We start from the raw sequence: 55,062 nt of genomic DNA on the forward strand, positions 1-55,062 counted from the left end.
CTGGTACGGTACTTCATTTAAAACACTCCATCTCTTCCTAAAGATTAAAGTGTTGCGCCGACCAGTTGAGGCCACCGCCCATAGTGGCAGATGCTGCAACCTGCGCGAAGAACCGCTGTTACGATGAGGCGACGTGCGGTGAATACCCGTTAGCAAGGTGTGCCTTGATGAAAGCGCAGTTGCCAGCAACCGCCATTTTTGACCCACAGTGACGAGCGGCGTCCGACTTGGATTTCATCGCCGTATCTTACCTCACTCGTGTAAGTCGCAAGGGCTACATCAGCAGCGACCAGCTCCACTGAGTAGTCTGGTAGAGGTAATAATGCTCTAATTTCAGCCTTTTGGTCGGGATCGAATAGCATTTCCGCCCGCTCATATCTGCGCCCTGACCTGCCAAACTCCACGAAGTCCGAAGAAAATGTTTGATCCATTAAAACCGGATCAAAGCGTGTTTCGGCCCGCCAAAGCGCTTCTTCCAACGTTATCAGAGCGGCTCTATCTTTTGATGTTAAAGTCACTAGTTCTCACCTCCTCGAATGTTGTAAACGCGAGGATTCCAGATGAATGCAGACATATCAAGCCAAAAGTTGAACGGCAGAAAAGTCCACATAGCAGACTTTTCTGCCGCGGTATTTTAGGGGCCTCAAGTTTCACTTGACTGGGAAAACACAGCTCTGTTCATGCAAAAAGGGCGCCTCGCATGAGACGCCCTTTTCGTAAATTTGACCAATCCAGCGATTAGCAGGAGTAGTACATTTTGTATTCCATTGGGTGTGGTGTGTGCTCGTATGCGTACACTTCTTCCCATTTCAGATCCATGTAGCCCTGAAGTTGGTCTTTTGTGAACACGTCGCCTTCGAGCAAGAAGTCCATGTCCGCTTCAAGAGCGTCCAGAGCTTCGCGCAAGGAGCCACATACTGTTGGGATTTCTGCGAGTTCTTCTGGTGGAAGGTCGTAGAGATCTTTGTCAGACGCGGGGCCCGGATCGATTTTGTTTTTGATGCCGTCAAGGCCAGCCATCAACAATGCCGCGAAGCACAGGTATGGGTTGGCTGCTGGATCAGGGAAGCGCGCTTCAACGCGTTTCGCTTTAGGGTTCTCAGCAAACGGGATCCGTACACAACCAGAGCGGTTAGACGCGGAATAAGCACGCAAAACGGGTGCTTCAAACCCTGGGATAAGGCGCTTGTAAGAGTTTGTGGATGGGTTTGTGATCGCGTTCAAAGCTTTCGCGTGCTTCAAAACACCGCCGATGAAGTACAAAGCTTCGTCGGACAGATCAGCGTATTTGTCGCCTGCAAACAATGGCTTGCCATCTTTCCAGATGGACATATTCACGTGCATACCCGTGCCGTTGTCGCCAGCGATTGGCTTAGGCATAAATGTCGCGGATTTGCCGTAAGCTTGCGCCACGTTGTGCACAACGTATTTGTACTTTTGGATCTCATCAGCTTGCTTTGTAAGCGTGCCGAAGATCAAGCCAAGTTCGTGCTGACAAGACGCAACCTCGTGGTGATGCTTGTCAACTTTCATGCCCATGTTGGCCATAGTTGTCAGCATTTCGCCGCGAATGTCTTGCGCGTCATCAATTGGGTTTACAGGAAAGTAACCGCCTTTGATGCCAGGACGGTGGCCTGTGTTGCCCATTTCGTACTCTGTGTCAGAGTTCCAAGCACCGTCAAGCGCGTCAACTTGGTAAGACACTTTGTTCATGGACACTTGGAAGCGCACGTCGTCGAACAAGAAAAACTCAGCTTCTGGACCAAAGTAAGCTGTGTCGCCGATACCTGATGAGATCAAGTAAGCTTCTGCTTTCTCAGCTACAGAACGTGGATCACGCTCGTATGGCTCGCGTGTGTCTGGCTCTACAACGGAACAGTGAATACACAATGTTTTTTCTGCGTAGAACGGATCGATGTAAATGGATTCCGTGTCAGGGATCAGTTTCATGTCGGATTCGTCAATAGATTTCCAACCTGCGATGGAAGAACCGTCAAACATGAAGCCTTCTTCAAGAAAATCAGCGTCTACTTCAGTGTAACGCAATGTCACGTGCTGCAACTTGCCGCGCGGATCGGTGAAACGAACGTCCACGTACTGAACTTCTTCGTCTTTCATGGTCTTGAGAACGTTTTCGATGCTCATGGTGACCTTATCCCCTTAAATTGTGTATTGAATGGAAAAACGACCCTCAAGGGTCGCTTTATGCTTACAGCGCGTCTTCGCCAAACTCGCCTGTACGGATCCGGATGGCCTGTTCAACAGGCGAAACGAAAATCTTACCGTCGCCAATTTTGTCTGTTTTTGCCGCAGCAACGATCGCTTCAATTGCGCCGTCAACTTGGTCATCAGACAAAACGACTTCAATTTTTACCTTCGGCAGGAAGTCCACAACATATTCCGCACCACGGTACAGTTCAGTATGGCCTTTTTGACGGCCAAAACCTTTGACTTCAACAACAGAAAGACCCTGCACGCCGATGTCCTGCAGTGCTTCTTTCACTTCGTCGAGCTTGAAAGGCTTGATGATCGCTTCGATCTTTTTCATGGACCTTGGACTCCCTTATATTCGTTCACATATGTCAGATCACTTCTCACATGGGGCCACAATCGGCTACACTGAGCCAGATCAAACCGCCTGCAGGATTCCCGCTTTGTTGCATAATATTTAGTCGATGTGGATTAAAAAGGGGCGGTTTAAGAACATTTTGAGCATTTTATGACCGAACCTTTTAAGTCTGCCCAAATGCGCGCCATTCTAGCGGCTGCTTTTGCTGCAGTGACACCGATAGACGTGGAGACTCAACAGATGACCGAACTTTTAACATCTGCGCAAATGTGCGCCATTTCCTTTGCGGCGTGCGCCGCAGATGAACGGATTATACCGCGGATTATACCGGAGACCGACAGATGACCGAACTCCTAACATCTGCGCAAATGCGCGCCATTGAGCAGGCCGCCATTGCCTCAGACGCTGTCACGGGTCTTGAACTGATGGAGCGCGCGGGCCAAGGCGTTGTTGACGCCGTGTTTGAAGAATGGCCCGCCTTGGCCAAGACGTCCCACCGCGCTGTGGTTCTGTGCGGTCCCGGAAATAACGGCGGCGACGGCTTCGTTGTGGCGCGGCTGTTGAAGCAACACGGCTGGGATGTAGATGTCTTTCTTTACGGCGATCCAGATAGGCTGCCCGTAGATGCACGCACCAACTATGACCGCTGGTGTGCGCTGGGGCCTGTACAAAATCTCACTTTGAAAACACTTCACGACTTACAAAATGAGCATTTTAGTGTGGTTTGTGATGCCCTTTTCGGAACAGGATTAACGCGGCCTGTTCAGGGCGATCTTGTACCTATTTTGAAAACAATACGCTTGGGGCTGTGGCCATATGAACGCGCGCGTCTGCCCCTTGAGCACTATGTGGCAATTGATGTTCCCACGTCGATTTGCGCAGATAGCGGCGAACTGATCGTAAAGGAAGGTGACACTCTTGCGCATTTTAGAGCGGACCTAACTGTTACCTTTCATGCTCCTAAATTGGGGCACTATTTATGTGACGGTCCTGATGTCGTCGGGAAATTGGCTGTTAAAGACATCGGCCTGACCTATTCATGTGACCATACTGTCCGTCTGACGGGTGCAGGCGACGATCTTGATAAAGAAGCGTCGCGCCACAAATTCTCCCACGGTCATGCCATTGTTCTTTCTGGCGCCGCTGGTCACACAGGCGCTGCGCGTCTGTCCGCGAGAGGCGCGTTGCGTGTTGGGGCAGGGATGGTCACTGTGGCGTCCCCGAAATCTGCCATGTTGGAAAACGCATTGCAGCTCACCGCCATTATGGTTTTGGAAGCTGACGGCCCGCAGGCGCTCAAGCGTGTTTTGGACGACGAACGCATCAATGCGCTCTGCCTTGGTCCTGCGCTGGGTGTTGATACGCGCGCCGCCAAACTGGTCGCTGTGGCGCTAGAGGCAAAGCGCAAAACAGTGTGTGATGCCGATGCGTTGACATTGCTATCCCAAGACGCGGGATTATTTGCCAAACTCCATGAGTCCTGCGTGCTCACACCGCATGCGGGCGAATTCAAACGCCTGTTTCCAGACATCGCCGAAAAGCTAGATGCCCCCGCCATCACAGGCCCTGCCTATTCCAAAGTCGACGCCACACGGGACGCAGCCAAACGCGCAGGCTGTGTCGTGCTGTTCAAAGGCGCTGACACTGTCATCGCCTCGCCCGACGGCAAGGCCTCCATTAATGCGTCCCTATACGAAAGGTCCGCGCCGTGGCTGGCAACGGCCGGATCGGGTGATGTTTTGGCTGGCTTTATCACGGGGCTTTTGGCGCGGGGGTATGCACCTCATGCGGCGGCAGAGGTCGGCGCCTATTTGCACACAGAGTGTGGCTTAAGCTTTGGTGCGGGATTGGTTGCCGAAGACCTGCCCGAAGAGCTGCCAAAGGTGTTCAAAATGCTTGGGATTTAGGCGGTGTTTGGGCGGAAGATAGGTGTCTAGAAATGTTGTAAAACATGTCAAACTTATAGGTAAAAACATGTAAAGCGGGCAAAGCTTAAACCTTTAAACAGTTTAAACCCCGTGCCACAAAGTCTTTAAAACAAGAGCGCGAGGGACTTCAGGCAGCAAAGGCCTTGCCGGTTTTGGAATCGAACTGGAACCCGTCCGCATAGGCGATTTCCGCGCGATCAAACGTCAGTTTGAACATTTGCGGGGCAGGGGTATCAAGCCCGCGCAATGTGCGCATCCCTGAGCGTGTCACGATGCGATCACCGGCTTGCAGATACTCGACAGGCAGGGAGCCATCCGCTGTCAGCACATGGGTGCCAAGCGCAATTCCGTCTTCATAGCTTGGAAGAATATCCTTGATATTCAACTGCTTACGCGACGTATTGTGAATTTTTGGATTCATATTACCATCGGACTTGCGATCGAAATCACGCCATTTGTCATCACTGCTCTCTTTTCTAAAACTGCCTCGGTCGTGGCGATATTTTCCGCCATCTTCTCGCAGCCTACGGTAAGATTTGAGAACCGCAAAGTGCTAAATTTTGGTAAATCTGGCATTTTGCGCCCCAAAGATGCATTTTGTCTCTGGTATAGCGCTTTTGCCTTTGCTATGAGGCACGCAATGCGGGTGTGGCGGAACTGGTAGACGCACCAGATTTAGGTTCTGGCGCCTATGGCGTGGGGGTTCGAGTCCCTTCACCCGCACCACTTTGATTTCATTGTATACTTAGACTGTGCATCGCGTGATCGCAGGTTGAGACCGGCCAGTTGCTTGGGGCTTATTTATTGCGACCATGCGTGATGCCAATGTCCGCGCACATCTTTTAAACGTGGTTTGAATCTGCGTTTCCCAATTGGACGCACGACGCACTTGGCGAAAATATTCTGACCTTTTCTAGAAAAGTTTTAAGTTAGCACTGTGGGCGAAATAGGCTTGCGTGGTTTCGATATTTGCAAAAAGCGCGAACATCAAAGCAGTGAAAACGCGTCGACCTTTGTCATTTCGTACGCAATGAGGCCAATCGTGAGACGCGAGCGCGTCCTTGCCAATGGCGACAAAATCGCAATCACCTTCGGATATCATCTTTTCGGCAATTTCCGGCGCCAAATGCGGGCGCATTGGCCTTGAAACCGGTTGTATGGATATAGTCGCGCCCCACCGCATGCCGTGCGCATTCGATGACTTCGCATGTCAGGCGAAGTTGATTTGTGACATCATTACCGTATGTATCCGTGCGTTGATTTGAATAATCTGTCAAAAATTGATCGAGAAGATATCCGTTGGCGCCCTTGTCACTTTGCCCAAATCCTTTCGTAATGAACGCTGAAAAACTTTCAGATCTTCTTATGGTCTTTCGCTTTGCCGATGATGGCGGCAGTTTTTTGCGAAAAATCTGAAAACTATGCAGAGCGTCGAAGGCTAAGCGACTTTTTTTCCGATGCAGCAATGAGCATCAGTACCCCAGTTGAGACCAAAGCAGCAATAAGCCCGATCGCAAGTGCCCGATATCCCGATACGGCTGAAAGGGCGGCGGTGAACCCAAGGCAAAACATGGCAAGGCTCGTTGCGCCGCGAAGGGCGGAATAGGCAAAATCGATCAGCGTTGCAGGGCCATATTGTTCGTGGGTTGTGAGGCAAATCAAAGCAAATCCAATGGGAAATGCAAGCAGTATACCTGATAGCTCTCCGCCAAGTTTTGGCGCGCAGACAGTGACAACCGCAACAAGGATACCACCAAAGCAGGCGCGCGCAATCAAAAGCACATAGCTTTCACTTCGGTCTGTGACCACATCGTTTTGGCGCAGACCTTTGCCGAGTTTTCGTGTTGCAAAAGTCGTCATTGTGAACAGCGCAAATGTTGCCGGTAAGCCAAGAGATAACATGTTGAGCGCATATATTGCCAACAGCCATATGCCAATGGAATAGCACAATGAGGCCATTGGTGCGCTGAACCGACAGGTCAACATATAGGAAAGTAAAAACGCTTGGGTGGCACACAGCGCCAGTAAGGCGTGTGAGCCAGCCGCATGCAGTGCAGGCGTGCTTTGCGTCTTAATCAAGAAATAGAACCCAGGCGCAAATCCCATCGGCAAACCTGCCATGAGCCCGCCGATCATAGGCCCCAATTTCCCGACAATCAGAGCCACCAAAAGCACAACCAGTGCTGTCATAAAGGCGCGTGCCCCAATTTCACTCCATGGCAGATCAGCTGTAAACACGATAAGCCCGCTGGCGATCATCGATATGTGCTCTCAATAGAATTGCGCAGTGAGGATAGGTTTAAGTCTGGGACAATGCCTCTGCCGATAATGACGAGAGTGTTTTCGACGTTGCTTTCACTCGAGAATTCATCGGGGATGCGCTCCGGCGATTGCATGACTTTGCGGACCGACTGCAACAGTAACCTGCCGCTGGGCGTCCGAACGACGCCTTTCACCCGCACAAGCTGGTTCCCGTGGACGTAAAGCATGGCAGACAGCCATACGGACAGTCCAACCCAAATATCGGCATTTGCGCCGAACTGATTTAGGTCGATGGACTGGGACAACAACGGGGGACTGCTGTCCAGTTCTGGTAACGGTGCGGGGCGGGCCGCAGGTAATTCTGGCAGCGATGCTTCGGTCCCGAAATGAGAAATATGAACCTCAGCGGCAGTACTTATCGTGCGCAATGTCGCGATAAGTTCGGCCAAATGCGCCACCGAACAGCTGTCGGTTTTGCTGATCAATATGCGGTCTGCTGCCTCAATCTGCGCTCTGGCTAAGGTTTCGGACTGCAACTGATCTTGCCCATGAATCGCGTCGACGACGACGACAATTTCCTTGAGCACGATATGCCTTGCTAGGACTGGATCGGCCTGTATCGCCGCAAGGATGGCGCTGGGATCCGCGACACCGCTCATTTCAAAGACCAGATGACGCACTTGAGGGCGCGCTTGCTTGCGGCTTCGTTGGTTGCAAATTCTGCGCAGCAACAAAAGCGCCTCGTCACGTCTGTCACAACACACACATCCGCCAGACAGAACATCGATATGGGCTGCCCCTTGAAGCAAAGTGTCATCCACGGCATGAGACGCGACTTCATTGACGATTACATGTGGTGCCTCATAGGTTCCGGCAAAAAGGTGATGGCGCAACCACGTGCTTTTGCCCGCGCCAAGGAACCCCCCAAGAATGGTCAGTTGCAATCGGTTGTCACCTGTCATCTTAAGCGCCTAAACTCGTATTAAGAGGATCAAATGGCGTGCCGGTCAGGGTCTCGATTTGCGCCCATACGTCTTCTAAGGTGTCACAAATAACTGTTTTCCCCGTGCCATTTGAAAGTTGCAAGCCTGGTTGCAAGCCCAGATCAGTGACCTTGACCCCAAGGGGCTGGACAAGTTTGGTCACCAGCGCTGCGCGGGAAAACCTGATACGCAAACGGTCGTGTGCGGTTTCTCCTCCGGCATCTGTCCAATGGCCCAAAGCGGGTGGAAATCCACAGGCGGAACACATATTTTCGATCCTTTCCAAATGACCCGCACCCGCATTATATATGCGGATGCGGCTAGAAACTTGCTTGCAGCTAGATTGTTTCGGGGCGCTGATCGCTTTCAAACGGGAAGCGTTTGCGGAAGTCATCGGCGATGTTTTCAAATGTAGTCCATTCGACGCCTTCTTTGGTGTTGATGTATTCAATCAACCTTTCCAGCATCAACAAGACCTGCGGACGACCAGCAACATCTGGGTGGATGGTGAAGCAAAACGTGCCGTAATCCATTTCGCGGTACACCCAGTCAAACTGGTCACGCCACATGATCTCGATGTCGCGTGGGCTAACAAAGCCGTGGCTGTTTGGGGCGGCCTTCATAAACATCATTGGCGGCAAATCGTCGACGTACCAATTGGCAGCAATATCAACCAAATCGATCTCGGTGCCGTGTTTCATGGGTTTCATCCAAGTGCTGGCATCCTTGGAATAATCGATTTTGGACCATTCGTCACCAACCCGCGCATAAAACGGAAGGAAGTCGCGATACATTTGACTGTGATCGTAGGTGAAACCGTATTTTTGCAACAGGGCGGCGGTGTTCGCGGACATTTCCCACCAAGGGGCAACGTAACCCTTTGGCCTTTTTCCTGTCAGCGCTTTGATGAGATCGACAGATTTTGCCAAAACATCTTCTTCTTGTTGCAGCGTCATCGCCACGGGATTTTCATGTGAATATCCGTGGGCGCCGATTTCATGCCCTGCTTTTTGGATCATTTCCATTTCTTTGGGAAAGGACTCAAGCGTGTGACCCGGAATGAAAAAGGTGCTGGGCAACTCGTATCGTTCAAACAAACGTAGAAGACGCGGCACACCGACCTCTGTCGCGAACACACCGCGTTGGATATCAGAGGGGCTGTCTTGACCACCGTATGATCCAAGCCAACCTGCGACGGAGTCGATATCGACACCAAATGAGCATTTAATGTTTTTCATAACTTTCCGATTTCCTTTTTTAAGTTTCGTGAGTGTTAGGCTGAGAGCAGCTCGTTCCAGCGCCGGACAAGGTAATTTTGCTCGTCCATCAGGGTGTTCCACATGATAATTCTGCTCATGCGATCTTTGTGTGATCCACCTTCTCTGACAGCGTTCTGGGGAATTATTTTATAGCCTTGCGGATCGCAAAGCTCTTCTGAGGCTGCTTTGCCTGCGTACCAATAATCCCATTCGGCCTGCGTTAGGTATTTGCGGGTTTGCGCAGGTGTTGAGGAGTAATACCCTTGTCTTGCTAGGATTGCGCCAGGGCGACCTGACAACCACCAATTCAAATACGCGTATGCTTGGTCTTCTTTTTCCGAATTCAGTTTCGACGACAGGCATAAGCCTGAGTGCCAGGCGCGATACCCTTCCTTTGGGGCCGCAATGCGTACAGGTTGGCCGTTTGCGCGCAGGTTCGTCGCAGCAGGGGACCAAATCCCGCCAATGCGGCCCTTGCGTTGTGACATGTAGGAAATAGACTCGGATACGTTTGCCCAAAACTTGCCGAAATGCCCTTCCTTTTTGAATTGAACGAGCTTGTCGAGCAATTCATCGATTTCGTTGATCTTGAGGTTCCCGATATCCTTAAAGTCGATCAGATTAGTCGCGCGTGCGGCCAAGATCATGTCCGCGATACCTATAGACGGGTCGGTATTCATCCCGACTTTTCCGTGCCAATCGTCACAGAGAAGCCAGCCCCAACTTTCGTCACCAAGCGTTTGTGATTTAGGGGTATGGCGAGGGTCATAAGAAAAGGAATCCGCGTTGTGTACGGTCGGGACCGCACTTAGGTGTCGTGACTGCTGGCTGCCCAACTTTCCGTCTTCTTGGATGAACTGTACATCAATTGGACGTCGCCCTGCACCAAGGTCTGCGCCGTCTGTGAAGCGACCTGTTTTGGTGAGAGGGCCCACGTCGTTCCAAAGCGCGAGACGCTGTGAATCCGTACTTTGGATCGCACCCGCGGTCCAAAGAAGTTCGATGCTGTGATACCACTGATCATAGATGTCATAGGTGTCTGGGCGCAAAATTCCATTTTGCATTACTTCGACGCCGCTTTGCACATTGAACTCGATCGCAAAGCCAAGATCATCGCGCGCAAGTTTTTGAACTTCATCCAAAAGGGTTACGCTTGTTCCCAGCACCCGTAGGGGAGCGTTTTTCATCAGCCTGTCCTTAATGAATGTTTATCAGGTACGGTGCGGTGATCGGTTTCGGCAAAATTGACAGAACACGTAGCTTTGCCATTGTATTTTGCTCCGCCGTTTCGAGGTGCACTTCCAACATTTTTTTCGCTACATCTATCTGATTTTTAATGGTAAAATCTAGAATTTGAAGATGGTCTTCCAAAGCAGGTTGATCCGGAGTTAACCCAAAATTGCGTCGAAAAATTCTATTCACGATGAAGGGGAACTGGCTTCTTCCAATCGCGTGTAAAAGCCTCTTGTTTTCACAGTTTTCCAACAATATGCGATGGAGGTCTTCTTCGATGTCTTCAATTTTCGATGGATCGTGTGCCTCAAGATCCTTGAGTAGATCTGCGACCCTTTCTCTCATCGATTGAATGGCAGTCCGATCAAAATTCGGAACAGACTGTTGAAAGGCGACGGGTTCCAAAAGTCTGCGAATTTCAAAGGCCTCGTGGATATCGTTTGCTGTCAACGGACCTGCTATCCAGTGCGATCCATTCGACTTTTCTAAAAAGCCATTGTCTAAGAGTTTGCCCAAGGCATCGCGTAAAGCCGTTCTTCCGACGGAAAAGTGTGTGCAAGCAGCCGTTTCGCTTATGCGGAACGTGCCAAACGGTAAGCAGTTTGTGACATCCAAAAGCATGTCATCATAGATGTTTTCCCATGTCGCAGTCCTTTCCATTTCTGGCGCCGAATTCTGACTAAAGGCCGATTTTAGGTCTACGGCATTCTTAACGGTAGTTTCTGGTCCTAAGCCAATGACAAAGCCTTGGCCTAAGGCGGGTCTTAGCTTTCCGTCCTGTTTCATTTGGTGAAGTGCACGTCGAACTGGAGCCCTGCTGACGCCAAAAACCGATGCGAGCGGGCCTTCTTTGATGACCGAACCTTTCGGCAACGTGCCGTCGGCTATCTTTTCAAGAATTCGAGCGCGGATCGACAAATAGAGTGGCTGTGGCTTTTGCGGATGGCCCGTTTTTTTGGGAACCACAGGGGACGCCTTCTGTGGAGCTTCCTCGATGGCTTGGTCATTCACGTGGTTCATTCGGGGATCCTGTTGTGATTGCTTATAATTTTTAAGGTTTTTTGCAGCCAATAAAAGTAAAAATATTTTATTTAAGGTGGTTTTATATCTATTTTTTCAATATAAAATGTATTTTGCATTAAAAATACTCTTTGTATCGCGTTTGCCAGTACGTGAGATTCGAATTGAGATCACTCGGCGCTTTGCTGAGAGCTTTAAGATGAAACCGTTCACTGGGAGACAAGAAATGACATCGCGGATGACGCACCGCTTTTGTTTGAAAAAACGATCGATTGGATGGGTCCAAAGGTGACAGGCTATCTATTTGGGCCGCACCCAGACTCCCTACAGCTTGGCACTCACATCGGTGCTGAGCGAAATGGTAGCGCGGACAACGCAAATTGATGCCTGTAGAAATTAGGACCGCAGCTCGTGATTTTGGCGGCGCATGTTTGGAGTTTCTCAATTGGCCTAAATGGTGCGCGTTGATGCCAAAACTCACTTACCCCTTGTTCCCGCAAGCCAATATCAATATTTGTGATCAACGGTTTCAGGTGCAATTTTTGCTATCCTTCAAGGTCTTCGCAGTCTCAAGTCTCTGTGTAGATCTTGCGATTTATCAACAGCGCGCTGAGCTCATTCGGCAAATCTATATCGCTGAAAGACATAGATGCACTTGGGGCCATTGCGTCATGACCTTTAAGCCGTTCAACGTTGCCGCTCATTTCGCAAAAGGAATGAGCGATTTTATGTCCGAGTTCTTTGCGGTTGTACGGTGACATATCAACGATCAGGTTTTGCAAAAAGGACTTTGGAGGACGTGCTTTCGGAACATGAAGCCTAAGATCAAACGGCGCGTCAACTGTGACTTTGTACTCATGCGAAAGTCTTGAAGCGTCGCAAGGTGCCGTTTGAAGTTGTGGCGCGTTCTAACCAATTGTCAGATGCTGCATTAACATCAACAGCTTTATCAATTGGCACGGGGGGTGCAGACAGAAAAAAGGCGCAGCGGTTATATGACCGACCTGCGCCCCTGTGTTCAAATGCGTCAAATTTGGTATTTTTCGCTTAACATACCCGTCGGCCCGCGCTCCACGTTTCATTTAAAACGGGCGTGCCGTCAAAGGTGGAAAACCGAATGAGGTCTGCACGCTGATCAACACAAAGCGATCCTCGGTCAGTTAGCCCCACAGCTTTGGCAGGATGCGCTGTTACGGTTCTGATCCCGCGGGCCAAGTCACCCCAAAGATCGCCAAGTTGAACCGCAGCCATCAGCAAGCCGGAGGGCACATAGTCAGACGACAGGATGTCCAAGCGGTCCAGCTGCGCCAGTTCAGAGGCTGCCACATTGCCCGAATGTGACCCGCCGCGAATGAGGTTAGGTGCCCCCATGATGGTTGCGATCCCTGCATCTCGACAGGCATTCGCAGCTTCCAGCGTGGTTGGGAATTCTGCCAATCGTACACCATAGGCAAGGCTCTGCGCCACCTGTTCCGCTGTCGTGTCATCATGACTTGCAAGTGTCGCCCCAAGGCGTTGGGCCGCATGAGCTGTGGCGCGTTCGTGCTGTGGGCCGAGTTTCGTTTGCAAGCCACATAAAAATGCGGCGTACGTGTCAAACTCGGCGTCATTGAGTCCCTGTTTGCCACAGATGTAATCTTTGAATTTTTGCACATCAACAAATTGGCGCTGGCCCGGCGTGTGATCCATCATCGAGACCAAGCCGATGCGATCTTCAGGCGTAAATTCATCCAGCTCCTCTTGCAGCGTTTCCGAACAGATCTCTGCGCGTAGGTGGATATGATGACTGATACGTAGGGTGCCTGCCGCGCGCATCTCTAAGATCTCGGTCGCCATAGATCGCGCGTATTTGATGTAACGGCCTTTTTGGGTCGAAATGATGGATCCGACGCGCAGCGCATCAAACACGGTGGTGATACCTGTGCCTGCAAGCTCTCGGTCATGGGCCAAAATTGCGGCGCGATGCGGCCAATCTACTTTGGGGCGGGGGGCAAGATGGCGTTCTAAGTTGTCGGTGTGCAATTCGACCATACCAGGGGCAAGATAATCGCCCTCAAGATCAATCGCGCCCGAGGGCACAGTTGATCCGGTGTCGATATCGGTGATGATCCCGTCTTTGATCCGCAAGGACCCTCGCACGACTTCATCGTTCAAAATAAGGTTGGCATTGGCGAAAATGGTATGGTTTGTCATAGTAATGTCACACGTTTTTGGCAGATGGTTAGCTCTGCGGAGGAAAGCAAATGTTTGAACGGTATGCAATTTTTTACACCCCGAACGATGAGTTCGCCGCCTTTGGTGCGGCTTGGTTGGGTTGGGACAGTGCGCAAGGGTGTCGCGTGTCCCATTGTGATGTGGCGAGCGTCGATGTTGCGCATATTACGGCAACGCCGCGTAAATACGGTCTGCACGCCACGCTGAAGGCCCCGTTTCGATTGGCGGATGGGGCAAGTTTGGATCAGCTGCACAGCGCTGCCGAAGCCTTTGCCAAAAGGCAGGCTGCCTTTGACATCGGCACGCTTGAGCTGCGCGATGATCGCGGCTTTGTCGCCCTGCGTCCCAGAGACGCCAGCACGCTTTTGCAAGATTTTGCCAGCGCCGTGGTCAAAGACTTCGACCATTTGCGCGCGCCCTTGACCGATGCTGACATTGCGCGGCGTCGCAAAGCTGCGTTGAATGCGCGCCAAGACCAGCAGATGCTGGACTGGGGATATCCCTTTATCTTTGAAGACTTTCATTTTCACCTGACCTTGAGCGGTGCTTTGTCCAAAGAGGTCGCAGCAACGGTCATGGCCAAGCTCGCACCGCAGGTGACGCCTGTCGTGCCTGATCCGTTCATAATCAATGCGATTACAGTGATGGGTCAGGATGCAGACGGCATGTTTCATCAAATCCACCGCTACGCTTTGACTGGATAAAGGCTGGCCATCACGGCCTGAACGGTGTCTGTCAGCGCACCGCTGTTGTCGATCTCATGGGCTTGAATGCCAGCGGGCAAAGTGGCGACGCGATCAAGGCGTAGGGCTATCTGTTCTGCCGTTTCGCGGCCCCTTTCGGCCAAGCGTTTGGCCAGAACCTCGCGTTTGGTTGTCAGATTGATCACATCAAACCGTTCAAAACGAGTGTTGGCTTGAACGAGAACTGAGCGTGACAGATTGGCCAACACATCATATCCGTCTTGCAACAGGGCATCGACGTCGACAGGAATGGCATAGTGCAATCCATGCGCAGGCCAGCTTAGGGCAAAGTCACCCTCGGCTTCGCGCGCCAGAAACTCAAGCTCGCTCACGCCGTCAAAGTCTTCTCCGCCCGCATCGCTGGGGCGGGTGATGACACGCCGCGCCAGTTTGAAACGCGGATCATGGGCAGCTAAAGCCGACATCACGCTGTCTTTGCCAACGCCGGATGGGCCGACGATGGCGATAAGGCGCCCGCTCATGCTGCTAATCCTGGAGTGAACTGGGTGACATCCAACTGGCGGTCACAGATCGCATCACGCGCTGCATGATCGTGGAAAATTCCGATGATTGCGGCACCACGCGCCTTGGCCTCGGAGACCATGTCCAACACCGTTGCGCGATTGGTGGGATCTAAGCTTGCGGTCGGCTCGTCCAGTAAAAGCGCAGGGTATTGATAGGCAAAACCGCGCGCGATGTTGACACGTTGCTGTTCGCCGCCCGAAAAGGTCGTCGGGCTAAGCGCCCATAGACGCTCAGGAATATTCAAGCGCTCCAACAGGCCTTGCGCGTGTTTGATCGCGACATCGCGGTCTGTGCCCGTGGACCACAGTGGCTCTGCCACAACATCCAGCGTCGACACCCTTGGCACCACCCGCAAAAATTGACTGACATAGCCCAGCGTGCGGCGGCGCAGTTGAATGATATCGCGTGGGGCGGCTTTCGCCACATCTACATCACCGATCATGATCCGGCCCGAAGCGGTCAGATAATTGCCGTAGATCATCCGCATCAAAGTGGATTTGCCTGCGCCCGATTGCCCGATCAAGGCCACGCATTCGCCCGCGGCCACGTGCAAAGAGGCCTCGTGCATCACCGGAATTTCAGCGGCACCTTGATTGTGCAGCACGAAGGATTTTGAAACATTTTCAACAGAAATCATAGCTTTAAACCTGCAAAACAGAGGAGACAAGAAGTTGCGTATAGGCGTGCTGCGGATCGTCCAGCACTTGATCGGTCAGGCCCGTTTCGATCACATGGCCGTCTTTCATCACCATCAGCCGGTCCGCCAAAAGGCGCACAACGGCCAAATCGTGTGTGACGATAATCGCGCTGAGGTTCATCTCGCGGACTAAGCCACGCAGCAAATCAAGCAGCCGCGCCTGTACCGAGACATCCAAGCCGCCAGTGGGTTCATCCATAAACACCAACCGCGGGCCTGTCACCAGATTGCGCGCGATTTGAAGGCGTTGCTGCATGCCGCCAGAGAAGGCCGTGGGGCGATCGTCGATGCGATCTTCGGTGATTTCCACGCGCCCGAGCCAGTCGATGGCCTCGGAGCGAATGTCGCCATAATGGCGGGCATCCACTGCCATCAAGCGCTCGCCCACATTGCCGCCAGCGCTGACATTCATGCGCAGCCCGTCGCGGGCATGTTGGTGTACAAAAGCCCAATCGGTGCGGCTGAGCATCCGACGTTCGGGTTCAGACATGGTGATCGTGTCGCGCAGGCCACCTGCGCGGGTGTCAAAGCGCACAGCGCCTTGGTCGGGCGTTAAATGCCCTGCGAGGCAGTTCAAGAGCGTGGATTTGCCCGAGCCGCTTTCGCCGACGATGCCCATGACTTCACCGGGGTAAAGGTCAAAGGACACATCGGTGCAGCCGATGCGCGCCCCATAGAATTTCGCGATGTTTTCGACCTGTAGGAGGGGGTTAACGTGGGTCATAACTGATCTCCAATCGGGTTCCGCCGGGTTCCCTTATAATGAAATGTTCTTTGGGCCCTTTGCCTGACAATTCGGGCGAAAACTCAACAGTCACGCCGGGCCAGTTCTCGACCCGAGCGTAGAGCTCAGCCAATTCAGCAGCATTCGCAACTTTGAGGGCCGCATGGTGCAGACCCAGATTATTGTGCCTGTCAAAATCTTGGGGTCTGTCGCCGGTGCGCTGCCAAAGTGTGATTTTCCCATAGCCATCCGTGATATAGGCCGCAGGATAATCGGGGTTTTCCCCAAACTTTTCCCATCCAAGCGCATCGGTAAAAAAGGCAAGGCTTGCGCTGAGGTCGCTGACTGTTAATCCAAGATGATCAATACCTTGGGTCATACCGGATCCCCCGTATAGGCGATGCCCTTCGCGCCGACGTGGCCGGCTTTGCGGCGGCAGGCGCAGTAGTCCGTGTCCGAACACATGAACATCCGCCCACCTTTGTCGTCGACAATCAGCTCGTCTAGATAGCTGTCCGTCGCCCCGCACAGATCACAGGCGTGATCGGCTTTGGTGGGCTGGAAAGGGTAGTCGTCAAAATCGAGGCTCACCACTTTTGTGTAAGGCGGAATGGCATAGATGCGCTGCTCGCGGCCTGCGCCAAACAGTTGAATGCCTGCCATTTCAAGCTTTGGATTGTCGAACTTCGGAATAGGGGAAGGATCCATCTCATAGCGATCTTCGACCTTCACCGGATAGGCATAGGCCGTGGCGATGTCGCCATGCTGGCTGATGTCTTCATAAAGTTTCACATGCATGAGGCCGTATTCCTCAAGGGCATGCATCTTGCGGGTCTCGACCTCGGAAGGTTCAAGAAAACGCAAAGGCTCAGGGATCGGCACTTGATAGACCAAGATCTGATCGTCGCGCAGATCATGCTCAGGAATACGGTGACGCGTTTGGATCACACTGGCCTGTGCTGTGGCCTCCGTGACAGCCACCCCAGCGGTTTTTTGAAAAAACCTGCGGATCGACACGGCATTGGTCGTGTCATCCGCGCCTTGGTCGATCACCTTGAAGGTGTCATCGGGCGTCAGCACGGCGGCTGACACTTGCACGCCGCCGGTGCCCCAGCCATAAGGCATCGGCATTTCGCGGCTGGCAAACGGCACCTGATAGCCGGGGATCGCCAAGCCTTTCAAAATCGCGCGGCGGATCATCCGCTTGGTTTGCTCGTCAAGGTAGGCGAAGTTATATTCGCTTGCAGGAAGGGCGCTCATAGCAGGCCTCGCGTTGTTAAAGCTGTACGTAAAGCCTCAGGCGATGTGAAGTGGATTGCATCCCATCCTGCCGCCTTGGCGCTGTCTACGTTTTTGGGACTGTCGTCGATGAAAACGCAGTCGGATGGTGCCACACCAGCGCGCTCGCACAGTATCGCGAAGATACGTGGATCAGGTTTGATCACGCCTTCAACACCTGAAATAACCAAGGTGCCAAAGACCTCTGCCAAACGCGGATGCGCTTTGAGTCCTTCTGGCCAGGTTTCCGCAGACCAATTGGTGATCCCATGCACGGGCACAGACTTGGCTTTCAGCTCATCCAGAATATCCCATGTGCCTTGCAAAGAGTGCTGCACGGTTTTGGCATAGTTTGAAACATACGCGGCCAAGCGGCGTTGATCTTCTGGATCTTCCAACTCGAGCGCCATGTCTGCAAAGCGCTCTCCATTGTCGCCGCGCAGATTGCGGGCTGAAAACGCGATACGGTCCATGAAGGCGCGCGCTTCAGCTTCTGTGGCAAATTCATCAGCCCAAGCGAGATGCGGTTGCCAATCGACGAGCACGCCGCCGATATCAAATACAACGATTGAAGGGCTCATTGTGCAGCCTCCTGCGTGATGTTCGCTTCTGCGTCGCGGCGCAGTTTTCGGATCAGTTCCAGCTCGGATTGAAAATCCACGTAATGCGGCAGTTTGATGTGTTCCAAGAACCCAGTCGCTTGAATGTTGTCTGAGTGATAGAGCACGAATTCTTCGTCTTGCGCGGGCGCGCCAAGATTGTCTTCGCCCAGTTCTTTCCAGCGCAAAGCACGATCGACCAAAGCCATCGAAATGGCTTTGCGTTCGGTCATGCCATAGACCAACCCATAGCCGCGTGTGAACTGTGGCGGCTGTGTTTTTGAACCTTGAAACTGGTTGACAGTTTCGCATTCCGTCACTGTAATCTCGCCAATCTCAATGGCAAACCCAAGCTCAGGTATATCCATTTCGACTGCCACTGCACCGATGCGCAGCTCTGCCACAAAAGCGTGGTTGCGCGCATAACCACGTTGGGTTGAATAGGCCATCCCAAGGATAAACCCTTCGTCAGCGCGGGCCAATGATTGCAACCGCAGCGCACGGCTGGCCGGCAATTCTAAAGGCTTGCGTGTCAAATCGTCGGGCGTGGCGTCGCTGGTTTTCTCAGGCTGGATCAGGTTTTCACGATCCAAAAACGACATGATATGCGGGGTTGCCTCTGTGGGGGCCGTTGCCGACGCGGCCTCGGGCACCTCGCCATCAGCGGCCAGTTTGAAATCCAATAGACGGTGGGTGTAGTCAAAAGTTGGCCCTAAAACTTGTCCCCCCGGTGCATCTTTGAACGTCGCGGATACGCGCCGATCACATTGCATATCTTCGGTCTCGATCGGATTTGAGCTGCCAAACCGTGGCAGCGTGGTGCGGTAGGCACGGATCAGGAAAATCGCCTCGATTAAATCGCCGCGCGATTGTTTGATCGCGAGGGCCGCCAGATCGGGATCATAAAGCGACCCTTCGGCCATCACGCGATTGACCGCCAAGGCCATTTGTTCACGAATTTGCGCGACGCTCAGCTCGGCAATTTTTGCGTCGCCACGGCGTTCTTCTGCAAGCCATGCGTGGGCATTATCGATGGCGCGCTCGCCACCTTTGACAGCGACATACATTAGCTGACCCTCGTTGTGCGGGGCAGCGCCGCAAGGCGGTCGCCGCAGGTGAAAATGAAATCTAGGCCCAGTGGGAACAGGGCTGCATTGGACTGGAACACGTCCGAGTCAGGCAAAGATAGTGTGATTTGATCCTTGATGCCGGGGCCGCGCAAAACCGCGCCGGTGTTAGACAGGCTTTCACATTCGACAACCAAAGTGGCAGATCGATCTGGGTACTCTGCGGTGCCGATAGGGAAGGCGGTCAAAGGCAGGTCATGCCAAGTGCCAACTGCAAACATGGCCGCCTCAGCCGCCACAAAAGGCGCGCCGGTGTGAAAGGTAATCCAGTCTCGCAGCTCTGGTGTGTCAAAACTGGGGGCCAGATAGATAGGTGTTTCAGGGTCGCAAAGCGTGAGCAAAACCACACCAGCGGCCACCGACAAAGGGGCTGGCGGCAAAGCGCCTGTAAGGGACGCGATATTGCCGGGGCGGGCCATCGCGGTCATGACAGCACGAAAGGCGTGAGACGAGTCAACAGGATGGTCGTCAAAACCGCCTTCTAAAACATGGGCTTGCATTAATCTTCTCCTCTCACCATGGTGAAAAAATCGACCTTGGTCGCGGCAGCTTTGGCTGCGCGGGTCGCTTTCTTTTTGCTCATTGACGCGTTGAGTGGGGTCAGAACACCTTCACGTACACGCTCAGCGGCATCTGTCTGCATCAGCGCATCGATCAAGGCGGCTTGCAGCGCATGGGCTTTGTCGCGGCCTTGCACATAGCCATGTCCAACAGTGCCATCGTCAAGCTTGACTGAGGCGCGGGTGACGGTCATTTCGCCCAAATTGAAGGCTTCGCCAATCGCACCGGCACGGCCACGCACCATGACGCCGCCGATTTCAGGGGCGCGCAAAATTTGGTGCGGTGCCTGCAAATCAAGGGCCTCCAAGTATTGGGCGAGGTCAGAGGCGGGCGCTTTGGCGAGCAGTCCAAGCCAATTTTTACGGGCGGCGTTTGGGTCGGTCATGACATTCATCTAGACACCTTTTGAGATATGCTATACAACTATACAAATACTACCGAAGTACGCCATCCATTCCAATCCCCTTTACTGTGAAGTTTTTGTGACATGCCGCCTCGCACCCCGATCTGGAAAGCCATCGCAGCTTCGCTGCGCAACGACATCGCCGAAGGGCTTTATGCGAAGGGGCACAAGCTTCCGACGGAGACGGCATTGGCCGCGCGTTTCGGCGTCAATCGCCACACGGTGCGCCACGCTTTGTCTGCAATGGCGGACGAGGGGCTGGTTTACACGCGGCGCGGGTCGGGGGTGTTTGTGCAAACAACGCCCACAGACTATCCCATCGGGCCAAGGGTGCGGTATCACCAAAACCTCAAAGCCGCAGGGCGGACGCCCGCCAAGACAGTTTTGTCCCGAGAAACGCGCCCCGCCAATGCAGCCGAGCGTGCAGCGCTTGAATTGGACGAGGGGGCTTTGGTACATGTTTACGAGGGGCTGTCTTTGTCCGATAACCAAGCCATCGCTTTGTTTCGCAGTGTGTTTCCGGCCGAGCGTTTCCCTGAGTTGTTGAACTATTTGGCGGATAACTCTTCTGTCACAGCCGCCCTCGCGCAGTTTGGCGTGACGGATTACACGCGTGCCTCAACGCGGGTGAATGCCAAGCTTGCGACGGCGACACAGGCCTTGCATCTGCAAATCTCGGAACACGCGCCGATCTTGCGCACCATCAGCGTCAATGTGGACTCAAACGGCGTGCCGATTGAGGTGGGGCGCACGTGGTTTGCGGGTGATAAGGTGACCTTAACCTTGGCTGATACCTAGCCGTCGAGGCTGAACGTGTCGTTATTCGTAGCGCTCTAAAAACGCTTCAGCGCTGAGGGTGCGAAAATCTTCGAGGGCGCGCCGCAAGGCGTCATGCGGCCAATCCCACCACGCCAAGCTCATCATCCGATCTGCAATGCCAGGGGCATACCGCGGCCGAAGCGGAACGGCTGGCAGGCCCGCGACGATCATATAGGGGGGCACGTCTTTGGTGACGATGGCGCCGCCTGCGATAACCGCGCCATGGCCGATGGTGACACCGGGGCGCACTTGCGCGCCGTGCCCCAGCCATGTGTCGTGGCCGATCACTGTGCGGCGCGACTTCCGATGGTCGAACCACGCTTCGTCGTGTTTTGCATCATCAAAATAATCCGCAGAGCGGTAGTGAAAATGATGCAGACTGGCCTTTTCCATCGGGTGATCCGTTGCACCGATGCGCACGAAAGCAGCGATGTTGGAAAACTTGCCGACAGAGGTGTTGGCGATGTCCGCAAAGCGGTCGCAATAGGAATAATCATCCAAGCTTGAATGCGCCAAACGGCTGCCGCGCCCGATTTCAACGAAAGCACCGAAGGTGGTGTCAACAACATCACAATCGGTGTGGATGAAAGGTTTGTCTGTGCTTAAGCGTGCCATGCTAAAAGGCTCTCTCTTCGCCGGTCCATTTAAAGAATTTTCCGGTCTGCTCTAGGGTAAAACTCTGCGCCAACGCGATGATGCCTTGCGCCACTTCTGCGGGGCTGAATTCGGCAGCTTTACCGCCCATTTGCGTGCGCACCCAGCCCGGATCAATGAGGCCAACGGCGATGCCTTCACCATATAAATCCGTCGCCAACCCTTGCATCACTTTGTTCACTGCCGCTTTGGAGGCGCGGTAGGCGATGCGGTCGGATTTGGCATAGCCCATCCATGCCATTTGGCTGGATATGGTGAGAATACGGGGGTTAGGGCTTTGGCGCAGAAGGTCGAGGCAGGCGGTGCTTACGGCCAGTGGGCCAGCCACATTCACCGCGAAGGTCTCAGCCATGCCTGCGAAATCCATGTCTGTTGTCGATTGCCGCTCTGGCCCGATGATGCCTGCGTTGTTGATCAGCAAATCTATCGGTTGCTCGAGCGTGGCAATCGCCGTTCGCACAGCCTCGGGATCGCGCAGATCAAAGCAGATATCTCCACCTTGACCTGCGCGTGTGGCTCGAATGACGGTTATGCCTTTGGCCTGAGCTGCCGCTGCAAGAGCTGCGCCAATGCCGCGATTTGCCCCTGTGATTAAGGCCGTCGTCATCAATGACCGCCGCCCTCATCACCTTTGATCAACTTACGGCGCAGCCAACCAGACAAGGTGTCCATAGCCATGACCAATAGGACGATCAAGATGATGTAGTAGGTGACTTCTTCCCAATCCTTTTGGGTGATCATCGCCTGCGTCAGCAAAAGCCCGATCCCCCCGCCGGTGATCGCCCCGATGATGGTGGCCGAGCGGGTGTTGGATTCCAGCATGTATAGCACTTGTGACAGCAGTACGGGGACGATTTGCGGGATCACCCCAAAGCGATAGCGCTGCATCGGTTTGGCGCCTGTGGACGCGACGCCTTCGATCTGCTTGCTGTCGACATTTTCTAAGGCTTCAGAAAAGAGTTTGCCGAAGGTTCCTGTGTCCGTAAACAACATCGCCAAAGCGCCTGTCATGGGGCCTGGGCCGAAAGCACGTGACAAAAGGATGGTCCAAATCAGCCCGTCCACGCCGCGCAAGAAATCGAACAGGCGCCGCGCAAGCAAACGCACCGCAATGAAAGGCGCAAAGTTTTTGGCCGCTATAAAGGCCAGAGGCAAGGCCACAATCGCCGCACCAAAGGTGCCAAGGAAGGCCATCAAAATCGTCTCGAACAGCGCCCAAGCGGTCTCGCCATGTCGCCAAATGCCGTTGTTCCAAAAATCACTCCAGGCCCCAGCCAAATTCGAGCGGGCGGGATCAAGACGCGGACCAAAAGCGATTTCAGATAAGGAATGCCCAGCATAGGGGCTATCAAGGGTGAAGAAGAAAAGCTCCCAGCCGAAATCATAAACAAAGACCTCAGTGCGCGCTTTCGTCAGGGAGACGCGTGCCACATCGGTCGAAATCGTCACACGGGTTTTGGAATAGGAAATCCAGTCCGGCAAATCCGTCGTGTCAAGGTTGAGTGTCACCCCGTCAGTCCGGTTTTGCGTTGCCTCGATCATCCCAAATTCGGGCACGTCATAGCGCACGATGTCGCCGATGATTTCGACCGTGCCGCCATCATCGAGGGTGATCGACGCCGTATCGTCGCCGACATTGACCCAAGCCGGGTAGTTGCTGGCGTCATAAGTGCCTTTGCGTTCGCCTTCGACGGCGACGGAGATGGCTTTCCTGCGGTTGTTGCGTTCGACCACGGTTTTATAGCTATAGCTGTCGGAGACCAAAGTTGCCGCATTTTCAAGGCGGATGCTTTGCGCCAATCCCATGATGTCAAAGGAGAAGAAAATATAGACGAAATACGCGAGCACTATAAGCGGCGCGATAAAGGTCAGGATGCGTTTTCGCGCGATCAGGATTTTTGCGCTTTGGTGAAGATCTTCGGTGGGCAGGTTTGCGGTCACAAAACTCATTTTCCGGCTCCATAGGTCAGACGGTTACGGACATAAGAGGACAGTTGGTCAAAGAAAACGATGGTCAGGAACAAGAGGATGAACACGGCCGCAGCTTCGTCGAATTTGCCTTGCCCCCAAGAGATTGCGTTTTTCAATTCATAGCCAATGCCGCCAGCGCCGACGAACCCCAAAATCGCTGAGGCGCGAATGTTGATCTCAAAGCGTAAGAGCGCATAGGACAACCAGTTTGGCGCAACCTGTGGCACAAGGCCAAAAAGGATGCGCTGCGACCATGTGGCTCCGACCGAAGCAAGGCCTTCGATTGGTTTCAAATCGGCGTTCTCATTCACTTCTGCAAACAGTTTTCCCAGCGCCCCAACGGTGTGAAAGGCGATGGCGATGGCGGCCGGAAGCGGCCCCCCGCCCAGCACAAAGATCAACACCAAGGCTGTGACAATTTCGGGGATCGCGCGCATCAAATCCATGATCCGGCGAAACACCGGGATCAGACGCGGAAATGGCGCAAGGCCGCGGGTCGAAAGGGTCGAAAATAAGATGGCAAAGAGCCCCCCGAAGAGGGTCGAAACGGCTGCGATATTGATGGTCTCAATCAGCGCCGGAAAAGCATCTCTCAAATGACCCGGCAGATTGGCGCGTTTGGTCCAAGCCTCGGCAATCAGATCAGATGGAAAGTCCAGAATATGTGGCAGGCCGGGCAAAAATCCCCCAGCGTTGCGATCATTTGCGATGGCAAAGCCAGACGCCATAAGAAGTATAAAGACCAACAGCATGATCCCGCCATACAGGCGGCGCTGACGGGTCAGCGCAAGATAATGGTCGCGGGTCGCGTCCAAGGACGCAGCAGAGATATCGGCCATGTGGGGAGGTCCTTGTAAAAGACCCCGCACCGAAGCGCGAGGTCTAGATCAGATCAAATTGATCTTAGTTGGCTTTTGAAAGACGTGCAGCAACGATAGATTCGTAGGCCGCATGTGTGATCGGTTGGAAACCGAGAGTTTCGCCTGCAGCCATGCCGTAGGTGCAATCTGGGTCGGTGTCGATCATTGCTTCAACAAGCGCAGTCATTGTCGCTTTGACGTCGTCTGGCAAAGATGTGCGCAACACAACAGGGCCCTCAGGGATCGGCTTGGAGCGCCAGATTTCTACGAGGTTGTTCATGTCGATCAAGCCTGCGTCAACAGCCTTGCGGAAGGCGCCGGAGTTGAAGCCATCTTCCCATGCGCCTTGGCCGTCAGCCCAAGAAACGCCGCCATCGATGTCGCCGTTGTTCACAGCAACGATTGTTTGCTCGTGACCGCCAGTGAATTTAACTTCAGAAAAGTAATCACCTGATTCCATAGTGATTTCGTCTGATTCTTGTGGGATCTCGATGGAAGGGATCAGGTAACCGGACGTAGAGTTCGGATCACCGAAACCAAACGTTTTGCCTTTCATGTCCGCCAGGGACGTGATGCCGGAGTCTTTGCGCGCAAAACCGATGGAGTGGTAGCCGTATGTGCCATCCATGTTGATTTTGATCAAAACTGGCTCAACAGCTTCTGGGTCTTGGATGTAGATGCCAGCGTAGGAAGATGCGCCGAGCCAAGCCATGTCGATTGTGCCGCCCAAAAGGCCCTGCATTACGCCGTTGTAGTCAGCTGGTGCAAAGAGTTTTGTTGGAACGCCGAGCGCGTCTTCAGCATAAGCACGAAGACATTCGTTGCTGTTCATACGGTCTTGAGCGTTTTCGCCACCCAAGATGCCGATGCGGAATTCAGTGATTTCTGAGTCAGCAAACGCTGCGCCAGAGATAGCTGTGGTCATCAGTGCAAGTGCGATGATCTTTTTCATGGTCTTCGTCTTTCCAAAGTTGAAATGCACCCAATATGGGGCGCAGAGGGGGGAATTTTTGTGCGCTAAAGCGCTTGGATGTCGGCCATCAATTTGTCAGCCGCATCGGTTGTCTCAATTTGCGTGGATGTTGTGGCCTCAGAAAAGCTGGCATCCGCGCCATAAATGTCGCGGGCGACATTTGTGGTCAGTTGGTCTGGCGTGCCGTCAAAAACGATACGACCAGCGCGCATCCCGATCACGCGGTCACAGTAACGACGCGCAGTATCGAGGGTGTGAAGGTTGGCGATAACCATCCGTCCGTCTTGTTCGTGAATGTCGCGCAAAGCTTGCATCACAACTTGTGCGTTCATCGGATCAAGCGAGGCGATGGGTTCGTCGGCCAGAATAATCTTAGGGTCTTGCATCAAAGCGCGGGCAATGGCGACGCGCTGTTGCTGTCCACCTGACAAGGCTTCGGCGCGTTTTGGCGCGTGTTCTGCAATCCCCAAACGATCCAGAATGGAAATGGCCTGATGGATGTCTGCATCAGGGTACAGGTTGAACATCGTCGCCAGTGTGGACCGACGATTCAATGTGCCGTGCAAGACGTTGGACACAACATCCATTCGAGGCACAAGATTGAACTGCTGAAAGATCATCGCGCATTGTGATTGCCAGTTGCGCTTAGCTGTGCCGCGCAAGGCTGTCACATTCATACCTTCAAAGGTAATCTCGCCCGATGTCGCATCATTGAGACGATTCAGGATGCGCAACAATGTGGATTTGCCCGCGCCAGAGCGCCCAATGATGCCAATCATCATCGGTTTTTCGACAACAAAACTTGCCGCATGAACGGCGGTATTCGCGCCAAAAGATTTCGTTACAGATTTAAAACGCAGCATCATGTACTCCCGTGTTAGGGGGATCGATACGCATGGTGTGTTTAACAAATGTGTTGGTTTGGCGAAGCTTTTGTAACAGTTGGCGGCGACATGACTGCGTCTATTGTAACAACTGCCTGACAAGGGGCTTTAGTCGTACAACAGCGTCATCCATTCTTGGGCTGTTTAAAGTCAGCGTCAGAAATCGAACTGAAGTGTCAGTGAGCAATCAACAGACGTATAGTCATAAAGGGCGACGTTTGATGTGTTGGTCAGCGTAGAACACGAAAGGCGCGGGACCTTGCCTGCGATTTGAATGTCACGGTGAGAAACGCTTGCCGTGACTGTTTTGGTCGAGTCGGCGCGTGCATACGAGAGGCCCGTAAAAATATCGTCATAGTCTTGCTTTGATGCCTTGTACCCGAGGGCCCAAGATAAGCCGTTTTGGTGCGAAAAGCTGTAACTCGCGCCAAGATTATACCCCTTATAGGAATAGTGTTCAGCCTGTAAGTTGGCTGTAGCTAAACCTCCCAAAAAGGTCAGCCTGCTGCGGGGGCTTGTTGGCAAACTGTAGCTTGCAGACAGGGTGGTGGTGAGCCCGTCTAAGTAATCGCGCTCACTATATACGCGATCACTGAGCGACAGTTTCAGCGACACTTGATGTCCACTGTTACGTATATGTGTCGTGCCAAATGCCAAACCGCGTGCCCAGCTGTTCGGGGATGTGCCTGTGTCGAGATCTGGATAAATGGCGCGATCTAACGATGTGGACAGCGTGTATTGCGCCCCTGGCTCGCGCCATCGGTGCGCCAAAGTGAGCTTTTGCGTGGTGTTGCGTAAACTTTCGGTCTTATACAATGCGCTGCTAAAGCTTAGATTGGCTGAGACTTCGCGCCCTAACGCGTAGGTGTGCGTGTAGGCCCCGTTGGCCTGAAGACGCAAACCAACACCGCTTGTGTCATCCTCAGAGTCACCAATAACAAAATCCCCGATCTCCGTATGGAAAATCGTTTCAGAGCTGCTGCGTGTCACATTTGAAGAGGGCAAAACAGCTGCGGACATCCCAAAGGATAAAGGGCGTTCGGCTGTCAGTTGCCGTAGCGCGTCTTGGTAGAATTTTGAGCGCTTGACGCTGTCGGTATCATTGAACAAAAGCCACTCAAACCGGCGCAATGCGCGCCCTATATCTCCAGCTTTCACATCTGCTTGCGCCAAACGAACCTGTGCTAAAGCTTGCCGAGCGTCGAGGGCCTGTGCTGATAGCGGCGCAGACGCATAAGCGCATACAATCAAACCACCTAATATAAGTGGTTTGATTGAAAGGCGCTGAGCCTTGTCTTTGAGTGCGCGAAGCATAGGCAGCACAAGCAATATGTGCCCCTAGTCCTCGAGCTCATAGACTAGGAAGCCGCTGGAATCACCGTCCTCATCATAAAGTTCGGAATTGGTGATGTCGTAAATAACTGTGTCGCCATCTGTGGTCACATCGACATTGCCTTCAATGAGGCCACCCGCTGCAACATCGCCAATGGTACCAACACCATCAACGTCACCGACACCCGTGGTGTCATAAAAATTACCGTAGAGATCAAAATCTAGACGGTATTGTGTGCTGCTTACCGTCTCCGTTGCACTGTCGGTCAATGTGCCTTTGCCAGAGGCTTCAAGTTGCCATGCTTCTGTATTGGTGCTGTCGTAGAAATCACCATTTGGGTCCAAATCAAGTGAACCCGTAAACGATACTTTGCCATCCAGTTCGGTGACTTCGCTTTCGGCGGTGTTATCGCGATCCAAAAAGTTGTTTGTCAAAGAACCGGAAACTGTCTCGGCACCGAAATCGACATTCATCGTCATGTCGCCAACCAACGCAGTTCCGAACGATTCTGTTGAATTAATCGCATAGGTGCCCTCAAGGCGCGCCGTGTCGTTTGCAGGTGCGTCAGCCAACACTGCTGTGGTGTCTAACTCATCGAGTACTGAGATAGCGTCGTTGCGGTTTGCGACGTACACATTGTAACTTGCTTGGCCTGAAGGCGTACTGCCTGTGTAGCCATCAGCAGTATCTTCGTCATCGGTTGGAAGGCCGCAGGCGCTTAAAAAGGACACAGTTAGGGCCAGAGTATATAAAATGCTTTTGTTCATAATTCGCCTCATGAAATATTCGAAAAATAGGGATGCCAAAATAATAGGGATGCCAAAATAAAAGTGAAAAACCGGAAATTTAAGGCCGCCAAGACTTTAGTAATAATTTTTTAATGTTCTGGTTTCAGCCCCTAACAGTTTTGAAAATATGATGGGACTCAATTCGTAGAGTGATTTCGACTGAAACGAGACTGTGCCCTGCTTTCAACACTCGGTAAATTGCCCTCAGGCGTCGCGTTCAGCGTTGATCCTATGGAATCGTCTTGCAAGCATGCAGCTGACCCCCTAGAAGAACCCCTGATTTATAGGGCTGCCTGCGGGCGGTCTAACGATGACGTAAAGTCTAGACGTATAATAAAGGACGCCAACATGCAGGTCACCGAGACCCTCAACGAAGGTCTGAAGCGCGGCTATCAGATCACTATCACTGCAGCTCAGCTTGACGAAAAAGTAAACGCCAAGCTCAAAGAAGCGCAGCCAGAAATCGAAATGAAGGGTTTCCGCAAAGGCAAAGTGCCTATGGCGATGCTCAAAAAGAACTTTGGTCCAAAAGTTCTTGGCGAAGCGATGCAGGAAACTGTTGATGGCGCAATGACATCCCACTTCGAAACATCTGGTGATCGTCCTGCGGGCCAGCCTGATGTGAAAATGGATGGCGGCGAAGACTGGAAAGAGGGCGACGATGTTGTCGTCAACGTGACTTACGAAGCGCTTCCGACCATTCCAGACGCTGACCTGTCCGACGTGAAGCTCGAAAAACTCGTTGTGAAAGCTTCTGAAGCGGAAGTGACTGAAGCTCTTGAGAACCTCGCGAAAACAGCTCAAAACTTTGAAACCAAAGACGGCGTTGCTGCTGATGGCGACCAAGTTGTATTTGATTTCTTGGGCAAAGTTGATAATGAGCCCTTCGACGGCGGCGCAGCTGAAGACTACCCACTTGTGCTCGGTTCAGGGTCTTTCATCCCTGGCTTTGAAGAGCAGCTTATTGGCGTCAAAACTGGCGAAGAGAAAAATGTTGAAGTCACATTCCCTGCGGAATATGGCGCAGAAAACCTTGCTGGCAAGGCTGCTGTTTTTGAATGCAAAATCAAAGACGTAAAAGCACCTGCTGATGCGGCAATCGACGACGAATTGGCTAAAAAATTCGGTGCCGAAGATCTGGCTGCTTTGACAGCTCAGGTGACTGAGCGCCTTGAAGGCGAATACGCAGGCGCGTCTCGTGCGATCATGAAACGTTCGCTTCTTGACCAACTCGACGGCAAAGTATCCTTCGAGTTGCCACCTTCACTCGTTGAAGCTGAAGCCAATCAAATCGCGCACCAGCTGTGGCACGAAGAAAACCCAGAAGTTGAAGGTCACGATCACCCAGAGATCGAAACAACTGAAGAGCACACTTCTTTGGCTGAACGCCGCGTGCGCCTTGGTCTGTTGTTGGCTGACATGGGTCAAAAGCAAAAGATCGAAGTTACCGATGCTGAGCTGACCCAAGCGGTTATGACCCAAGCGCGTCAGTACCCAGGTCAAGAGCGTCAGTTCTTTGAATTCGTTCAACAAAACCCACAAATGCGCCAGCAACTCCAAGCGCCAATCTTTGAAGACAAAGTTGTCGACTGGATCGCTGAAAACGCAGAAGTGACCGAGAAAGAAGTCTCTAAAGACGATCTCGAAAAAGCCGTCGAAGCCCTCGACGACGCATAACTGCCTGAGGCAGTGCAACCCGAGGCGCGGCAGCCATTTTGGGTGCCATGCTGATAGGTTAGAAATTGAGGCCGCTCCTAGAGATAGGGGCGGCTTTTTTCGTGCGTTTGTTTTGAATTTGGTGAGTTAGCCGACTGTGATGCAGGTGTCTTGCTGGTATACCGTCAACGCCTTGACCCAATCGAAAATATAGTCGTCGCGATCAAGGTCCTGCATGAGTGCGCCGCCACGTGTACGCGCAGCGATGACATAGCTATGTCCCCCTAATGTAGGTCCATCGCGTAGGATCGGCGGTTTGGGGGCTTTATAAAGCGGCACGGTGCGTTCAACCACAAAAGGTGCGCGCATTTTATAGCTGAAATACCCCGAAAACTTTGTCGCAGAACCATCAAGATTATACGTCATATCAGTCGCTTTGGCGTTCATCATGCCGCGTAAATCTATGCGATCGACCCACAGAATTTCTATGCCGTGATCTTCGTGATATCCTTCGTGGGTAATTATCAGTGTGCAGGTGTCGACAATTTCTGTGGTGATGATGCGCTCATTTTTGGTGCCCGGAAAATCCACATGCTGGCCGGTGAAGTCTACATATGGTGTCGTCTCTTGGGCATGAGCCGCGCCAAACGCAGTCCCGAGAGCGAGAGATGTAAAGAAAATCGCAGAAACCTTCATTTATGATCTCAACCCGGTCTCTACCAGTAATCCCAGACGCTTGGCCTCATAGTAAAAGCCGCGTGCGTACCATTTCATGGCATCGTCAATGTCACCGCCAGCCACCAAGTAAGCGCCTTTAAGATACTTGCCTGCGTATTTCAGGTTCACATCTGCATCGAGCAAGGTCTCAGGCGCGCCGCGGTGGCCCATGGTGCGGGCTGTCTGCGGTAGGATCTGTAACAAGCCATAGTAAGGCCCGTTGCGCACCCAGGGGCGGTGCGTGCTTTCTCGTACGGCTTGACGATGGACCAGCTCGCGCGGGATTTCGTAAAAGTCAGCCCATTTATTGATAAGCGCGCGCAGCTCCGGCGTCTCATTTGGAAATAGAGGCGGATTGTAATTGCGACGCGACGCCCTACGTTCTCTTTTGCGTCCGCAAGCGGTTAAAAAAAAGGCTGCGGTCGACAGAACAAATGTGCGGCGGGATATACGCATTGAAGGCTCCTGATGAATTGTCTTGAGTGTGGACCACCAACGCACAAGGCAAAAGCAAAGACTTCGCCAAAAGCAAAAGCCCGCTCACGGCGGGCACGGCGGCAAGTCAAAACGGCGAACACTAGGACAGGGCACGAAAAAAAGGCCCCGCAAAATGCGAGGCCTTTCTAAAACAGTCATACTGTCGAAGATTACTCTTCTTCAGCAGGTGCTTCTTCAGCGGCAGGTGCTTCTTCGTCATCACCAAAGTCTTCAGAAGCGGCAGCGCCCATTTCGTCGAACAATTCAGAGATTTCAAATTCTGCTTCTGCTTCTGCTTCGGCTGCGAGTTGCTGAATGGATTTACCTTCAGCTTGCAGTTCGGCTTCTTCAACAGAGCGCGCAACGTTGAGAACGATTGTCGCTTCAACTTCAGCGTGAAGAACAACAGATACTTCGTGAAGGCCAAGATCTTTGATCGGGGCTTTCAAAGCAACCTGTTTGCGATCCACTGTGAAGCCATCGGCCTCAGCAGCTTCAGCCGCGTCACGTGGTGTAACGGAACCGTAGAGCGCACCAGAATCAGACGCAGAGCGGATGATGATGAACTGTTGCCCATCAAGTTTCGCTGCAGCAGCTTCTGCTTCTTTTTTGGTTTCCAAGTTACGTGCTTCAAGTTGAACTTTTTGTGCTTCGAAAGATGCAATGTTTGCATCGTTCGCACGAAGAGCTTTGGCTTGTGGCAACAAGAAGTTGCGTGCGTAACCGTCTTTTACTGCAACAACATCGCCCATTTGGCCGAGTTTTGCGACGCGTTCAAGAAGGATAACTTTCATTGTCTAAGCTCCCTTACTTAACAGCGTATGGCAGAAGTGCGAGGAAACGAGCGCGTTTGATGGCACGAGCCAATTCACGCTGTTTTTTCGCAGATACTGCAGTGATACGGGATGGAACGATTTTGCCACGTTCGGAAACGTAGCGCTGCAAAAGACGTGTGTCTTTGTAATCGATCGCAGGTGCATTGTCGCCAGAGAATGGGCAGACTTTGCGGCGGCGGAAGAATGGTTTAGCGGCCATGATATGGTCCTTTCCTGATCTGACGATTAACGACGTTCACGGCGCGGTTCGCGCTCGTCACGTTTTTGCATCTGAACGGAAGGGCCGTCCGCGTGCTCGTCGACTTTGATGGTCAAAATACGCATCACGTCGTCATGCAGGCGCATAAGGCGTTCCATTTCAAGAATACCAGCAGAAGGCGAATCTGTACGCATGTACGCGTAGTGACCTTTGCGGTTCTTGTTGATTTTGTAGGCCATCGTTTTGACGCCCCAGTACTCAGAGAAAACGACTTTGCCGCCGTTGTCTGCAAGAACAGCTGAGAAGTGCTCAACGAGACCCTCGGCTTGTGCGTTGGACAAGTCCTGACGCGAAATGAAGACATGCTCGTATAGTGGCATGAAAGCTCCAGTGCTATTTTCGAGCGCATTTCATAGGTCGGGGCAAAATCCTTTTCCGCGAGCCCGACCACGAGAGACTGCGCTGGTTCATATCCATGCGGAAAGGATGTGCCCTTATACGGACCAGAGCCAAGAGCGCAAGGGGTTTGCGGGCAGGTTTGGCGTTTAGTGCACTCTATAAATGTACCCTGTGCATATGGGGTGGGATCTGACCGCATTTACTTTCGCTTGTCTGCTTGTAAATAGCAAAGCTGGGGCGCGTTTGTTTTTGGCGCGCGGCTTTGGTGATCGCAAAGACAATTCTAAAAACTCCAATCAGCCTTGTTCACTTGAGCTTGCCGCGCCGCGTGCAGATCGTTAGACCCCTAAAAACGGTCTTTTGACCTAAGATGTAACAAACAAGGGGGCGTATATGACGCGCGCATTGGTTTTTCCGGGGCAGGGTGCCCAAGCGATTGGGATGGGCAAGGCTCTTGCTGAGACATACCCAGAGGCAAAAGCCGTCTTTGATGAAGTTGATGACGCGCTGGGTGAAAAGCTCTCTGCAATGATTTGGGAGGGCGACGCGGAAACGCTGACCCTGACGCAAAACGCACAGCCTGCCTTGATGGCAACTTCATTGGCCGCGATGCGCGCGCTTGAGGTCGAAGGCTTTGGTCTTGATCAGGCGGCTTTCGTGGCCGGACATTCGCTTGGAGAATACTCGGCTTTGGCCGCTGCTGGCGCTTTGACGGTCGCGGACACTGCGCGCCTTTTGCGGACCCGTGGCTTAGCGATGCAACAGGCCGTGCCTGTCGGCGTTGGCGCGATGGCGGCTTTGCTTGGACTTGATTTCGAAACCGTCAAAGAGGTGGCGCTTGAAGCTGCGGCCGAGGGCGAAGTCGTGCAAGCGGCCAATGACAATGATCCCGGCCAAGTGGTGGTTTCTGGTCATAAAGCGGCCGTTGAGCGTGCCTGCGAGATTGCCAAAGCCAAGGGTGCAAAACGTGCAGTTTTGCTGCCAGTATCCGCTCCTTTCCATTGTGTTTTGATGGAGCCTGCAGCGAAGGTTATGGCAGAAGCTCTTGAAGCCGTTGAAATTTTGACCCCTAAAGTGCCTTTGGTAGCAAACGTGCGCGCTGCTGCCGTCACAGACTCCGCTGAAATACGTGCCTTGCTGGTTGAGCAGGTGATGGGATCTGTGCGTTGGCGCGAAAGTGTGACTTACATGGCCGCGAATGGCGTGACTGAGATCTTTGAAGTGGGCGCTGGTAAAGCTCTTTCGGGCATGATCCGCCGGATTGAAAAGTCAATCACCTGCAGTGCTGTTGGCGCGCCGGCTGACATTGAAAAACTCAAAAGCTAATCCCAACTCTTGGATAAGGGCTTTGTGCTCTTTATGAATAAGGAACAATATATGTTTGATCTTACTGGTAAAAATGCACTTATCACTGGCGCGTCCGGTGGTATCGGCGGCGAGATCGCCAAGGCTCTTCACGCAGCCGGCGCCACTGTTGGCTTGTCAGGCACACGGGTTGAGCCGCTCGAAGCCTTGGCGGCTGAGCTGGGAGAGCGCGCATTCGTGTTGCCGTGTAACTTGAGCGACAAAGACAGTGTCGTGGCTTTGCCAAAAGCGGCGGCTGAAGCCATGGGGTCCGTTGATATCTTGGTCAACAACGCGGGCATCACCCGTGACAACCTGTTTATGCGCATGTCTGATGACGAATGGGACAGCGTTTTGAATGTGAACCTGACCTCGACCATGCGCCTGTGTAAAGGCGTTTTGCGTCCAATGATGAAAGCGCGTTGGGGTCGGATCATCAATATCTCAAGTATCGTTGGTGCCACGGGAAACCCTGGTCAGGGCAACTATGCCGCGTCCAAAGCGGGCGTTGTTGGTATGTCGAAATCCTTGGCCTATGAAGTGGCGTCGCGTGGCATCACTGTGAACTGCGTCGCACCTGGGTTTATCGCGACGGCTATGACCGACAAATTGACCGACGATCAAAAAGAGAAAATCAACACCCAAATTCCTGCAGCGCGTATGGGGACACCAGCAGAAATCGCAGCGTCGGTTCTATATCTCGCCTCAAACGAAGCAGGTTATACTACAGGTGCCACGATTCACGTCAATGGCGGCATGGCGATGCTCTAAGCAAGCTATAGTTTATCTCGGCTGTTTACTGTGCAAATGCGACGCCAAATGGTTATTGTTTTAGAGCTTGCGGTTGAACACGGCAGGTGAAATGCACAAATAGGGACAAATCGTTTGCCACTGGTAAAGATTGTGCTATTAGCAGCCAAGAATTCGCAGCGGGGACAATTTGTCGTCGCGATAGAATACCGTTATGTCCTTAGGGGCGTTGCGGTATTTTGAAAGGCCCGAGGGCCACTTTAATTGGGCATCGGGCCCATATAACTATGAGGAAATAACATGAGCGACATTTCAGATCGTGTGAAAAAGATCGTTGTTGAGCATCTCGACGTTGAAGAAGACAAAGTGACAGAGACAGCGTCTTTCATCGACGATCTCGGCGCAGATAGCCTTGACACTGTTGAGCTGGTTATGGCGTTCGAAGAAGAATTCGGTATCGAGATTCCTGACGATGCAGCTGAAACCATCCAAACATTCGGCGATGCAGTTAAATTCATCACCGAAGCGTCCTAAGGTTTACACTGAGTACAATTGTTACAACGGCGCCCCTAAGAGGCGCCGTTTTTTTTATGCAGCAATGTTGGGGTCTTTGACCTGCGGGGACAGATTTTCCAAATCGTCGTGACTGGCGGTATCTGTCTGAAATGTCTGAACAGCGTCGGACAAAACGTCATTTAATTTAGCGTCAGCGATTTTTTCGCTGCGCAAGTCGCTGATATCGTCAAGGGGCTCGTCGCTTGGTTTCTCGCCGCCAAGGCGCATTGTGTCATGTGGCGCGTAGACATTTTTGATGGCTATCCCATCGATTTCAGTGTCATCGGCAAAGTTTCCTTTTTCAGAACCGTTTTGATTTAATTGAACAAGGTCGTCCGTAAGGGTCGTGGCTGATGACCCGTAGACCTCATCAACAAGGGCATCAAAGCCCCCTGGCGCGTCGTAAGAGGCAACAACTTGAGCAGAAAACCCATCTAGAATGTTTGTCATTTCCGTTTCAGACAGCGATTTTTCAAATTTGATTCCGACAAAGTGTTGGTTGGTCCATGTTACACGGGCCCGTCGTTTGGTTTTGTTAATTGTAACAAGTAGTTTGGATTTGGCTTTCACTTTCAGGCGAGTTTCAAGTTTGGCTCCGAGTTGGCTGAGGTCGCGCAATTCGCCTAGGATGGGCACGCTGCCATCGAAAATTACGATGGGAAGGTTGCACGGGTAACGAACTGCGCGTCGCTGGGCGAGGCCGATGCGCATCCAAACCCAAATCGAGGCTGACACGAAGAATGTGAACAGACCCAAGTACACGGGCGCATTTTGCGATGGGGACAATGGGACAACAATAGTATCAGTTTTTGGTTGATACCGCGGCGCTCTGTAGTCGTCGAAGTTATTGGGATCAAACATGAGGGGCGACGGTGCCGTTTTAACTTCTACAGGGGGCTTTGATACACTGGCCAAGTTTGAAACCGCGTTTTGGATGCGTTCTAAAGCAGACGGTTTGGCAACGGTGCCGTTCAGAAAGTCTTCAGCAAAAGGATCACATTCGGTGGCTTGCAAAAAATTGTTCATGGCTTGGCTTTGCGACGTAAACCTTGGATCGCTACCAAAGCGCGCGGCCATTGGGCCCCAATCATCCCGCGACAGATCGTAAAGGTGTCGTCGCGCAACAATAAATGATTCTAAAGCGGCTTTGTTCGCACCCAGCCCTGCTTCGTTGATTTGACGAACCAATTGATCACGCGAGTAGCGCTCCATTTGCTGGCGAAAGACGCGTTCGGCTGAAACTTGGTTCGGGGTTCCCTGCGCTCTGACATATGAATTTGCCGCCGCGTTGAGATTCGTTAGCCATTTTTCAAGGCCGCAAGAGGGGGCCGCACGCGCGGGCAAAAGTCCGAAAATACCAAAAACAAGCACCCACGCGGTTAGTTTAGCTGGAAACGTCAATGAAAACGGCAAAACGATCATGCTTGCCAAGTGAAAACTCACTCGGAGACATAGCTGTAGCGCAAATCGGAAAATGGCGTGCGTTGCACCGGTGCGCTGTCGGGGCAAATCGATCTCTCCAGTTTGAAAATGCGTGACGTGACTTGATAATATGGGGTGACAGTCAATATCTGGTTTACAACGATGCGCCGAAACGGTGTTTGACGTGCGGCGGGGTCTTTCATCACTTGCCAAGGGCGTGTATTGAGAAAGAGATCAAAAATGAGGGGGCCGAAATGCGCCGAGTAGTTGTCACAGGACTTGGAATGGTATCACCACTTGCATGTGGTGTTGAGGAAACATGGACGCGTCTGTTGGCGGGAGAATCCGCGGCGGGCACGATTCAACGGTTTGATGCGAGTCATTTGGGCACGGATTACGCCTGCGAAGTGAAACGTGGAGACGGCACCAACGGGACATTCAATCCCAACGATTGGTTGGCCCCTAAAGAGCAAAAGAAAGTCGATGACTTTATTTTGTTCGGTATTGCGGCTGCGACCATGGCGTTGACAGACGCCAATTGGGAACCCGAGGACGAAGAAAGCCGTTTGCGCACAGGCGTTTTGCTTGGCTCAGGCATTGGTGGCTTGTCGTCTATTGCTGACACCGCGATTTTGCTGAAAGAAAAAGGCCCGCGTCGCGTGTCTCCTTTCTTTATCCCAAGCGCGTTGATCAATCTGATCTCTGGCCAAGTGTCGATCAAATACGGGTTTAAAGGCCCGAACCATTCGGTTGTGACCGCCTGTTCAACGGGCGCACATGCCATTGGCGATGCGGCGCGTCTTATCCAATGGGGCGATGCAGAAGTTATGGTTGCAGGTGGCGCAGAAGCTGCGATTTGCGAATTGGGCATGGCGGGTTTCAACGCTTGTAAAGCGCTGTCCACCAAACGTCGCGATGACCCCAAAACGGCGTCACGTCCTTATGACGATGACCGTGATGGTTTCGTGATGGGCGAGGGGGCTGGTGTTGTTGTGCTTGAAGAGTACGAGCACGCCAAAGCCCGTGGTGCCAAGATTTATGCCGAAGTTGTGGGCTACGGCCTGTCTGGCGATGCGTATCACATTACTGCGCCTGCCTCTGATGGTGATGGCGGTTTCCGCGCGATGAAAGCTGCTTTGGATCGTGCTGGTATCGCGCCATCTGAAGTGGATTACATCAACGCCCACGGCACGTCTACAATGGCGGATACGATCGAATTGGCAGCCGTTGAGCGTCTTTTGGGCGATGCTGCCGGACAGGCGACCATGTCGTCGACCAAATCATCCATCGGTCACCTTTTGGGCGCTGCAGGCGCTGTTGAGGCGATCTTCTCGATCTTGGCCATTCGTGACCAAGTCGCCCCCCCTACGATCAACCTCGATAACCCTGCTGTAGAGACTCCGATTGATCTTGCCCCGAACAAAAAGGTGGAACGCGAAATCAATGTGGTTTTGTCGAATTCCTTTGGCTTTGGCGGCACAAACGCATCTTTGGTGCTTAAGAAAGTGACCGACTAATGTGGCGATCCATCGCTTCTAACGCCATGACTTTGCTCATTGTTGCCCTTGTTATCGTGGCAGGGGCAATTGCTTGGGGCAAAGGTCAATACACCGCCGAAGGACCATTGTCGTCTGCGATTTGTTTGCGGGTGGCGCCTGGGTCGACCATGACGCGGGTGTCCCAGCAATTGGAAGATCAAGGCGCGGTCTCCAGCGGGTCTATTTTTCGAATTGGTGCGGATTATACCGATAAGGTAAGCCTGCTTAAAGCGGGGGCATTTTTGGTGCCTGAAAACGCATCGATGGAAGAGATCGTCGATATCGTCACCCGCGGAGGGGCCTCTTCTTGTGGCACTGAGGTCGTGTACCGGATCGGTGTGAACCGCACGGATGTTTTGGTGCGCGAACTTGATCCGAGCACGCAAAGCTATGTGCGGGTAGCTGAATTTTTCCCTGATGTGACCGGCAATGAGCCCACAGAAGTTCCTGAAAAATACACCGAAGTACGTGGCGCGGCTGACACTCGGTTCCGTATTTCTGTGGCAGAGGGTACGACTGTTTGGCGCGTTTTGGAAAGCCTTAAGGGCGTTGATTTTATCACGGGCTCTGTCGACACAGATGAGGTGCCTGATGAGGGTTCCCTTGCCCCTGACAGCTATGAGGTGCAAGTCGCCTCGGATGTGGACGATTTGATTGCGCGGATGATTGAAGCCCAAGACATACGTGTTGCAGACGTTTGGGCCTCGCGCTCAGATGATTTGCCTATTTCCACGCCGGAAGAGGCGCTTATCTTGGCGTCGATCATCGAAAAGGAAACGGGCATTCCAACAGAACGTCGCCAAGTGGCCAGTGTTTTTGTGAACCGTTTGAACAAAGGCATGCGCCTTCAAACGGATCCGACGGTGGTTTACGGTGTGACAAATGGCAACGGTGTGTTGGGACGCGGATTGCGCCAGTCTGAGCTGCAATCAGATAGCCCTTACAACACTTATAAAATTGAAGGCCTGCCTCCAGGTCCCATCGCGAACCCTGGGCTTGCCTCGCTCGAGGCTGCAGTGAACCCTGACGATACGCCTTATGTGTTCTTTGTGGCGGATGGCACAGGCGGTCACGCCTTTGCGGTCACATTGGCAGAACACAACGCCAATGTCGCCAAATGGCGCGAGATCGAAAGCGCGAACTGAGTGTTTGAATTCAGGTGAAAATTTAAAAAAAGGGCGCGGGGGAATTCGCGCCCTTTACCTGTTAAAGGGCTCTTGCCCACTGCGTTTAGGAACGACCATGCAGACCATCGGCATTCTCATGATGACAGCACTTGTGGGGGCCATTCTCGCATGGCCACGGGTGGCTAAAGCCAAACTGTGGCGCGCTTCTGTGACCCCATTGGCTTCAATTATCGGCAGTGGTTTTCTTGTGTTGGGACCAATCCTTGCGCAGGCCTATGGTGTATGGGCCCCGCTTGCGATGGCGGCGCTTTGTGTGATGGCTTACGCAATTGGCGCGACCATTCGGTTCAATATCGTGGCGTTGGGACAGCAAGATCACGGGGGGATCACCAAACATATTGAGACATTGGCCTCATGGGCTTTGTCCTTTGCCTATATCATTTCCGTTGCCTACTATCTCAATTTACTTGGGTCCTTTGCTGTCAATCTAACGCCATGGGACTCTGCTTTTGCCGCGCGTATCGTAACTTCAGTTGTTTTTGCGGTGATTTTGATCGTTGGATGGACCAAAGGCTTTTCCGCGCTTGAGCGGATGGAGCAGTTTTCGGTTGGCGTGAAACTCGCGATCATCGGTGGACTTCTGTTCGGTTTGGGGTGGTTTTTTGCTGACACCACGCAGCAAGAAGCTTTGGTCTTTAGTCCCGCGACAACGACGGGTTGGGCAGGCGTCTGCCTGTTGTTTGGACTTTTGGTCACCGTCCAAGGGTTCGAAACCTCGCGCTATTTGGGTCAAGAATATGACGCTAGAGTTCGGGTCAGATCAATGCGTATCGCGCAGGGCGTCTCGACCGCGATCTATATGATTTATGTGGTGTTCATCGCCTATGTGTTCGAGGCAAATCAGATCCAAGCCTCAGAAACCGCGATCATCGATATGATGGTCTTGGTCGCTCCAATTTTGCCGATTCTTCTGGTTTTTGCTGCTTTGGCAGCACAATTTTCAGCCGCTGTGGCCGATACTTCAGGTGCTGGCGGATTGATTTATGAGCTTACGAAAGGGCGCGTTTCGGTCAAGCGTGGCTATGTCATTTTAGTGGGCTTTGGCATCGCCATCACTTGGGGCACGGATGTGTTTGTGATCATCTCTTGGGCGTCAAAAGCCTTTGCCGTTTACTACGCATTGCAAGCGCTCATTGCGGTTTTCTTGGCCAAACGCGATGGCGTTGGGGGTGGAAAAGTCGCCTTTTTCGGCTTGATCGCAGCGCTTTGCGCCATCATAGCGATTTTTGGCGCAGCTGTGGAATAACGCCTGTTAGGGACGCTGTTAGTGCATCCCTTCGGTCCCAATGCGCACCGTCGTTCCGCAATGTTTGCAATGGATCGCGTCCGCATCATGAAGCGTCAGCCCGCAAGTCGTGCATTCAAAGCGCACTTTTGAGGGGCGAAACAGCACCTGCGCCAGTCGCAAAAACAAGGTGACACCAAAGAACATCACCGCAATAGACACCATGCGCCCCGATGTGCCCTCTAACGTGATATCGCCAAAACCAGTGGTGGTCAGCGTTGTGATGGTGAAATACAGCGCGTCGGCATAGTTACGTATATGCGGGTTGTGACCGTTTTCCAGCGCGTAAATCAGACCGGTGGTGACGAAAATAAACACCAAAAGATTGATCATCGCGATGATGACCTCTTCATGTTTTCGAAACAGTTCGAAATCTTTGCGCAGCCGGTTCATCAACTGATAGGTGTGCAACAGCCGAAGGGTGCGCAAAATCCGCAAGAACCCAAGCCCTTCGCCCGCAAGCGGTGCCAAAAACGAAATCAACGCGGCGATATCCGCCAAGGTTGACAAGCGTGTGAGATACCACATCCGTTTGTCAGCTGTGTACACACGCGCTGAGAAGTCGAGCAAAATTAACGCGCCAAAAACCATATCGGTGGCTTCGATAAATGGTGTGTGGGTGATGAAGGACGTGACGATCACAAAACAAATGGTGATCAAGTCAAAAGCCAAAATCCCATAACGAAACCGGTGCGCGCGATCTGTGTCGCCCTCGTAGAGTTCATTCAACGCAGTTGTAAACCGTCCCGCCATGTCGAATGGGTCCTTTTGTCAATATCTGTACCAGTCATGAAAGGTTTTTCCTTGGTTTTCAAGGGGCAAGAAGGACTTCCTTATGTGGTGTTAAAGTTTTGTAAATCAGACCGAACTTTTCGTTAAGTTATTGAAAACATTAAAAAACTTGACTTTTTCGTCACCTCGTGGCATTGCTTGTTAATGCTAGAAGGCGTGGGTAAGCGAATTGGCGTGGCCTGAGGGGGCCGCATTTAACTGATCGTTTTTCACGGGGTGAGCCCGTCTCACGTTTCTCGTGCGGAGAAAGCATGAGAGGCAGGTAACACATGACTTTGCATTCATCTGTGGGGGATGAGTTTGATCCGAAATCTATTCTCGGGTCTGCAAATAGAAACCTCGAACGCACCATAGGCGCGCTTGAAACGGCTATGCGTCGTTTGGAAAGCGGGGATGTGGGCACAGGGACCGATGTGCAAAAGGCGATCGCAGAGATGCGCAAAGCCCAAGACACGGCTCTCAGAGAAAGGCAGAAAGTTGATGACGACAGACGAAAACTTGAACTTGCGACCACTGACGGAGCCATCGACTTTGACGCCGCTCGAACTTCGATCCTTGATAGCTTGGATCGCGTCCGAAGATCTCGCGGTGCAGACCCAGTTCTTGAATGATCTGGAAAGCAACGATCAGGGAGCGCTTCTGGCGCTCCCTTTTTTGTTCGAAGCTTGGGCCTTGGATCATCAATTGCCACCCTTGGGCGATTGGCGCACATGGGTGATCATGGGCGGGCGCGGCGCGGGCAAGACCCGTGCTGGCTCTGAATGGGTACGCTCGATGGTCGAAGGATCGCGGGCTCTTGCGCCAGGCAAAGCCAAACGCGTGGCTCTGGTGGGTGAGACTTACGATCAAGCACGTGAAGTGATGGTTTTTGGCGATTCTGGCATTTTGGCCTGTTCGCCCCCTGATCGCCGCCCCAAATGGATTGCCACACGCCGTGCGCTGGTTTGGCCCAACGGGGCCGAGGCTATGGTGTTTTCTGGCAATGATCCCGAGGCTTTGCGTGGTCCGCAGTTCGACGCCGCTTGGGTGGATGAATTGGCAAAGTGGAAAAAACCGCGTGAGGCTTGGGACATGTTGCAGTTTGGTCTGCGCTTGGGCGATGATCCGCGTCAAGTGGTCACGACCACGCCACGCAATGTGAATATTCTCAAAGAGATTTTGGATTTGAAATCCAGCACGGTGACACGCGCGCCGACCGAAGCCAACGCGGCCAATTTGGCGCCATCGTTTTTAGAAGAAGTGCGCACGCGTTACGCAGGCACACGGCTTGGGCGTCAGGAACTGGATGGCGTTTTGCTTGAAGAAGAAGAGGGCGCTTTGTGGACGTTGAACAAGTTGGAGGCCAACCGTGTCGATGAAACACCTGTGTTTGACCGCATCGTTGTCGCCGTCGATCCGCCTGTGACTGGCCATAAAGGATCTGACGATTGCGGGATCGTTGTCGTTGGTGCCGTCACCAAAGGTGCACCGCAAGATTGGCGTGCTTATGTATTAGAGGATGCAACCGTGTCGGCCTCGTCGCCAACGGTTTGGGCGAAAGCCGCATTGGCTGCGATGGAACGCTGGGAGGCAGACAAAATGGTCGCCGAGGTCAACCAAGGCGGAGATCTTGTCGAAGAGGTCGTGCGCCAGATTGATCCTATGGTGTCCTATAAATCTGTCCGTGCCACGCGGGGCAAGGCAGCACGGGCCGAACCTGTGGCGGCTTTATATGATCAAGGTCGCGTGTTTCACACCCGTGGTTTAGGCGCGCTTGAAGACCAGATGGTCAAAATGACGTCGCAAGGTTTTCAAGCCTCAGGATCACCGGACCGTTTGGACGCGCTTGTCTGGGCCATCTTTGAGGTGATGATCGCGCCTGCGGCAGGTCACACACGTCCGCGTATTCGCACGCTGGGTTAGCGCAAGATCAGGGTGTTGCGCCGCGTGCGCAGCACCGTACGCGCTGCTAGGAAGATGTTTTAACATATCCCCTAAAACTGTTTCTACCGAAGGCGAGCAGATGCAAACGATGATTTGTACAGACCGCCAGTTGAGACGAGTTTTGGGAAGGCGCGGACACCGCGTTTGGGCTTTGATGCGCGACAGTGCGGATCATGTCCCCTTTCCAGGTCCTCGTGGTGCAGCCCTTGTGGTGGCCCCCGAGGGCCAAAGTTTGAATTGAGAGATGAGCCATGAGGGCGTGGGGCACGAAGTGTTCAAGCGCCGTCATATAGCGGGGTGTCGGTTTGGCATCTGCAAGACGTTTGAGGAGAGACACGGATATGGTGTTTGACTTTATGAAGCGAGGCGCACAAGCGCAGCCTGAGGTGAAAGCCTCAGCCACGGGTCCCGCGATCGCTTATTCAAGCGCAGGCCGTGTGGCATGGAGCCCGCGCGATACGACGACGCTGACTCGGGTCGGTTTTACAGGCAATCCGGTTGGGTTTCGGTCGGTGAAACTGATCGCCGAAGCCGCCGCTGCATTGCCGATGATCTTGCAAAATCGCGATGCACGTTTCGACGAGCACCCTTTGCTGTCGGTCATTTCGCGCCCCAATCCGGTACAAGGTCGTGCGGACTTGTTTGAAGCGCTTTACGCGCAGATCCTGCTGTCCGGCAACGGCTATTTGGAAGCTGTCGGCGAATGGGGGCAGGTGCCCGTTGAGCTGCATGTCCTGCGCTCTGATCGTATGGGCTTGGTGCCCGGATCAGATGGTTGGCCTGTGGCGTATGAATATGCCGTGGGCAATCGCAAACACCGTTTTGATGTGATCGACGGTCAATCGCCTGTGTGTCATATCAAGTCGTTTCACCCTGCGGATGATCATTACGGATTGTCCCCGATCCAAGCGGCGGCCACAGCGATTGATGTGCATAACTCTGCGTCTCGTTGGTCAAAAGGCCTACTGGATAACGCGGCGCGTCCTTCTGGTGCGATTGTTTATGGCGGCTCTGATGGGCAATCCTCGATGAATTCGGATCAATATGATCGCCTGCTGACAGAGATGGAAAGCCATCATCAAGGCGCGCGCAACGCAGGGCGCCCGATGTTGCTAGAAGGTGGTTTGGATTGGAAGCCGATGGGCTTTAGCCCGTCTGATATGGAATTCCAAAAGACCAAAGAGGCCGCAGCTCGTGAAATCGCGCTCGCCTTTGGGGTGCCGCCGATGCTTTTGGGCATTCCTGGGGATGCGACCTACGGCAATTACCAAGAGGCCAATCGCGCCTTTTACCGCCTGACGGTGCTGCCGCTTGTGCATAAGGTTACGGGTTCAATCGGGCATTGGCTGTCTGAAATGACGGGCGAGGCGGTCGAGCTGAAACCAGACTTGGATCAGGTGTCCGCATTGGCGCCAGAACGTGATGCGCAGTGGAACCGTGTGGCCAAGGCCGATTTCCTGACGGCAGATGAAAAGCGCGCGATGTTGGGGTTGCCCCCGTTGAGCGTGGAGGCGCAGGCCGAAGTGTTTGACGAGGTTTATGTTGACGAGGCGTCCGATGTGCCAAGCGAGAATGACGCAGCACTGGACCCAGAACAAACTGAGGAGCAACCAGATGTATAAGCAAATCGATAACGGGCTTGAGCATAAATTCATGCGCCTTGGCGAAGATATCAAAGTCACCGACGGCTTTGAGATTGAAGGCTATGCGTCCTTGTTTGGCTGCACCGATCAAGGTGGCGATGTGGTGCAAACCGGCGCTTATAAAAAATCATTGGCGGGTCTGAAAGCCAAAGGGCGGTCTGTAAAGATGCTCTGGCAACATGATCCCGCGCAGCCTATCGGCATTTGGGACGAGGTGCGAGAAGACGCACGTGGTCTCTATGTCAAAGGTCGGCTGCTCAAAGATGTCGAAAAAGGTCGTGAAGCCGCGGCGTTGATCGAGGCAGGGGCGATTGACGGATTGTCGATTGGCTACCGCACGGTGCGCGCACAAAAATTGCGCGACCAAAAGGATGGCAAAGCCGCACGGCTTTTGTCTGAACTGGAACTTTGGGAGGTGTCTTTGGTCACCTTTCCGATGCTTCCTGAGGCGCGATTGGTGACAGAGGAAAAGGGCGATGATCTCTTTGGTGCTGAGACCATGATGCGTGAACTCGCGGACGCCTTAACCGGCGCACGCAAGCTGCTGGCCCGCCTTTAAGGCCAGCGCTCTCACCCTCTAACCAACAAAACACAAAGGATTGTTTGGATGAGCAAAACCGAGACAAAGGCTCGGGCCGGTACCGGTGTGTCCGATATGTCGGCCAAAACGGCGCTGACCACGCGCGGTCCTGCCACTGAGGTGAAGACCGCGCTGGCCGGTTTCATGAGTGATCTCAAAGACTTTCAAACCGATATCAAATCAAAGTTTCAAGAACAGGAAGAGCGACTGAACATGCTTGATCGTAAATCACACAATTTCGGCCGTCCGGCCCTTTCCGTATCTCAAGAGGTTGATATGTCACACAAATCTGCATTTGGCGCTTATGTGCGCATTGGCGATGACGACGCGTTGCGTGGTCTGGCCCTTGAAGGCAAATCCATGTCCACAGCCGTGAATGGCGATGGTGGCTATTTGGTGGATCCGCAAACAGCGGAGACGATCAAATCTGTGCTTAAATCCACAGCCTCCATTCGCTCTATCGCCAATGTGGTGAACGTTGAGGCGACCTCTTACGATGTGCTGATCGACACGACAGATGTGGGCACGGGCTGGGTTTCTGAGGCGGGGTCTGTTTCTGAAACAGGTACGCCGACCATTGACCGCATCTCTATTCCGTTGTTCGAACTCTCTGCTTTGCCAAAAGCGTCACAGCGTCTTCTTGACGATGCGGCTTTTGATATCGAAGCATGGCTTGCTGGTCGTATCGCAGACAAGTTTGCCGCCTCTGAGGCCTCAGCCTTTATCAACGGTGACGGCATCGACAAACCAACGGGCATCTTGGCGCATGCTCAAATCGATAACGATGTTTGGGCTTGGGGCTCATTGGGCTATGTTGCGACTGGCACCGATGGTGGCTTTGACGTGACAAATCCGGCGGATGCGATCGTGGAACTCGTGTACGCTTTGGGGGCTCAGTACCGTGCCAACGGGACCTTCGTGATGAACTCCAAAACAGCTGGTCAAGTGCGCAAGCTCAAAGACGCAGATGGTCGTTTCTTGTGGTCTGACGGTCTTGCCTCAGGTGAGCCGGCACGTCTCATGGGTTACCCTGTGTTGATCGCGGAAGACATGCCAGACATCGCGTCAGACGCGGCTGCCATCGCCTTTGGTGATTTCGCAGCAGGCTACACTGTGGCTGAGCGTCCTGATTTGCGCATCTTGCGTGATCCGTTCTCAGCAAAACCACACGTGCTGTTCTACGCTACAAAACGCGTTGGTGGTGATGTGAGCGATTTTGCAGCGATCAAGCTGCTCAAGTTCTCAACATCCTAAGACCGTAACTGAACGAGTTCGTGTCTGATCTGTAAAGGCCAGGCACGAGCGGTGGGTGCGCGTCTCGTTTGACGTGTTGTCTAGCTGCTCCCCCTCCGTCCGAGCAACACGGGGGCGTGCATCCATCATCACAAGTGGCAGGGGGACCCGGAAATCGGAGATGTACCATGATGTTAATGGAGCAAAGCCAAGTACCCCTAGCGGTACTCCCGGTGGCACAGTTCAAAGAGCATTTGAGACTGGGCACGGGCTTTGGCGACGACGGGGTTCAGGACGGGGTTCTTGAGACATACTTGCGCGCCGCGCTCGCAGCTGTTGAAGCGCGCACGGACAAAGTATTGATCGAACGAGACTTTGCTTGGACCGTCACAGCGTGGCGTGATCTTGATGCGCAAACGCTGCCAGTGGCCCCTGTGAGCACCATCACCGCCTTGGTGATTGTGGATCGCCTGAGCGCTGAGACTGTGATTGATGCGGCTAAGTATCTGCTCGATAAAGACACGCACCGTCCGCGGATTGTCTCCAGCAGTTTTGTTCTGCCGTCTGTGCCCGTTGCAGGGCAGGCGCGTATTGAATTTACGGCTGGGTTTGGCGCCGAATGGGGCGATCTACCCGCAGATTTAGCGCATGCTGTGATGCTTTTGGCCGCTCATTTTTATGAGCATCGCCATGAGACAGCTGTCAGCGCTGGCGCGATGCCCTTTGGCGTAAATGCACTGTTGGATCGCTACCGCAATGTGCGGTTGTTTGGAGGGCGCGGCTGATGTCAGCAGTGGTTCACCTCAATCGTAAACTGGTGCTGGAGGAGGCCTTGCGGATCTCTGACGGGGCTGGCGGCTATGTGGAAACATGGACGCAACTTGGGACCCTTTGGGCCTCTATTCAAGCTGGCACAGGGACGGAGCGCTCTGAGGATTTTCTGACCGTCTCGCGTGTTCCGATGAAAGTTATTGTGCGTGGCGCACCTGTAGGATCGCCGCGACGCCCCAAACCAGATCAGCGTTTCATCGAAGGTGGACGGGTGTTTCGCATCCTGTCTGTCACCGAGTTGGACGCGCAGGGACATTACTTGGTCTGTCAATCGCGTGAGGAGGTTGCATCATGAGTTATGGCGTATCCGCAGCCTTGCAAACGGCTGTTTTTCAATCGCTTTCCGCTGATGTCACCCTCGCGGGCTTGGTTGGCAGTGCGATCTATGATGCGGCGCCGACGGGTACAGTGCCCTCGCTTTATGTGAGCCTTGGACCTGAGGATGTCACTGACGCCTCAGACAAAACTGGCCACGGCGCACGGCATGAGTTTGTGGTCAGCGTTGTGTCCGACACAGCTGGTTTTTTGACCGCCAAAGGGGTTGCTGCCGCGATTTCCGATGTGTTGGTCGATGCTGATCTGACGTTGTCTCGTGGCAGTCTGATTGGGCTTTATTTCGTGTCTGCCAAAGCGCGGCGCGTTCAAGACAGTGATGTGCGCAGGATCGATATTCGGTTCATGGCGCGTGTTGAGGACACCTAAAGCGTTTCAGAGTGAAGTCGAGACGCAATTTGGCTTCGAAATGCGGCAATTTTTCATAAAAGGGGCTTAGGCAATGGCTGCTCAAAGCGGAAAAGATCTTCTTATCAAACTCGACATGACTGGTGCTGGCCAGTTCGAAACCATCGCGGGTCTGCGGGCCACGCGCATTTCGTTCAACACAGAAAGTGTTGATGTGACATCGCTGGAAAGCTCTGGCGGTTGGCGCGAACTTTTGGGCGGTGCCGGTGTGAAATCCGCGTCCATTTCGGGATCGGGTGTGTTCAAAGATGAAAATACCGACGAGCGTGCGCGTCAGATTTTCTTTGACGGCGAAGTGCCCAATTTTCAGGTGATCATTCCTGATTTTGGCACAGTCGAAGGTGCGTTTCAACTGACCTCGATCGAGTACGCCGGTTCGCACAACGGCGAAGCAACCTATGAGTTGTCCATGTCGTCTGCGGGCGAGCTGACCTTTACGGCGGTGTAATCTATGGCAAACCCTTTCGCAGGCGAAGTGGCACTCACGCTAGATGGCAAACGCTACGTGTTGAAACTGACGCTGGGCGCTTTGGCTGAGCTTGAAGCAGGTTTAGAGACAGACACGCTGGTGGCGATGGTCGAACGTTACGAGGCAGGTAATTTTTCCACGGCGGATGTCTTGCGCCTTGTGGTTGCTGGCCTGCGAGGGGGCGGCTGGACGGGCGGCTATGACGACATTCTTGTCGCTGAAATTTCTGGCGGTCCTTTGGAAGCGGCACGGGTGGGTGCAGCGCTGATCGCGCGCGCCTTCACCGTACCCGGATAGGGAGCGATATGTCTTTGATTTCAAACGATGGATTTGATTGGCCGGCCTTGATGCGCGCAGGAATGAACGGGCTGCGTCTGAGGCCCAGTGAGTTTTGGGCGCTGACCCCAGCCGAGCTGCTTTTGATGCTGGGCTCTGGGTCAGGGTCTGCACCTCTAAGCCGTGCGCGACTTGATGAATTGGCACAGGCCTATCCTGACAAGGCGCCTGATGATGCGCCGCAAAAGACGGATGTGAAAGGGCAAGACAATGGCTGACATTAACGGTCTAGACAAATTCGAAGACAAGTTGTCTCAGATGGAAGACGCAATGGGGGGCGCGGAAGCTATGGCCTCAGCTTTCAACCAAGAGATGGTGCGTCTTCAGGCGACAGTCGCTGAGACGCAGCGCGAAGTTGGCACGCTTGAGCGTGGGATATCCAAAGGCCTAAAGCGGGCCATCGACGGTTTGGTTTTCGATGGCGATACACTGGCAGAGGCCATGCGCGGTGTCGGAACCTCGATGTTGAACGCGGCTTATAATGCCGCCGTGACCCCTGTGACAAGTCACGTTGGTTCTGCGTTGGGCAGTGGGCTTGAATCCATCATCCAAGGGCTGTTGCCCTTCGAGAAGGGTGGCAGCTTTTCCCAAGGTCGCGTGACACCTTTTGCCACCGGCGGTGTTGTTTCTGACCCAACGTATTTCCCAATGCGCGGCGGGACCGGTTTGATGGGCGAAGCGGGGCCTGAAGCGATTATGCCACTGTCTCGTGGTGCCAATGGCAAACTTGGCGTGATGGCATCTGGTGCGTCCAAAAGCGTGAATGTCACGATGAACATCACAACGCCAGACGTGCAAGGTTTCAGTAGGTCTCAATCGCAGGTCGCTGCGCAGCTTAGCCGAGCCTTGGGGCGCGGATCTCGTAACCAGTAACGCGATATTTCGAATTTTCGGGCGAAAGCGCCCTCAGAACCATCCGATGTAGGGGTACCAAATGGGTTTTCATAACGTAAGATTTCCGGCGAACCTGAGCTTTGGCTCTGTAGGTGGCCCTGAACGGCGCACCGAAGTTGTCACCTTGGCCAACGGTTTTGAAGAGCGCAACACGCCTTGGGCGCATTCGCGGCGTCGGTATGATGCTGGTCTTGGTATGCGGTCGCTAGATGATATCGAAGCTTTGATCGCGTTCTTTGAGGCGCGTCAGGGGCAGTTGTACGGCTTTCGTTGGAAAGATTGGTCCGATTACAAAACGTCTAAGGCATCCCAAGATGTGAATTTCCAAGACCAAGTGATTGGAACCGGTGACGGCGAAACGGCGGTGTTCCAGCTGCATAAAAACTACAGTTCAGGCACTGCAACTTATGTGCGTCCGATCACGAAACCTGTCTTGGGCACTGTGAAAGTCGGCACGCAAGGCGTTGAACTTCAAGAATCAATTGCATGGGATGTGGATGTTACCACAGGCCTCATCAGGTTCGATACACCGCCTGAAGAAGGCGTCTCGGTCACTGCTGGGTTTGAATTTGACGTGCCTGTGCGTTTCGACACCGATCGCATTGCGACGTCCGTATCGTCCTTTCAAGCGGGTGAGGTTCCCAACGTTCCAGTGGTTGAGGTGCGTGTGTGATGACGGATAGTGAAGCACTTTACACTCATTTGGCCAGTGGTACGACGACTGTGTGCCGCTGTTGGGCAGTCGTTCGAAAAGATGGTCAAACCTATGGGTTTACCGATCATGATACGGACCTTGAATTTGACGGGCTTGTCTTTGCGGCAGGCACTGGGCTGACGGCGAACGCGCTTGAGCAATCCACGGGGTTATCTGTTGATAACACCGAAGCTTTGGGCGCTTTGTCGTCCGCAGCGGTAACAGAAACGGACATCCAAGCAGGTCGTTTTGACAGTGCGGCTGTGAAGGCGTGGTTGGTCAACTGGGCCAATACGTCTGAGCGCGTGTTGCAGTTTAATGGTTCTTTTGGCGAGATAACCCGCGCTGTTGGTGGCTTTCGCGCCGAATTACGTGGTTTGACCGAGGCGTTAAATCAGCCTCAAGGTCGTGTGTATCAATCCAGCTGTTCGGCAGTTTTGGGCGGCGCTGGGTGCGGTTTTGATATGACATCACTTGGGTACAGCACTGAAGTCACAGTTGAATCTATTGACGACGAAAAACTCTTTTCGTTTTCGGCCTTGGAAGGGTTTGATGACCGCTGGTTTGAAGGCGGCAGAGTGGTCGTTCTGTCTGGGTCAGCGCAAGGTCTTGTTGGCGTTGTTAAAAATGATCGCCTTTCATCAGATGGCCGTACCATCGAACTTTGGGAAAGCCTGCGCGCTGAGATTGCCGTGGGGGATCAAATTCGCATCGAAGCGGGCTGTGATCGACGCGTCGATACTTGTCGATTGAAGTTTGACAACTATTTGAATTTTCAGGGTTTTCCGCACATTCCAGGTGAAGATTGGCTGACGTCATATCCATTGTCGAGTGATCTCAATGAGGGTGGGAGCATGAACAGTTCTATCTCAGGGGAAAGCGCATGACCGATGGGGCCAAAGTAATACAACAGGCGCGCACATGGATCGGGACGCCTTATATTCATCAAGCGTCTTGCAAAGGCGCAGGTACGGATTGTCTTGGGTTGTTGCGCGGTGTCTGGCGCGAGCTTTACGGAACTGAACCAGAGTTGGTGCCTGCTTATACGCCTGATTGGTCCGAGCCGCAGCGTGAAGAGCGGCTGTTTTCCGCTGCCAAACGCCACCTGCTGCAAAAACCGATTGCCGAAATGGATGAGGGCGATGTTTTGCTCTTTCGCATGCGCAAAAGTGGCGTGGCCAAACATCTGGGGATCGTGGGTCAGGCGGGCACTGCCCCGACATTTATTCACGCCTATAGCGGGCACAGCGTTGTGGAAAACGCGCTGACATTGCCTTGGCGCCGCCGCGTGGCGGCTTGTTTTTCATTTCCGGATTACGGAGGCTAAGTCATGGCGACTATCGTACTTTCTGCAGTAGGGGCAGCGGCAGGGGCCTCTGTTGGCGGCGGCATCTTAGGTCTGTCTTCCGTTGTCATCGGACGTGCTATTGGCGCAACCATTGGTCGTGCTATTGATCAACGTGTCATGGGCGTTGGCAGCCAAGTTGTTGAAACGGGTAAAGTTGACCGTTTCCGTCTGACGGGTGCTTCCGAGGGCATTGGAATCTCTCAAGTTTACGGTCGAATGCGTGTTGGCGGTCAGGTCATCTGGGCAACCCAATTCCAAGAAAACTCTTCCACAACAGGTGGCGGTGGCAAAGGGACGTCGTCTCAAACACAGGTCACAGAATACAGTTATTCGATCTCATTGGCGATTGCGTTGTGCGAAGGTGAAATTTCGCGCGTTGGCCGCATTTGGGCCGATGGTATTGAAATCGCGCCAGAAGATGTGACCATGCGAGTCTATACGGGGGCTGCCGATCAAATGCCGGACCCAAAAATGGAAGCGGTCGAAGGCTCTGGTCTTGTGCCAGCCTATCGTGGCGTCGCCTATGTTGTGTTCGAGGATTTGGACCTCGCGCGCTTTGGCAACCGTGTGCCGCAATTCACTTTTGAAGTGATGCGCCCTGATCAATCGACCGAGTTCAAAAGCGATATGACCCATTTGGTCAATGCCGTGGCGATGATCCCTGGAACTGGAGAATATGCGTTGGCCACCACTCCGGTTTATGTAACAGGCGATGTTGGTGAGACGGTTGCGGCAAATTTGAATTCTGAGTCTGGCAAAACGGATTTTGAGACCTCTGTTGACGCGTTAAAAGACGAATTGCCGAATTGTGGATCGACGTCTTTGGTTGTGTCTTGGTTCGGCGATGACCTGCGTGTTGGCAGTTGTAACCTGTTGCCCAAAGTGGAGCAGGCTACGGTTGATGGCGACAATATGCCTTGGACCGCTGGCGGATTTTCCCGCTCTACGGCGTCTATTGTGCCAACGGATATTGATGATCGCGCAATCTACGGAGGCACGCCTTCGGATCAGTCTGTGATTGAGGCGATCATAGCGCTGCAAGATGCAGGGCAAGCGGTGATGTTTTACCCCTTTATTTTGATGGACCAATTGGACGGAAATGGTCTGACGGACCCTTGGAGTGGCGCTGATGATCAGCCTGCGTTGCCATGGCGTGGCCGGATCACGACATCGCTAGCACCTGATCAAAGCGGCACGACTGATGGTACTGCCGCCGCAGACGCGGAAGTCGCGGCCTTTGTGGGAACTGTCCAAGTCAGTGATTTCTCAATAATGGACGGCGCTGTGATTTATTCCGGACCTGCAGAGGCCTCGTATCGCCGGATGATTTTGCACTATGCGCACTTGTGTGCGGCTGCCGGTGGCGTGGATGCTTTTTGCATCGGGTCTGAAATGCGAGGTCTCACCCGTATTCGCGGCGCGAACGGGTTTCCGGCTGTTGAGGCGCTTATTCAATTGGCTGCCGATGTGCGGGGGATTTTGGGGGCGAGTTGCAAGATCAGCTATGCCGCCGACTGGTCCGAGTATTCTGGCTATTCGCTGAACGGCGATCTGTATTACCCTCTTGATGCGCTCTGGGCCGATGACAATATCGATTTCATCGGTATCGACAACTATATGCCTCTGTCTGACTGGCGAGATGAAGAGGGTCATGCGGATGAAGCCTATGGGTCGATTTACAATCTTGAGTACCTCAAAGCCAATATCGAGGGCGGCGAAGGCTATGACTGGTACTACGCCTTTGATGAGCACGCAGACGCCCAAATACGTACGCCGATCCAAGATGGTGCTTATGGCGAGGATTGGGTTTGGCGCTACAAAGACATTCGCAGCTGGTGGGAAAACGATCACCATGAGCGGATTTCAGGGGTGCGTGTCGAGATATCAACGCTGTGGGAACCCAAATCAAAACCGATTTGGTTTACTGAAATTGGCTGCGCTGCGATCGACAAGGGGACCAACCAGCCCAATAAATTCATTGATGCGAAATCATCCGAAAGCTCTTTGCCGAAATATTCGAACGGGCGACGCGATGACTATATTCAATTACAATATGTTCGTGCACTCAGCGAATATTGGGCTCAAAGCGAGGTCAATCCTGTGTCCGAGGTCTATGGCGCGCAGATGGTTGATATGTCGCGTGCTCATGTTTGGGCTTGGGATGGGCGACCCTATCCGGCGTTTCCTACGGTTACCTCGCTGTGGAGCGACGGCGGCAATTACGCCAAAGGCCATTGGCTTAATGGGCGTTCAACTGCGCGGTCTTTGTCTGATGTTGTGACTGAGATTTGCGCGCGCTCTGGCGTGATCGGTGTGGATGTGTCTGAACTTTACGGTATCGTACGCGGCTATACTGTTGGCGAAATTTCAGGAGCACGCTCTGCATTGCAACCTTTGATGTTAGCCTTTGGCTTTGAGGCCATCGAGCGAGATGGGCTTTTGACCTTCCGGTCTCGTGATGGAAAGGCGAAGGCGGATGTGACGCAAAGCACCCTTGTCATGTCATCAGACAGGGACGGCGCGCTGGAGCTCACACGAGCACCTGAAGCAGAAGTGGCTGGTAAGGTGCGCCTGACCTTTATCGATGCCGATGCCGATTATGGCGCGCGTGCCGAGGAGGCTCTGTTCCCCGATGAGCAAAGCCGTTTGGTGTCACAGTCTGAGTTGCCTTTGGCGCTCACACGCACGGAAGGGCGCCAGATTGTAGAGCGTTGGTTGGCTGAGGCACGGATCGCACGGGATACGGCGCGGTTTGCCTTGCCGCCGTCTAGCTTTGCGCTTGGCGCTGGCGATGTGATCGAATTGG

62 protein-coding genes and 1 tRNA gene (1 of these 63 only partly in view) are annotated in these 55,062 nt (G+C 53.2%); 27 read left to right on the forward strand and 36 right to left on the reverse strand.

Going from position 1 to position 55,062, the window contains the following annotated elements; genetic code table 11:
* Positions 1-149: 149 nt before the first annotated feature.
* The 3 genes from WNY38_RS00005 to WNY38_RS00015 all read right to left on the reverse strand — a co-directional run bounded on the left by WNY38_RS00005 (position 150) and on the right by WNY38_RS00015 (position 2,548).
* Entirely contained in the window at positions 150-518 is a 369-nt protein-coding gene (locus tag WNY38_RS00005) for a nuclear transport factor 2 family protein (RefSeq protein ID WP_342855267.1), read from the reverse strand.
* A gap of 220 nt (positions 519-738) precedes the next feature.
* Complete coding sequence (glnA, locus tag WNY38_RS00010; protein ID WP_342855268.1) at positions 739-2,145, reverse strand: type I glutamate--ammonia ligase; 1,407 nt, start codon at positions 2,143-2,145, stop codon at positions 739-741.
* A gap of 64 nt (positions 2,146-2,209) precedes the next feature.
* Complete coding sequence (locus WNY38_RS00015; RefSeq protein WP_342855269.1) at positions 2,210-2,548, reverse strand: P-II family nitrogen regulator; 339 nt, start codon at positions 2,546-2,548, stop codon at positions 2,210-2,212.
* Positions 2,549-2,910: 362 nt separating this feature from the next.
* Here WNY38_RS00015 and WNY38_RS00020 point away from each other — a divergent pair, with 362 nt between their 5' ends.
* Positions 2,911-4,476: an NAD(P)H-hydrate dehydratase gene (locus tag WNY38_RS00020; protein ID WP_342855270.1), complete on the forward strand. Its 1,566-nt coding sequence runs from the start codon at positions 2,911-2,913 to the stop codon at positions 4,474-4,476.
* A 148-nt stretch (positions 4,477-4,624) separates the two neighbouring features.
* Here WNY38_RS00020 and WNY38_RS00025 read toward each other — a convergent pair whose 3' ends face one another.
* Positions 4,625-4,918 carry a hypothetical protein gene (locus tag WNY38_RS00025; protein WP_342855271.1) on the reverse strand — a complete coding sequence of 98 codons (294 nt, stop codon included), beginning with the start codon at positions 4,916-4,918 and terminating at the stop codon, positions 4,625-4,627.
* Positions 4,919-5,139: 221 nt separating this feature from the next.
* Between WNY38_RS00025 and WNY38_RS00030 the strand changes: the two genes are divergently transcribed.
* Positions 5,140-5,223: transfer RNA gene (locus WNY38_RS00030), tRNA-Leu, on the forward strand.
* A 359-nt stretch (positions 5,224-5,582) separates the two neighbouring features.
* On the opposite strand, the gene WNY38_RS00035 is transcribed toward WNY38_RS00030, so the two are convergent.
* From WNY38_RS00035 to WNY38_RS00070, 8 genes are all read right to left on the reverse strand, one after another.
* Positions 5,583-5,963 carry a hypothetical protein gene (locus WNY38_RS00035; protein ID WP_342855272.1) on the reverse strand — a complete coding sequence of 127 codons (381 nt, stop codon included), beginning with the start codon at positions 5,961-5,963 and terminating at the stop codon, positions 5,583-5,585.
* A complete protein-coding gene (locus WNY38_RS00040; RefSeq protein ID WP_342855273.1) occupies positions 5,917-6,756 on the reverse strand; it encodes a hypothetical protein in 840 nt (279 codons plus the stop codon). Before WNY38_RS00040 ends, WNY38_RS00035 begins: the two co-directional genes overlap by 47 nt.
* Positions 6,753-7,721, reverse strand: a complete 969-nt coding sequence (locus WNY38_RS00045; RefSeq protein ID WP_342855274.1) for a GTP-binding protein — start codon at positions 7,719-7,721, stop codon at positions 6,753-6,755. The genes WNY38_RS00040 and WNY38_RS00045 overlap by 4 nt, the downstream gene beginning before the upstream one ends.
* A gap of 1 nt (position 7,722) precedes the next feature.
* Positions 7,723-8,010, reverse strand: coding sequence for a hypothetical protein (locus WNY38_RS00050; RefSeq protein ID WP_342855275.1), 288 nt, complete (start codon positions 8,008-8,010; stop codon positions 7,723-7,725).
* 70 nt (positions 8,011-8,080) lie between these two features.
* Positions 8,081-8,980, reverse strand: a complete 900-nt coding sequence (locus tag WNY38_RS00055) for a polysaccharide deacetylase (RefSeq protein WP_342855276.1) — start codon at positions 8,978-8,980, stop codon at positions 8,081-8,083.
* Positions 8,981-9,015: 35 nt separating this feature from the next.
* Complete coding sequence (locus WNY38_RS00060) at positions 9,016-10,188, reverse strand: extracellular solute-binding protein (RefSeq protein WP_342855277.1); 1,173 nt, start codon at positions 10,186-10,188, stop codon at positions 9,016-9,018.
* 10 nt (positions 10,189-10,198) lie between these two features.
* The gene (locus tag WNY38_RS00065; RefSeq protein ID WP_342855278.1) at positions 10,199-11,254 is read right to left on the reverse strand and encodes a GntR family transcriptional regulator; all 1,056 of its coding nucleotides are present in this window, start codon (positions 11,252-11,254) and stop codon (positions 10,199-10,201) included.
* 1,047 nt (positions 11,255-12,301) lie between these two features.
* Positions 12,302-13,447 (reverse strand): alpha-D-ribose 1-methylphosphonate 5-triphosphate diphosphatase, encoded by a 1,146-nt coding sequence (locus WNY38_RS00070; RefSeq protein ID WP_342855279.1) that lies wholly within the window; start codon positions 13,445-13,447, stop codon positions 12,302-12,304.
* A 50-nt stretch (positions 13,448-13,497) separates the two neighbouring features.
* On the opposite strand from WNY38_RS00070, the gene WNY38_RS00075 reads away from it, so the two are divergent.
* Positions 13,498-14,172, forward strand: a complete 675-nt coding sequence (locus tag WNY38_RS00075) for a DUF1045 domain-containing protein (RefSeq protein WP_342855280.1) — start codon at positions 13,498-13,500, stop codon at positions 14,170-14,172.
* On the opposite strand, the gene phnN is transcribed toward WNY38_RS00075, so the two are convergent.
* Genes phnN through phnG form a run of 9 tightly spaced genes read right to left on the reverse strand, consistent with a single transcriptional unit; the run spans position 14,154 to position 20,116 of the window.
* Positions 14,154-14,693 (reverse strand): phosphonate metabolism protein/1,5-bisphosphokinase (PRPP-forming) PhnN, encoded by a 540-nt coding sequence (gene phnN / locus WNY38_RS00080; RefSeq protein WP_342855281.1) that lies wholly within the window; start codon positions 14,691-14,693, stop codon positions 14,154-14,156. The two genes, WNY38_RS00075 and phnN, sit on opposite strands and share 19 nt — an antisense overlap.
* Positions 14,690-15,373 carry a phosphonate C-P lyase system protein PhnL gene (gene phnL / locus WNY38_RS00085; RefSeq protein ID WP_342855282.1) on the reverse strand — a complete coding sequence of 228 codons (684 nt, stop codon included), beginning with the start codon at positions 15,371-15,373 and terminating at the stop codon, positions 14,690-14,692. The genes phnN and phnL overlap by 4 nt, the downstream gene beginning before the upstream one ends.
* Before the next feature lie 4 nt (positions 15,374-15,377).
* Positions 15,378-16,157 (reverse strand): phosphonate C-P lyase system protein PhnK, encoded by a 780-nt coding sequence (gene phnK / locus WNY38_RS00090; protein ID WP_342855283.1) that lies wholly within the window; start codon positions 16,155-16,157, stop codon positions 15,378-15,380.
* On the reverse strand, positions 16,144-16,536 hold the full coding sequence (locus tag WNY38_RS00095; protein WP_342855284.1) for a VOC family protein: 393 nt from the start codon (positions 16,534-16,536) through the stop codon (positions 16,144-16,146). The genes phnK and WNY38_RS00095 overlap by 14 nt, the downstream gene beginning before the upstream one ends.
* Entirely contained in the window at positions 16,533-17,417 is an 885-nt protein-coding gene (locus WNY38_RS00100; protein ID WP_342855285.1) for an alpha-D-ribose 1-methylphosphonate 5-phosphate C-P-lyase PhnJ, read from the reverse strand. Before WNY38_RS00100 ends, WNY38_RS00095 begins: the two co-directional genes overlap by 4 nt.
* Positions 17,414-18,016, reverse strand: a complete 603-nt coding sequence (locus WNY38_RS00105) for an HAD family phosphatase (RefSeq protein ID WP_342855286.1) — start codon at positions 18,014-18,016, stop codon at positions 17,414-17,416. The genes WNY38_RS00100 and WNY38_RS00105 overlap by 4 nt, the downstream gene beginning before the upstream one ends.
* Complete coding sequence (locus tag WNY38_RS00110; protein WP_342855287.1) at positions 18,013-19,101, reverse strand: carbon-phosphorus lyase complex subunit PhnI; 1,089 nt, start codon at positions 19,099-19,101, stop codon at positions 18,013-18,015. The genes WNY38_RS00105 and WNY38_RS00110 overlap by 4 nt, the downstream gene beginning before the upstream one ends.
* Positions 19,101-19,661: a phosphonate C-P lyase system protein PhnH gene (gene phnH / locus WNY38_RS00115; protein ID WP_342855288.1), complete on the reverse strand. Its 561-nt coding sequence runs from the start codon at positions 19,659-19,661 to the stop codon at positions 19,101-19,103. The genes WNY38_RS00110 and phnH overlap by 1 nt, the downstream gene beginning before the upstream one ends.
* On the reverse strand, positions 19,661-20,116 hold the full coding sequence (phnG, locus tag WNY38_RS00120; RefSeq protein ID WP_342855289.1) for a phosphonate C-P lyase system protein PhnG: 456 nt from the start codon (positions 20,114-20,116) through the stop codon (positions 19,661-19,663). The genes phnH and phnG overlap by 1 nt, the downstream gene beginning before the upstream one ends.
* Positions 20,117-20,209: 93 nt before the next feature.
* Here phnG and phnF point away from each other — a divergent pair, with 93 nt between their 5' ends.
* Positions 20,210-20,923, forward strand: a complete 714-nt coding sequence (gene phnF, locus WNY38_RS00125; protein WP_342855290.1) for a phosphonate metabolism transcriptional regulator PhnF — start codon at positions 20,210-20,212, stop codon at positions 20,921-20,923.
* Between the two features lie 21 nt (positions 20,924-20,944).
* Here the strand turns inward: phnF and WNY38_RS00130 are convergent, their stop codons facing one another.
* The 8 genes from WNY38_RS00130 to WNY38_RS00165 form a co-directional block, all read right to left on the reverse strand.
* A complete protein-coding gene (locus WNY38_RS00130; RefSeq protein ID WP_342855291.1) occupies positions 20,945-21,559 on the reverse strand; it encodes a chloramphenicol acetyltransferase in 615 nt (204 codons plus the stop codon).
* Between the two features lies 1 nt (position 21,560).
* Complete coding sequence (locus WNY38_RS00135) at positions 21,561-22,205, reverse strand: SDR family NAD(P)-dependent oxidoreductase (protein ID WP_342855292.1); 645 nt, start codon at positions 22,203-22,205, stop codon at positions 21,561-21,563.
* A complete protein-coding gene (phnE, locus tag WNY38_RS00140; protein ID WP_342855293.1) occupies positions 22,205-23,548 on the reverse strand; it encodes a phosphonate ABC transporter, permease protein PhnE in 1,344 nt (447 codons plus the stop codon). The genes WNY38_RS00135 and phnE (WNY38_RS00140) overlap by 1 nt, the downstream gene beginning before the upstream one ends.
* The gene (gene phnE / locus WNY38_RS00145) at positions 23,545-24,408 is read right to left on the reverse strand and encodes a phosphonate ABC transporter, permease protein PhnE (RefSeq protein ID WP_342855294.1); all 864 of its coding nucleotides are present in this window, start codon (positions 24,406-24,408) and stop codon (positions 23,545-23,547) included. Before phnE (WNY38_RS00145) ends, phnE (WNY38_RS00140) begins: the two co-directional genes overlap by 4 nt.
* A gap of 64 nt (positions 24,409-24,472) precedes the next feature.
* Positions 24,473-25,381, reverse strand: coding sequence for a phosphonate ABC transporter substrate-binding protein (gene phnD, locus WNY38_RS00150; protein WP_342855295.1), 909 nt, complete (start codon positions 25,379-25,381; stop codon positions 24,473-24,475).
* Between the two features lie 65 nt (positions 25,382-25,446).
* Positions 25,447-26,265, reverse strand: a complete 819-nt coding sequence (phnC, locus tag WNY38_RS00155) for a phosphonate ABC transporter ATP-binding protein (RefSeq protein WP_342855795.1) — start codon at positions 26,263-26,265, stop codon at positions 25,447-25,449.
* Positions 26,266-26,442: 177 nt separating this feature from the next.
* On the reverse strand, positions 26,443-27,600 hold the full coding sequence (locus tag WNY38_RS00160) for a surface lipoprotein assembly modifier (RefSeq protein ID WP_342855296.1): 1,158 nt from the start codon (positions 27,598-27,600) through the stop codon (positions 26,443-26,445).
* A gap of 24 nt (positions 27,601-27,624) precedes the next feature.
* A complete protein-coding gene (locus tag WNY38_RS00165; protein WP_342855297.1) occupies positions 27,625-28,386 on the reverse strand; it encodes a hypothetical protein in 762 nt (253 codons plus the stop codon).
* Between the two features lie 369 nt (positions 28,387-28,755).
* Here WNY38_RS00165 and tig point away from each other — a divergent pair, with 369 nt between their 5' ends.
* A complete protein-coding gene (gene tig / locus WNY38_RS00170; protein ID WP_342855298.1) occupies positions 28,756-30,084 on the forward strand; it encodes a trigger factor in 1,329 nt (442 codons plus the stop codon).
* Between the two features lie 126 nt (positions 30,085-30,210).
* Here the strand turns inward: tig and WNY38_RS00175 are convergent, their stop codons facing one another.
* From WNY38_RS00175 to rpsF, 5 genes are all read right to left on the reverse strand, one after another.
* Positions 30,211-30,759 (reverse strand): hypothetical protein, encoded by a 549-nt coding sequence (locus WNY38_RS00175; RefSeq protein ID WP_342855299.1) that lies wholly within the window; start codon positions 30,757-30,759, stop codon positions 30,211-30,213.
* On the reverse strand, positions 30,760-31,236 hold the full coding sequence (locus tag WNY38_RS00180) for a lytic transglycosylase domain-containing protein (RefSeq protein WP_342855300.1): 477 nt from the start codon (positions 31,234-31,236) through the stop codon (positions 30,760-30,762).
* 191 nt (positions 31,237-31,427) lie between these two features.
* A complete protein-coding gene (gene rplI / locus WNY38_RS00185) occupies positions 31,428-32,051 on the reverse strand; it encodes a 50S ribosomal protein L9 (protein WP_342855301.1) in 624 nt (207 codons plus the stop codon).
* Positions 32,052-32,064: 13 nt separating this feature from the next.
* A complete protein-coding gene (rpsR, locus tag WNY38_RS00190; protein WP_123791505.1) occupies positions 32,065-32,292 on the reverse strand; it encodes a 30S ribosomal protein S18 in 228 nt (75 codons plus the stop codon).
* 26 nt (positions 32,293-32,318) lie between these two features.
* Positions 32,319-32,672, reverse strand: coding sequence for a 30S ribosomal protein S6 (gene rpsF, locus WNY38_RS00195; protein ID WP_342855302.1), 354 nt, complete (start codon positions 32,670-32,672; stop codon positions 32,319-32,321).
* 412 nt (positions 32,673-33,084) lie between these two features.
* Here rpsF and fabD point away from each other — a divergent pair, with 412 nt between their 5' ends.
* From fabD to WNY38_RS00210, 3 genes are all read left to right on the forward strand, one after another.
* Positions 33,085-34,017, forward strand: a complete 933-nt coding sequence (gene fabD / locus WNY38_RS00200) for an ACP S-malonyltransferase (protein WP_342855303.1) — start codon at positions 33,085-33,087, stop codon at positions 34,015-34,017.
* Between the two features lie 51 nt (positions 34,018-34,068).
* Positions 34,069-34,806 carry a 3-oxoacyl-[acyl-carrier-protein] reductase gene (gene fabG, locus WNY38_RS00205; RefSeq protein ID WP_342855304.1) on the forward strand — a complete coding sequence of 246 codons (738 nt, stop codon included), beginning with the start codon at positions 34,069-34,071 and terminating at the stop codon, positions 34,804-34,806.
* Between the two features lie 279 nt (positions 34,807-35,085).
* Positions 35,086-35,319, forward strand: coding sequence for an acyl carrier protein (locus WNY38_RS00210; RefSeq protein WP_215945513.1), 234 nt, complete (start codon positions 35,086-35,088; stop codon positions 35,317-35,319).
* Between the two features lie 54 nt (positions 35,320-35,373).
* On the opposite strand, the gene WNY38_RS00215 is transcribed toward WNY38_RS00210, so the two are convergent.
* Positions 35,374-36,762 carry a PilZ domain-containing protein gene (locus WNY38_RS00215; RefSeq protein WP_342855796.1) on the reverse strand — a complete coding sequence of 463 codons (1,389 nt, stop codon included), beginning with the start codon at positions 36,760-36,762 and terminating at the stop codon, positions 35,374-35,376.
* Positions 36,763-37,016: 254 nt separating this feature from the next.
* Between WNY38_RS00215 and fabF the strand changes: the two genes are divergently transcribed.
* From fabF to WNY38_RS00230, 3 genes are all read left to right on the forward strand, one after another.
* Positions 37,017-38,279, forward strand: coding sequence for a beta-ketoacyl-ACP synthase II (fabF, locus tag WNY38_RS00220; RefSeq protein ID WP_342855305.1), 1,263 nt, complete (start codon positions 37,017-37,019; stop codon positions 38,277-38,279).
* Positions 38,279-39,445, forward strand: coding sequence for an endolytic transglycosylase MltG (gene mltG / locus WNY38_RS00225; protein ID WP_342855306.1), 1,167 nt, complete (start codon positions 38,279-38,281; stop codon positions 39,443-39,445). The genes fabF and mltG overlap by 1 nt, the downstream gene beginning before the upstream one ends.
* A 97-nt stretch (positions 39,446-39,542) precedes the next feature.
* Positions 39,543-40,733 carry a hypothetical protein gene (locus WNY38_RS00230; protein ID WP_342855307.1) on the forward strand — a complete coding sequence of 397 codons (1,191 nt, stop codon included), beginning with the start codon at positions 39,543-39,545 and terminating at the stop codon, positions 40,731-40,733.
* Positions 40,734-40,751: 18 nt separating this feature from the next.
* Here the strand turns inward: WNY38_RS00230 and WNY38_RS00235 are convergent, their stop codons facing one another.
* Positions 40,752-41,525: a potassium channel family protein gene (locus tag WNY38_RS00235; protein WP_342855308.1), complete on the reverse strand. Its 774-nt coding sequence runs from the start codon at positions 41,523-41,525 to the stop codon at positions 40,752-40,754.
* Positions 41,526-41,833: 308 nt separating this feature from the next.
* Between WNY38_RS00235 and WNY38_RS00240 the strand changes: the two genes are divergently transcribed.
* From WNY38_RS00240 to WNY38_RS00315, 16 genes are all read left to right on the forward strand, one after another.
* On the forward strand, positions 41,834-42,175 hold the full coding sequence (locus tag WNY38_RS00240; protein WP_342855309.1) for a hypothetical protein: 342 nt from the start codon (positions 41,834-41,836) through the stop codon (positions 42,173-42,175).
* Complete coding sequence (locus WNY38_RS00245; RefSeq protein ID WP_342855310.1) at positions 42,096-43,466, forward strand: terminase family protein; 1,371 nt, start codon at positions 42,096-42,098, stop codon at positions 43,464-43,466. The genes WNY38_RS00240 and WNY38_RS00245 overlap by 80 nt, the downstream gene beginning before the upstream one ends.
* A 362-nt stretch (positions 43,467-43,828) precedes the next feature.
* Positions 43,829-45,109, forward strand: a complete 1,281-nt coding sequence (locus WNY38_RS00250) for a phage portal protein (protein ID WP_342855311.1) — start codon at positions 43,829-43,831, stop codon at positions 45,107-45,109.
* A complete protein-coding gene (locus WNY38_RS00255; RefSeq protein ID WP_342855312.1) occupies positions 45,102-45,689 on the forward strand; it encodes an HK97 family phage prohead protease in 588 nt (195 codons plus the stop codon). Before WNY38_RS00250 ends, WNY38_RS00255 begins: the two co-directional genes overlap by 8 nt.
* A 48-nt stretch (positions 45,690-45,737) precedes the next feature.
* Entirely contained in the window at positions 45,738-46,964 is a 1,227-nt protein-coding gene (locus WNY38_RS00260; protein ID WP_342855313.1) for a phage major capsid protein, read from the forward strand.
* 167 nt (positions 46,965-47,131) lie between these two features.
* The gene (locus tag WNY38_RS00265; RefSeq protein ID WP_342855314.1) at positions 47,132-47,728 is read left to right on the forward strand and encodes a head-tail connector protein; all 597 of its coding nucleotides are present in this window, start codon (positions 47,132-47,134) and stop codon (positions 47,726-47,728) included.
* Positions 47,728-48,069: a head-tail adaptor protein gene (locus tag WNY38_RS00270; RefSeq protein WP_342855315.1), complete on the forward strand. Its 342-nt coding sequence runs from the start codon at positions 47,728-47,730 to the stop codon at positions 48,067-48,069. Before WNY38_RS00265 ends, WNY38_RS00270 begins: the two co-directional genes overlap by 1 nt.
* Positions 48,066-48,476 carry a DUF3168 domain-containing protein gene (locus tag WNY38_RS00275; RefSeq protein WP_342855316.1) on the forward strand — a complete coding sequence of 137 codons (411 nt, stop codon included), beginning with the start codon at positions 48,066-48,068 and terminating at the stop codon, positions 48,474-48,476. The genes WNY38_RS00270 and WNY38_RS00275 overlap by 4 nt, the downstream gene beginning before the upstream one ends.
* 73 nt (positions 48,477-48,549) lie before the next feature.
* Entirely contained in the window at positions 48,550-48,963 is a 414-nt protein-coding gene (locus WNY38_RS00280; protein WP_342855317.1) for a phage major tail protein, TP901-1 family, read from the forward strand.
* A 3-nt stretch (positions 48,964-48,966) separates the two neighbouring features.
* Positions 48,967-49,281, forward strand: coding sequence for a gene transfer agent family protein (locus WNY38_RS00285; protein ID WP_342855318.1), 315 nt, complete (start codon positions 48,967-48,969; stop codon positions 49,279-49,281).
* Between the two features lie 8 nt (positions 49,282-49,289).
* Complete coding sequence (locus tag WNY38_RS00290; RefSeq protein ID WP_342855319.1) at positions 49,290-49,538, forward strand: rcc01693 family protein; 249 nt, start codon at positions 49,290-49,292, stop codon at positions 49,536-49,538.
* A complete protein-coding gene (locus WNY38_RS00295; protein WP_342855320.1) occupies positions 49,531-50,193 on the forward strand; it encodes a phage tail tape measure protein in 663 nt (220 codons plus the stop codon). Before WNY38_RS00290 ends, WNY38_RS00295 begins: the two co-directional genes overlap by 8 nt.
* Before the next feature lie 61 nt (positions 50,194-50,254).
* Positions 50,255-50,887 carry a DUF2460 domain-containing protein gene (locus tag WNY38_RS00300; RefSeq protein WP_342855321.1) on the forward strand — a complete coding sequence of 211 codons (633 nt, stop codon included), beginning with the start codon at positions 50,255-50,257 and terminating at the stop codon, positions 50,885-50,887.
* A complete protein-coding gene (locus WNY38_RS00305; RefSeq protein ID WP_342855322.1) occupies positions 50,887-51,795 on the forward strand; it encodes a DUF2163 domain-containing protein in 909 nt (302 codons plus the stop codon). The genes WNY38_RS00300 and WNY38_RS00305 overlap by 1 nt, the downstream gene beginning before the upstream one ends.
* Complete coding sequence (locus WNY38_RS00310) at positions 51,792-52,235, forward strand: NlpC/P60 family protein (protein ID WP_342855323.1); 444 nt, start codon at positions 51,792-51,794, stop codon at positions 52,233-52,235. The genes WNY38_RS00305 and WNY38_RS00310 overlap by 4 nt, the downstream gene beginning before the upstream one ends.
* Before the next feature lie 3 nt (positions 52,236-52,238).
* Positions 52,239-55,062, forward strand: the 5' portion of a protein-coding gene (locus WNY38_RS00315) for a glycoside hydrolase TIM-barrel-like domain-containing protein (protein ID WP_342855324.1). It continues 1,082 nt past the right edge of the window; only the first 2,824 of its 3,906 coding nucleotides appear in the window; its start codon is at positions 52,239-52,241; its stop codon lies beyond the right edge, outside the window.

The sequence above is a fragment of the Pacificibacter sp. AS14 genome (genome assembly GCF_038899935.1).
GTDB lineage: Bacteria > Pseudomonadota > Alphaproteobacteria > Rhodobacterales > Rhodobacteraceae > Celeribacter.

Bases quoted from the DNA above. Each gene is read 5' to 3' on its own strand.
- glnA (WP_342855268.1), bottom strand. From the start codon at position 2,145: ATGAGCATCGAAAACGTTCTCAAGACCATGAAAGACGAAGAAGTTCAG.
- WNY38_RS00015 (WP_342855269.1), bottom strand. From the start codon at position 2,548: ATGAAAAAGATCGAAGCGATCATCAAGCCTTTCAAGCTCGACGAAGTG.
- WNY38_RS00020 (WP_342855270.1), top strand. From the start codon at position 2,911: ATGACCGAACTCCTAACATCTGCGCAAATGCGCGCCATTGAGCAGGCC.
- WNY38_RS00025 (WP_342855271.1), bottom strand. From the start codon at position 4,918: ATGAATCCAAAAATTCACAATACGTCGCGTAAGCAGTTGAATATCAAG.
- WNY38_RS00040 (WP_342855273.1), bottom strand. From the start codon at position 6,756: ATGATCGCCAGCGGGCTTATCGTGTTTACAGCTGATCTGCCATGGAGT.
- WNY38_RS00045 (WP_342855274.1), bottom strand. From the start codon at position 7,721: ATGACAGGTGACAACCGATTGCAACTGACCATTCTTGGGGGGTTCCTT.
- WNY38_RS00050 (WP_342855275.1), bottom strand. From the start codon at position 8,010: ATGTGTTCCGCCTGTGGATTTCCACCCGCTTTGGGCCATTGGACAGAT.
- WNY38_RS00055 (WP_342855276.1), bottom strand. From the start codon at position 8,980: ATGAAAAACATTAAATGCTCATTTGGTGTCGATATCGACTCCGTCGCA.
- WNY38_RS00060 (WP_342855277.1), bottom strand. From the start codon at position 10,188: ATGAAAAACGCTCCCCTACGGGTGCTGGGAACAAGCGTAACCCTTTTG.
- WNY38_RS00065 (WP_342855278.1), bottom strand. From the start codon at position 11,254: ATGAACCACGTGAATGACCAAGCCATCGAGGAAGCTCCACAGAAGGCG.
- WNY38_RS00070 (WP_342855279.1), bottom strand. From the start codon at position 13,447: ATGACAAACCATACCATTTTCGCCAATGCCAACCTTATTTTGAACGAT.
- WNY38_RS00075 (WP_342855280.1), top strand. From the start codon at position 13,498: ATGTTTGAACGGTATGCAATTTTTTACACCCCGAACGATGAGTTCGCC.
- phnN (WP_342855281.1), bottom strand. From the start codon at position 14,693: ATGAGCGGGCGCCTTATCGCCATCGTCGGCCCATCCGGCGTTGGCAAA.
- phnL (WP_342855282.1), bottom strand. From the start codon at position 15,373: ATGATTTCTGTTGAAAATGTTTCAAAATCCTTCGTGCTGCACAATCAA.
- phnK (WP_342855283.1), bottom strand. From the start codon at position 16,157: ATGACCCACGTTAACCCCCTCCTACAGGTCGAAAACATCGCGAAATTC.
- WNY38_RS00095 (WP_342855284.1), bottom strand. From the start codon at position 16,536: ATGACCCAAGGTATTGATCATCTTGGATTAACAGTCAGCGACCTCAGC.
- WNY38_RS00100 (WP_342855285.1), bottom strand. From the start codon at position 17,417: ATGAGCGCCCTTCCTGCAAGCGAATATAACTTCGCCTACCTTGACGAG.
- WNY38_RS00105 (WP_342855286.1), bottom strand. From the start codon at position 18,016: ATGAGCCCTTCAATCGTTGTATTTGATATCGGCGGCGTGCTCGTCGAT.
- WNY38_RS00110 (WP_342855287.1), bottom strand. From the start codon at position 19,101: ATGTATGTCGCTGTCAAAGGTGGCGAGCGCGCCATCGATAATGCCCAC.
- phnH (WP_342855288.1), bottom strand. From the start codon at position 19,661: ATGCAAGCCCATGTTTTAGAAGGCGGTTTTGACGACCATCCTGTTGAC.
- phnG (WP_342855289.1), bottom strand. From the start codon at position 20,116: ATGAATGTCATGACCGACCCAAACGCCGCCCGTAAAAATTGGCTTGGA.
- phnF (WP_342855290.1), top strand. From the start codon at position 20,210: ATGCCGCCTCGCACCCCGATCTGGAAAGCCATCGCAGCTTCGCTGCGC.
- WNY38_RS00130 (WP_342855291.1), bottom strand. From the start codon at position 21,559: ATGGCACGCTTAAGCACAGACAAACCTTTCATCCACACCGATTGTGAT.
- WNY38_RS00135 (WP_342855292.1), bottom strand. From the start codon at position 22,205: ATGACGACGGCCTTAATCACAGGGGCAAATCGCGGCATTGGCGCAGCT.
- phnE (WP_342855293.1), bottom strand. From the start codon at position 23,548: ATGAGTTTTGTGACCGCAAACCTGCCCACCGAAGATCTTCACCAAAGC.
- phnE (WP_342855294.1), bottom strand. From the start codon at position 24,408: ATGGCCGATATCTCTGCTGCGTCCTTGGACGCGACCCGCGACCATTAT.
- phnD (WP_342855295.1), bottom strand. From the start codon at position 25,381: ATGAAAAAGATCATCGCACTTGCACTGATGACCACAGCTATCTCTGGC.
- phnC (WP_342855795.1), bottom strand. From the start codon at position 26,265: ATGCTGCGTTTTAAATCTGTAACGAAATCTTTTGGCGCGAATACCGCC.
- WNY38_RS00160 (WP_342855296.1), bottom strand. From the start codon at position 27,600: ATGCTTCGCGCACTCAAAGACAAGGCTCAGCGCCTTTCAATCAAACCA.
- WNY38_RS00165 (WP_342855297.1), bottom strand. From the start codon at position 28,386: ATGAACAAAAGCATTTTATATACTCTGGCCCTAACTGTGTCCTTTTTA.
- tig (WP_342855298.1), top strand. From the start codon at position 28,756: ATGCAGGTCACCGAGACCCTCAACGAAGGTCTGAAGCGCGGCTATCAG.
- WNY38_RS00175 (WP_342855299.1), bottom strand. From the start codon at position 30,759: ATGAAGGTTTCTGCGATTTTCTTTACATCTCTCGCTCTCGGGACTGCG.
- WNY38_RS00180 (WP_342855300.1), bottom strand. From the start codon at position 31,236: ATGCGTATATCCCGCCGCACATTTGTTCTGTCGACCGCAGCCTTTTTT.
- rplI (WP_342855301.1), bottom strand. From the start codon at position 32,051: ATGAAAGTTATCCTTCTTGAACGCGTCGCAAAACTCGGCCAAATGGGC.
- rpsR (WP_123791505.1), bottom strand. From the start codon at position 32,292: ATGGCCGCTAAACCATTCTTCCGCCGCCGCAAAGTCTGCCCATTCTCT.
- rpsF (WP_342855302.1), bottom strand. From the start codon at position 32,672: ATGCCACTATACGAGCATGTCTTCATTTCGCGTCAGGACTTGTCCAAC.
- fabD (WP_342855303.1), top strand. From the start codon at position 33,085: ATGACGCGCGCATTGGTTTTTCCGGGGCAGGGTGCCCAAGCGATTGGG.
- fabG (WP_342855304.1), top strand. From the start codon at position 34,069: ATGTTTGATCTTACTGGTAAAAATGCACTTATCACTGGCGCGTCCGGT.
- WNY38_RS00210 (WP_215945513.1), top strand. From the start codon at position 35,086: ATGAGCGACATTTCAGATCGTGTGAAAAAGATCGTTGTTGAGCATCTC.
- WNY38_RS00215 (WP_342855796.1), bottom strand. From the start codon at position 36,762: ATGATCGTTTTGCCGTTTTCATTGACGTTTCCAGCTAAACTAACCGCG.
- fabF (WP_342855305.1), top strand. From the start codon at position 37,017: ATGCGCCGAGTAGTTGTCACAGGACTTGGAATGGTATCACCACTTGCA.
- mltG (WP_342855306.1), top strand. From the start codon at position 38,279: ATGTGGCGATCCATCGCTTCTAACGCCATGACTTTGCTCATTGTTGCC.
- WNY38_RS00230 (WP_342855307.1), top strand. From the start codon at position 39,543: ATGCAGACCATCGGCATTCTCATGATGACAGCACTTGTGGGGGCCATT.
- WNY38_RS00235 (WP_342855308.1), bottom strand. From the start codon at position 41,525: ATGGCGGGACGGTTTACAACTGCGTTGAATGAACTCTACGAGGGCGAC.
- WNY38_RS00240 (WP_342855309.1), top strand. From the start codon at position 41,834: ATGACTTTGCATTCATCTGTGGGGGATGAGTTTGATCCGAAATCTATT.
- WNY38_RS00250 (WP_342855311.1), top strand. From the start codon at position 43,829: ATGGTGTTTGACTTTATGAAGCGAGGCGCACAAGCGCAGCCTGAGGTG.
- WNY38_RS00255 (WP_342855312.1), top strand. From the start codon at position 45,102: ATGTATAAGCAAATCGATAACGGGCTTGAGCATAAATTCATGCGCCTT.
- WNY38_RS00260 (WP_342855313.1), top strand. From the start codon at position 45,738: ATGAGCAAAACCGAGACAAAGGCTCGGGCCGGTACCGGTGTGTCCGAT.
- WNY38_RS00265 (WP_342855314.1), top strand. From the start codon at position 47,132: ATGATGTTAATGGAGCAAAGCCAAGTACCCCTAGCGGTACTCCCGGTG.
- WNY38_RS00270 (WP_342855315.1), top strand. From the start codon at position 47,728: ATGTCAGCAGTGGTTCACCTCAATCGTAAACTGGTGCTGGAGGAGGCC.
- WNY38_RS00275 (WP_342855316.1), top strand. From the start codon at position 48,066: ATGAGTTATGGCGTATCCGCAGCCTTGCAAACGGCTGTTTTTCAATCG.
- WNY38_RS00280 (WP_342855317.1), top strand. From the start codon at position 48,550: ATGGCTGCTCAAAGCGGAAAAGATCTTCTTATCAAACTCGACATGACT.
- WNY38_RS00285 (WP_342855318.1), top strand. From the start codon at position 48,967: ATGGCAAACCCTTTCGCAGGCGAAGTGGCACTCACGCTAGATGGCAAA.
- WNY38_RS00290 (WP_342855319.1), top strand. From the start codon at position 49,290: ATGTCTTTGATTTCAAACGATGGATTTGATTGGCCGGCCTTGATGCGC.
- WNY38_RS00295 (WP_342855320.1), top strand. From the start codon at position 49,531: ATGGCTGACATTAACGGTCTAGACAAATTCGAAGACAAGTTGTCTCAG.
- WNY38_RS00300 (WP_342855321.1), top strand. From the start codon at position 50,255: ATGGGTTTTCATAACGTAAGATTTCCGGCGAACCTGAGCTTTGGCTCT.
- WNY38_RS00305 (WP_342855322.1), top strand. From the start codon at position 50,887: ATGACGGATAGTGAAGCACTTTACACTCATTTGGCCAGTGGTACGACG.
- WNY38_RS00310 (WP_342855323.1), top strand. From the start codon at position 51,792: ATGACCGATGGGGCCAAAGTAATACAACAGGCGCGCACATGGATCGGG.